The following is a 57,671-nucleotide window of genomic DNA, read 5'->3' on the forward strand; positions in this document are numbered from 1 at the left end:
TGATTTTGCGACACAATACAGTTATCAAAAGCAAAAAGCCAACTTGGAGACAGAGCGATCCTTTTATCTAAAAGAAAATGCAGCGATTATAAAAACGATAAATGACATTCGATCCAATCCACAGGAGGTGCAACGTATTGCACGGGAGAAATATAAGATGAAAAAGGATAATGAGGATATCTATGTAATCTCTAAAGTTGCGCCCAAAGAAACACCTTAGTTTTCAGCGAAAAAGGGCTATCCGTTAGAGCGGTATATTGTACAACATAAAGAAAGACCATCATATGAATACGATGGTCTTTTTTAGTATATAGAAAAGGGGTATTTTAATTTGCGGCCTGCGCTACTAAACCTATGTATAGCGGTTTTTTCTCATCATTTGCCTTGCCGATCAATATCAATGAATAGTAATAATTTTCGACCAATTTGATATCCTTACGGGTTGCAATGGTTTTCCCAGCTTTATCTTTGGCAATAACTGTAAAGGTTCCACTTTTTTGTGCGATAAAACCTTGATGAGCCGTCGCTGAATTTTGTGTTTCTTTTGCACGGTTGGTCCATTCTGTCGGAGAAGCCTGGGTACCGATTTGTAGGGTTACTTGGTCAGTTCCCTCAGCAAAATTAAAGAAACGTACACCGGATTCCGTGTTTTTAATTTCTTTGTTGATTTTGTCGGTTGTAATCACCTGCACTGGCTTCGCTTTGTTACCATAAACAAATGAGGTATAAATTGTACTGTCTTTGATCGTCACTGTCGTATCAACCAAGGCACTGTTATACTCCGACGATATCTTTATATTTCTAGCCCCCGTAAATAGGCCTACTTGGCTATAGCTTTTAAAATCCAAGGGATAATATGGACTTTGTAATGGCCCCCCGTCGGCGTAATATACAACCGCATTGGCGTCAGTATACCCATTGACCATTGTAAATAACGCACCTGGAATTCGTTGGTTGTCGTTATCTTTTAAGCAACTGGATAGGAAGAATGTCGCTACTGCGATAGCAATAAAATTAAATAATCTATAGTTTTTCATAACCTTGTAATATTAAAATCTTTTTGTGTAAAACACATTGCGCTTGTGTTGTCTATTATACGGAGATGACATATAATTTGCTACAGTTGATTGTAAAAATAATAAAATTGTATTTTAATTTTAACATAAACCCGATTTCAGGTGATATTGGCTTATCTCCATGCCCAAGCAATTTAAAAATGTATCTATTTTAAATACATATGAATGTATAAACTTATTATTGTTCAATATTGTGTATTTTAATTCAATCTATTTGTATCTAAAAATCATATTTATAAATTGAATTATAGCGCATCTGTATTATTTTTCAAAATGGAGTCCGAGTCTACTGCATTATTCGATGGTTTTTCGACCATGTTTCGGACCATGTTTACGCCTTCTTCGCCCCTGGGGGCAGATAAGTGCATGATGCAACTGTGGTCCATACACCCTGAGTCCGTATTGGACTCGGACTCACCACGGACTCAGAGTGGACACACTACGGTCACAGTAAGACATAGTCACGACCTTGTCTCGAAGTTGGTACGGCGCGTTGAGAATGTCCTATACTCAAATAGCGCAGTGCTTGAGGAAACTGAGGCTCGAGCTGACTGCTCTCGTTTAAAAAAGGCATAGGCTTTGTTAATAAAAAAATATTGATAATTTTGAGTTATGAACAGTAGAATCAAAAAGATTGCAACGGGTATGTTTGAACGCTTTAGGCATCGTAAAATTACGGAAGCGGAGCTGTCACAGGCAGAGTCTAAGGCAAAAAATCTTGGAAGCTATGTTGACGATTTTAAGTTACTGATCGCGATGTGCAAGGATGCAATTACAGGTAAGTTTAAAATGAACAGCTGGAATCTATCCATTATTATCGGAACGATTATTTATGTGGTTTCTCCTGTAGATGCTATTCCGGATTTTATTGCTGTAGGCGGTTGGTTAGATGACGTTGCTATTGTTGCCTACGCGATTCGGAAGCTTTCGGAAGAAATCGAACGGTACAAATCAGAGCGATTGGGCTGGCCGGTCAACAAATAAAAAAAGCTACTTTGTAAAAAGTAGCTTTTTTTATGAGGCGATTGAATTATTCTTAATGTTTGAAATGTCTCACGCCGGTAGTTACCATGGCAATGCCCTTTTCATTAGCCATATCAATGGATAATTGATCTTTGATCGAACCACCCGGTTGCAATACGGCTGCAATACCTGCCTCAGATGCGATTTCTACACAGTCAGGGAAAGGAAAGAACGCATCTGATGCCATTGAGCAACCTTTCAAGTCAAAACCAAATGAAACTGCTTTTTCAATGGCTTGCTTTAAGGCATCGACTCTCGATGTCTGGCCAACACCCGAAGCTAACAATGTGCCATTTTTCGAAAAGACTATGGTGTTGGATTTTGTATGTTTTACAATTTTATTCGCAAAATATAAATCTTCCAATTGTTCAGCTGTAGGTTTTACTGTTGTTACCGTTACCATTTGCTCAGGCCCTTCAATTATATTGTCCTTATCTTGAAGGATGACACCATTCAATAAGGTTTTGAACTGCTGGCTAGGTAGTTTTACCTCTTTGCGGACCAAGATAATTCTATTTTTCTTGGCCGTAAGAATAGCAATTGCCTCCTCCGAATAAGAAGGTGCGATTAAGACCTCGAAGAATAGATTATTGATCTCTGTTGCCGTTGCAGCATCAACTTCGCCATTGGTGATTAAAACACCGCCAAATGCTGAAACTGGATCGCAGGCCAAGGCATCTAACCAAGCTTGTTTAATTGTTGGTCTTGACGCAACCCCACACGCATTGGTGTGTTTTAGGATCGCAAAGGTTGGTTGTTCAAATTCGTCGATTAAAGCCACAGCTGCATCTACATCAACAAGGTTGTTGTACGAAAGCTCTTTTCCATTTAATTTATCGAACATGTTATCCAGGTTGCCGAAGAAAACCCCTTTTTGGTGCGGGTTTTCACCATAGCGCAATACCTGCGCATTTTGCTCGGATTGTTTAAAAACTTCAATTGGATTCTCTTGATTGAAATAATTGAAGATTGCTGTATCATAATGGGATGATGTGTTGAAGGCACGTTTCGCAAATTCTTTGCGTTGCTCCAAAGAAGTATGACCTTCTTGGTTGGCCAGGATCTCTTCAAGCGCTTTATAATCATTTTTGGAAGAAATGATCACAACATCATTAAAGTTTTTCGCTGCTGCACGAATCAATGAGATTCCACCGATATCGATTTTTTCGATGATATCTTGCTCAGGAGCTCCAGAAGCAACAGTTTCTTCAAATGGATACAAATCTACGATAACCAAATCGATCTCTGGTATTTCATACTGAGCAAGTTGCTGTTGGTCCGATTCAAGCGGACGGCGTGCTAAAATTCCACCAAACACCTTTGGGTGTAAGGTCTTAACACGGCCTCCTAAAATCGAAGGGTAGCTGGTCAGGTCTTCAACTGGAACGACATCTATACCTAAATCTTTGATAAATGTTTCTGTCCCACCAGTGGAATAGAATGTAACACCGTATTTGTTTAATAATTCAACTAAAGGAGCTAGGCCGTCTTTATAATAGACTGAAACCAAAGCATTTTTAATCTTTACAGGATGGTTCATTATGATGGATTTGTTTCGTGGCGCAAAGATAAGAATTTAAAGTCTTGATGTCAATAAATCAAGTACTTTTAAATAAAGACGGGCTTATTTATACTTAAGCCCGTCTTTATCTACGTTATACTAAATTAAGTTTTGTTTTCAGCTCTTCAGAAATCTGATTGGTAATCTCCCAAATTGGTTCAGGTTCGTCCGTATTATTGAATATGACCTGATCACAAGAATCCTGGAATGGTAATAAATACTCGTTGTAGGAGGGGAGGACGTGATTCACCCATTTGTACATCACATCATCTTCAAAGTAACCGCGTTCAACCAGATCGCGATGCAGCCTTCTTCTGAGTGCGATATCCTGATCAGCACTCAAGAATATCTTATGATTGATCAGCGCATTTATTTCTGTGTAATAGAAAATAAAAAGTCCTTCAATAATTAATATTGGAGCCGGTTTGATCTCTAACATTTTTGGTGTTAACGAAGGATTATTAAATGTATATTCCTCTTTATAAATTGTCTCTCCATTAAAGAGTGCTTTGATGTCTTTATAGAAAGCTTCTCTGTCTATGGATGTGGGGATATCAAAATTGTAGAGTCTATTTTCTTCCTGCGTTTTTGTATTGGCGGGAATGTAATAGTCGTCTTGGGAAATCAATGTAACCTCATCGGTTTTGAAGTGTTTCAAAAAGCTATTCAAAAAAAAAGTTTTTCCAGAACCACTACTTCCGGCAATCCCTATGACATACGGTTTGTTATTCATTCTTGTTTTGCGCTGCAAGAGCTATTTTTATTTTAATTAATTTTCTAAAGGTAATCCGTAGGCGATCTCTACCTGAAAGCGTTTATCTAATGCGCCAATACTTGCTGCTGCGGACTTTGATAACACAACAATGGCATTTTGGTTTTCAGCATTGTCATTAAATTTACCGACTACTTTCGCGTAAGTAACGCTTTTAGTCATTGGGTTGGTGATTTTTAGGATTGTGCCTACAGGCGCACTTTTATGGAGGGCAAGATTACTTGTTCCCTGGGAGGACAAACCATCCATCCAGACACCGATTCCCCGCTCAGCTTTTTCCCGTATTCCGTAGCGGTTTGTTGAAATCTGATTTTCTTCTTTATCGTCATCGTTTGTAGAATCGGAGGCAACGATTTCAACGCCTTTAGGTTCAACCAATTTTGGCCTTTCAGGCGGTAGGGGTTGATTTGGGATCATTAATTTCATACCACCGCTAATGGTATTGTTTTTTAGGTTGTTGGCTTTTTTGATATCTTCGACAGTGATACCAAATCTTTTGGATATGGCGTATAACGTTTCTTTTTCGCCAACGATATATGCTGTAAAACCTTGTTGTGGATCACGCGGATTCTGTTGTACTGTGTTGTTGGGTGTTTTATTCGCAATAGAACTTGGTTTTCGACCAGTTGGGACTTTAACAATCTGTCCGATACTTAATGTACCGTTTCCATTTATCTGCGTCAGCTGCCCCACAGTAGTTTTGTATTTTTTGCTGAGTTGGTAATAATTATCTCCTTTTTCTATTTTGAAAAGGACAAATTCTTCACCATTGACGACTTCTGTCCCAACGGAGTCGGGGATCGCGGTGGTAGGTGTGAAAGTGAAATTTTTAGCTTCAACCTGTTGAAGCGATAGCAGCGAAATTGATAAAATGGCTACCTTTTTATATGTATTTAATTCGAATAATAGTTTCATATATTTTGCAATTATACTAAATACGAAACAAACTCCCGTTTATTGTCTGTCAAAAGGAATATTTGTTTGTTAACAAGAAAATAGATGTTGAAAAACTTTAGCGGCAATTGGGTTACTGCAACAACAGTGTCAATTAACCTATCTTTTGTTGATCGAACTATCCGGATTTGATAGTGATTATCGTTGTTTTTTTCATAGAAAGCCCAAATAAAATAGTCCTCCAAAACATTTAGCCAAATTTCGTCATCTATTGTGAAATCTGTCAAAAAATGGGGTGTCTGACCATTGTAAATTACTGGGTAGACTATTTGGCTGTCAAAAGGTTTAAAAGATGCCTCCTTTTTATCTTCTATGGACATTGTCTTTAAATCTAAAAACAATTGCATTCCTTGCGCGATCATTTTGGGCCTAAGCAGGACAGCATCACTGACCATCTCGAGAAAAATGTAGTTGAACCAGGTTTCCTGTCGTTGTGGCTGATAACAGTCTATAATTTGTACGCCAGCATCGATGGGTGAAGTATCCGAGATTTTTTTTAGGATGAGTTTCTGACATTGAATTCCAGCCAATACCCACTCTTTACTGATGGCTTTGAAGTCCCGCAGAATATTATCTCCTTCAAAAGAAATCACATTGAAATAGGGGAGTGTGTCTGCTGGATTCCTCGTCTCTACTGCAATCAGTCTGTTCTCGGCATCGATCTCGATCCGCCAGATGGGATAAGTAAATAGAACATTGAACGCTTTTAAGACTGTCTGATCTGTCATGTGATTTTCAACCAAGAGGACAAATTTACTAAAAGCTTTTAAATTATAATTGGTGGGATTGTAATAAATGAAAAACGTCCAGACGAGCTGGACGTTTTATTGAGAAAAATCGCTTAAAATTTTGAACCGATTGTCAACACGACATTTGTTCGTTGATTTTTTATATCTGCGGCAGGGCTAGCCGTGTTCCAAAAATCTTCAGCTATCGTATAAGGGCTTTCTTTGTAATTGACAGCATTATAAGCTCCTGTCAAATCGATATACATCCCACGACCTAGTTTTGCACCTATACCCACAGAAGCGGTATAATTTGTATAATCTGCATTTTTATAGGGATTACCGCTATAGTTGAAACCAGCTCTACCACTAAAGACGTTGTCAAACAAAACTTCACCACCGATACGCGCATTAAATGCACCTTGGTACGTGTTTTTAATGTTTTGGTTCATGTCTTTTTCCAGGTTTTTATTAGCAGCCCCAGCATCTTTGAAACGCATCGCTTCATAATCCACCCATTCCACATCCGCGGTAATCAAGCCTCTGGAAAATACCTGACTGGCGCCTACGGAGAGTTTATATGGTGTATTCATATTATACTCTAAATAGCTATAACCTGCTTTATCGCTGGTGCGGTATTCTTTAAAAGACTTATCTTCATTTGGCTTAAAATAACGGAACTCCGAATTGCTGTAAGACTCATCTCTGACGCTCATAAATGTAGGTGATTTCGCTGTAAAACCCATACTGAAGGTAGGTGTAAACTTGTAGATTACCCCTAATTTGAAATCTACACCTGTACCGTCGGTCACTTGTGCATAGTCATCGTACAGCTCATAATCTTTGTCCAACATTTCACGTTTACTAGCATATTCCGCGCCTGGTTTTAAGAAGTCGGACTTTGGATTCGCTTTTGTCATTTGTGCGACATTCATTGTCTGACCATACTCTGTAAACCAGCTTGAATTGTCATAACTAAAAGCTGTAAATCCCAACGCTGCCCCCAAGTACAATTTATTGCTGTAGTTTGCTCCGAAAGACAAGACAGATTCGGATTTACTGCCCTTCTCAAGGATGGAATTTACTTGATTAAAACCATCTTTTCCATTATAGTTACCAAAACTCGTAATAGGTAAATAGGATCCTTGTTTCTCAGGATCTACATCAAATAATAAAGAGTTGCCGTAGACTTCCTGGCCCCAGCCACTCAATCCCCCTGGTGCAGATAAACGGTCCGAATAAGCATCTGTTATTGAACTGGTGTTATTAACACCTTTATATTCAAGTAGGTTGTTGTAGACGTAATTGCGGTTGTAAGCAATACCAACATTAAAGTTCAACCAACCTGTTTCGAGGTTTCCTCCATTCCGGTAAGTTGGCAAATGAAAAACAATTCCAGCGTTATCCAGGTTGAAATTGTTTTTGCTGCTGGTATTATTCTGTCCAAAATAATCGGTTTTATTTTTATTATTGAGGTATCTACCTGTTACGGAAATATCTGATTGATTAAAATATCCTAAACCAGCCGGGTTGCCTGTAATTGAACTAATATCACCACCCAAAGCGGTCGAAGCATTTCCCATAGCCTTGAAACGAGCAGTACCGCCATTGTCCCCTTGGGAAAATAGAAACACATCTTTCGTGTATTGCGCCTGAGCGGTCCCTGCTGCACCGATTAAAAATGCAGTTCCAAAAAGTAATTTTTTGATTGTCATAAGCTAAAATATCGTCTATAATAAGCAGTAGCACACAGGGTATGTATGCTACTGTAAGCTATTTTTATTACTAGCGTGTCCGTCCACCGCTGGATCTGGTGCTACCACCGCCACCGCCAGAAAATCCGCCACTGGATCTCGTGCTACCGCCACCTGAAAATCCGCCACTTGAGCGCGTAGACCCACCATCATAACTTCTTGTTGGCGGAGTGTAAGATGGCCTTGATGTTGAACCTGGATTACTTGAACGGGTTTCCATGGAACGGCTCATTGGACGGGAAACATCGCCATAACCTGTACGGGTTCTGGAAGTTCCATTTGAGCTCCGCATATTTGGATAAGTTCCATTGGATCTATCAGAACTCCGTGTTCTGCCACCATCCGTATATCCGCCTCTCGTTGAGATACCATCCGTAGACCTGGTTCTACCATTTGATCTGTCATAGGAGGAAGAACTACGTGATATAGAACCGTCAGATGATCTTGTTCGACCACCGGCACTTGATCGTGTACTAGCTACTGAAGTAATACGTCCTCTGGAATCGCGGGCTACACCCCTGCGGTCATAATTTCCCGAACTTCTGGTGCGGGAAGAAGAGGTCCGTACATTGTAGTTGTCTCTATAACTTGATCGGGATGAAGCATAATAGGGTCTTGAACTGCCCCAGTAGCCACCGCCCCAGTAACCGTTACCATACCAGCCAGATCCCCAGTAGCCGCCATACCAGCCACCCCAAGGGCGATAGCCACCGTACCAAGGAGATCCCCAGCCCCAACCGGAACCCCAGCCCCAGCCAAAGCCAAGAGACCATGAAGAACCCCAGCCTGAATTCCAGCCCCAGCCTAAACCAAGAGAAGGTCCATAGCCATACCAACCGCCGAAGCCATAGCCATACCATGGATCGAAGAACGGATCAAAATAGGTCATTCCTGGGGTTGCATAATAAAACCTGTTTATACGGTTTGCATATTCTAGATCTTCGTAAGAATCATTGTTATAATCCTGGTCTGAATATTCGTCATCATAATAACCACCCTGCGCTTGTCCTCCCTGTTGAACCTGATCTGCATCTGTGTAATAGTAATCCGGACTTTGATAGACTTTCTGTCTCGCCTGTCCATTACTGCCATAGACATCGTCGCTATAGATTTGCCTACTCGTACCGCAGGAACCTAACATAAGTGCTCCTGTCATGGCAAGTGCTCCGATAAATAATCTATTTTTTTTCATAATATCCTAAATCGTTATTTTCGATTATACAGCCTTATTTACTATCTTAGACGCAAATTTCTCGAGGGGGTTTAATCGAAGTAATCAAAAATACAAATATTTTTTATTGAACGCTTTTTGTATTGGAAATACAGACGAGATTTAACGTAATAATGTTACAATAATTTATCAATTTCATATGAGTAAAGGAATAACAAGTCGTGCAGAAGATTATTCGCAATGGTACAATGAACTTGTGATCAAAGCTGATCTGGCTGAAAATTCAGCTGTACGCGGCTGTATGGTAATCAAGCCATACGGATATGCTATCTGGGAAAGAATGCAAGCGATTTTAGACAAGAGATTTAAAGAAACAGGCCATAGCAATGCTTATTTTCCTTTATTCATCCCCAAGTCGTTTTTTTCTAAAGAAGCAGCCCATGTGGAGGGTTTTGCAACGGAATGTGCGGTAGTCACACATTATAGATTAAAAAACGATGGTACCGGTAAGATTGTGGTGGATGAAGATGCAAAATTGGAGGAAGAGTTAATTGTACGTCCGACTTCTGAAACGATTATATGGAATACTTACCGTGGTTGGATCGAATCTTACCGTGACCTCCCAATTTTGGTTAACCAATGGGCAAATGTGGTCCGTTGGGAAATGCGCACGCGTCTTTTCCTGCGTACAGCAGAGTTTTTATGGCAGGAAGGCCACACAGCACACGCAACTCGGGAAGAGGCCATTGAAGAGACAGAACGTATGCTTGATGTCTATGCTGAATTTGCTGAAAATATTTTAGCCGTACCGGTTGTACGTGGACGGAAAACGGAAAACGAACGCTTCGCCGGGGCCTTGGATACCTATTGTATCGAAGCACTTATGCAAGATGGAAAGGCGTTGCAAGCTGGTACATCACATTTTCTTGGGCAGAACTTTGCGAAAGCTTTTGATGTGAAATTTACTTCTAAAGAAGGAAAGCTGGAGCATGTTTGGGCAACATCATGGGGTGTTTCTACCCGTTTGATGGGCGCATTGATTATGGCACACTCCGACGATCAAGGGTTGGTATTGCCGCCAAAGTTGGCACCCATTCAGGTTGTTATTGTTCCGATCTTTAAAACTGAAGAAGAAAAAGCGCAGATTGACACATTCGTGGACCAGTTAATGGGCGAGTTGAAGATCAAGGATATTTCGGTGAAATACGATGACCGTGATACACAACGCCCCGGCTTCAAATTCGCGGAATGGGAATTGAAGGGTGTGCCTGTCCGTGTTGCTGTTGGTGCGCGAGATATGCAAAATGGAACTGTAGAATTGGCACGTCGTGATACCCAAACAAAAGAAACGGTAGCACAGGAAGGATTGGCCGGCAATATCGAACAGCTGTTGCAGGCAATACAGGAAAATATTTACCAAAAAGCATTGGATTTCAGAGCCTCCCATTTTACCGAGGTAAATTCTTATGATGAATTTAAAGAAGTGCTGGAAGGTAAAGGTGGATTTATCTCCTGCCATTGGGATGGGACCACAGAAACAGAAAAACGTGTGAAAGAGGAAACAAAGGCTACAATCCGTTGTATTCCTTTGGATGCCAAAGAGGAGGAAGGTGTATGTATCTTCACGGGTAAACCTTCTCGCCGCCGCGTTTTATTTGCAAAAGCTTATTAATCTTGTGATCTTATGCGGATACTCATTTTAGGATGTGGCTGGCTGGCAGAATCATTTGCCATGGTTATGAAACATCAGGGACATGAGGTCTGGGCAAGTACGACACAAGATGAAAAATACCATCGGCTTAAAACTGATGGTATTTTTTCGTTTATTGCTGACTTTGATCAAGGTCATACCTTGTCTAATGTACTTCTTCCAGACCGGTTCGACTTTGTGTTAAATAGTATTCCTGCCAGCCAAAAAAATAGTCTTTCTGGATTAGAGGTGCGTTTTTTGAATATTAAGAGATTTCTTGAAAACATCCAATGGACCAAACAGGTGTTTTTAAGTTCCGTTGGAATTTATCCGGATAAAGATGTTGTCTATCATGAATTGGATTCAGCCGGAATAGAATTGTCCGAAAAACTTTTTTTGGCGGAGCAGCTGATGTTGCAACTGCCCAACACTTGTATATATCGACTTGGTGGCTTATTTGGTAAAAACCGCATTTTTGCCAAGTACTTTGCCAATCGCATCTGTACAACGGGTGAACAGCCTGCTAATTTTGTTCATCTGGATGATGTTGTGCAGCTGATTAGTTTGGCTTCTGTTAAGGACCTAAGACATGCCGTTTATAATGTTGTGGCCCCAATGCACCCAAAGAAAAAGGATGTGATCCTGGCCTCTGCGCGAAAGTATGGTTTCGATCTGCCATTGCGGTTTGAACCAGGGGATCATTTTCAAAAAGTAGTAAGTGGAAGCCTGCTTCAAAAAGAGCTTGATTATCAGTATATTTGGCCCAATCCCTTGGAGTTTTGAATTTTGAAACCCAAAAAGGTTATCTTTTTAGAATAAAGTATAATTCTCTTTGTACAGAGTATAAATAATTAAATAAATTCGTTATTTTAACGTCAGTTCTACTAGGGAAATTGGTATAGAATATCTGAAGCTACGATCCATTAATGATTTTCGTTGATATTTTATATTTTCTTAATGTATCTGTATAGATAAACAACTGGTAGATTTAATATTTTAGCGCATATAAAAGAACCATGACAAACGTAGAGCGACATCAATATATTTTAAAACAATTAAAAGAGGTAGGTATAGTCCAAGTGATTGACCTATGCGAGGAACTGGGTGTATCTTCTGTTACTATCCGCAAGGATCTCACGCTCTTAGAAGAGAGTGGGCTGCTTTTTCGGACGCATGGCGGAGCGACACAATACAATCCGTATACGACGGATCGGACAGTATTTGAAAAGGAGAAACTTCGCTCGGACGATAAAAGTAGAATCGGGAAGAAAGCGGCTGAGATGATTGAAGAAAATGATTCAATTATTATCGCTTCCGGTACAACCATGCAATCGCTGGCCAGGCAGATTGTACCTAAGGGAAATATCACTGTGGTCACTTCGGCGCTGAACGTTGCCATGGAGTTGATTAAATATCCATCAGTTGAAATTATGCAGATGGGAGGGACCTTACGAAAAACTTCTACTTCAGTGACCGGAAAATATGCTGAAAATTTACTGCATGATTTTTATTGTAGTAAATTGTTTTTAGGGGTGGATGGAATAGATCTGGAGTATGGTGTGTCAACATCCAGTGCACAGGAAGCCCAATTGAATCGTATCATGATCGATACGGCTCAAAAGGTAGTTGTCCTAGCGGATTCGTCCAAATTTGGAAGACGCAGCTTTGGACGGATTTGTGGCTTTGAAAAAATTGATATATTAATTACAGATGATAAAGTGAATGCCGGATTTGTTGAATCGTTGGAGAAGTCCGGTGTGCATGTGGTTGTTGTCTAAGGTTCTATCGGTACAGGATAAATTGTTGCGATAAGCTGATGTCAGTATTGTCGGAAGTAAGCAGCAAAACTTCGCTACAGAAAGATCTAATTAATAATGCTTGTAATAAGCAGTTTATATAAACAGAAAGGTTTCTTAATCGATTAAGAAACCTTTCTGTTTATAAGTATTACCTTTAGTTGAGTGCGGGCTCTTGCTGGCTCAAACAATGAAAACTGCCTAGTCCCCAGATAATATCGACGGAATTAATTCCGATAACTTTTCGTGTCGGAAAGCATCCCTGAATAATATCCAATGCTTTTTGGTCATTGGCATCGTTGAAAATCGGAACAACGACGACATCATTTGCAATATAAAAATTTGCGTATGATGCCGGCAGTCTGGTGTCCTCATAGATTACCGGTGCGGGCATCGGTAGTTCGACGATATTAAGTGCTTCTCCGTTTAATAATCTGAAGGAACGAAGTGTTTCCAGATTCTCCTGAAGGATAGCATAATTTTCATCGTCCGGATTTTCTTCGACAACAGTTAACACCGTGTTTTCATTGACAAAGCGCGTGATGTCATCAATATGACCATCGGTGTCGTCACCAATAATTCCGTCGCCTAACCATAATACCTGATCTTGTCCATAGAATTCTTTGAGGTAAGTCTCAATCTGTTCTTTTGTATAATCAGGATTTCTGTTTTCATTGAGCAGACATGCTGTTGTTGTCATCACTGTTCCGGCTCCGTTGAATTCGACAGAACCGCCTTCCATAACGATATTGGGTGTGAATAAAGGCAGGTTGAACGCTTTTGCTATGCGCGTAGGGACAACATCATCCAGATCGAAAGGCGGATATTTCCCGCCCCATGCATTATACCCCCAGTCAACAACAGCTTTTGCGTCGGAATTTTGATTGATCAGAAAAGCGGGACCGTGATCTCTGCACCAGGCGTCATTTGTTGGATTGAAATAAAATTCAATATTGCTAAAATCAGCAGTTACTTTTTTCAATGCTGCAATAGCGAATGTTTTCATGTCTTCGTCTGCAACATTGATTCGGACCTTCTGTCCAGCTGCAACAGCTTTAATAAATTCACAATAAGGCTGGTATATGGTATCAATTTTTCCAGGCCAAGATTCCTCTTTATGCGGCCAGCTCAACCACAGGGCTTCTTGTTTTGCCCATTCTGCGGGAAACGAAAAACCTTGTTTTTTGGGTGAGTTATCAAAATATGCCTGTGTGAAAGTGCTTTCTTGTTCCATGCGTTAAAATGTAAAAAGCCATTTTAATCTGTTTTTCTTTTGATGAATTACAAATTAAAATGGCCAATATGATTTGATATTAGTCTTCGTCGATAAAACGTTTGGTGATTGGAGAATATGTCTCAATTCTACGATCTCTCAAGAATGGCCAATGTTTTCTGAAATAGTCGGATTCAGCTAGATCCAGTTCAACTACTTCAATTTCTTCTTTATCGTGAGAAGCGAGGTACAACAGTTTACCTTGTCCATTTGTAACAAAGCTGCCGCCCCAAAATTTCATGGCGCCATCCTGTTCAAATCCAACACGGTTAACAGCTACCACAGGCACACCGTTTGCTACCGCATGCGAGCGCTGAATGGTTTGCCATGCATTGTATTGATCTCTGTTGGTTTCTTCATCCTGATCTGTGGCCCAGCCGATCGCTGTAGGGTAGAATAGAATTTCAGCACCCATTAGGGCTGTGATTCTTGATGCTTCCGGATACCATTGATCCCAACAGATCAATATGCCGATTTTACCGAATTTTGTTTTAAACACTTTATAACCCAGGTCACCAGGTGTAAAATAAAATTTCTCGTAAAAAGCCGGATCATCGGGGATGTGCATTTTGCGGTATTTACCCAAATAGGAGCCATCAGCATCTAATACAGCGGTGGTATTATGATAAAGACCTTCAGCTCTTTTTTCAAATAATGAAGCGATAATAACGACTCCGGCTTCTTTCGCAACAGCAGACAGGGCATCGGTAGATGGTCCCGGGATAGATTCAGCCAGCGCGAAATTGTCATAATCTTCTACATCGCAGAAATATAAAGAGGTAAAGAGTTCTTGCAGACACACAATTTGCGCACCTTTTGCAGCGGCTTCTTTTACTTTAGCGATTGCTTTTTCGAGATTCTCTTGTTTGTTTGCGGTACAGCTCATCTGTACAACTCCAACTTTTACTTTGCTCATTCCTTAATGCTTGTTTAATTCGAGCACAAAGATACTATTCTTAATTTAGATTTGATTGTCACCCGAAAAACAAAAAAGAGCTCTTAGAGCTCTTTTCTTAATCTTGCGACTGGTATGTTTAATGCTTCACGGTATTTGGCTACTGTTCGACGGGCGATATTGTAGCCTTTTTCTTTCAGTATTTCCGTTAGCTTCTCGTCGGCAAGCGGTTTGCGCTTATTTTCTTTGGCGATGCATTCCTCCAGTATTTTCTTGACTTCCTTATTTGAGACTTCTTCCCCGGAGTCTGTTTGGATAGCTTCGGAGAAAAATGACTTTAATAAAAATGTTCCGAATTCGGTTTGCACATATTTTGAATTCGCCACGCGGGAGACGGTCGAGATATCCATATCGATCTTATCTGCGATGTCCTTCAAGATCATGGGTTTTAATTTACGGTCATCTCCGGTAAGGAAATAATCGTATTGATATTCCATGATGGCATTCATGGTTTTAAGTAGGGTCTGCTGGCGTTGCTTGATGGCATCAATGAACCATTTTGCCGAATCGAGCTTTTGCTTGACGAACTGTACTGCTTCTTTCATCTTCTTGTCCTTCTGATCGGATTTCTCGTAGTGCTCGAACATATGCTGATAATCCCGGCTGATGCGGAGTTCAGGCGCATTGCGTCCATTGAGCGTCAGATGAAGGGTGCCGTCGTTATTGCTAATATGAAAATCGGGGATGATATGAAGTTGTTTACCCGCAACTGCTCCCGAATCACCTGGTTTGGGATTCAGTTTTAGGATTTCATTAACGACGTTTTTCAAGTCTTCAGATGAAACTCCCAGTGATTTTTCAAGTTTGTCGTAATGTTTCTTTGTGAATTCATCTAAATAATTGGCCACGACCTTAATTGCGAGCTTGATTATAGGATTGTTGGAATCTTTCTTTTGCAATTGTATCAAAAGGCATTCCTGCAAATCTCTGGCGCCAATACCTGCAGGCTCAAAATCTTGGATTACTTTGAGCATTTCCAACACTTCATGTTCTTCGGTCATTACATTTTGACCGAAGGCTAGATCATCTACCAGATTGATGATCGGACGACGCAAGTAGCCGTCATCATCCAGGCTGCCAATAATCTGCTGACCAATTAAAAAGTGCTTATCATCTAAAGCGAGGAGGTCTAATTGTTGTTGTAACTGTTCATAGAATGAATGTTGGATGGCCACGGGCATTTCTTTCCGTTCATCATCATCATCACCATAGTCATATCCATTACCATAATCTTTGTAGTCGTCCTCTTGTATATAGTCTTCCAAACTGAAGTCATCTGAGTCGAATCCTTCTTCGTTGTCGAAGTTGTCATCCGGATCTTTATCCGGATATTCTTCTATTGGATCCGTCATATTAGTCAAGCTACCATCTTCTAACGCAGGGTTTTCTTCTAATTCTTCTTTTATTCGGGCATCTAATGAAACTGTTGGTACCTGCAACAATTTAATAAATTGAATTTGTTGTGGAGACAGTTTTTGTAATAGCTTTTGTTGTAATGTCTGTTTTAACATGCTAATAGTTGACTAGTTTACATCTAAATTTAAACAAATATCATTATTATTTTAAAATAAAATAGATAATAAATCAAAAGTAGGTATAATATTTGCGGAACCCCGCAACTAACCCGCTGGTTCAAACAGCGTCCTTATACATTTTTCTTTTGTTGCTTTAATTTCATGGATCTGAAATAATGGGGCTATTAAAAGGCTTTTTTTGCCGATGGACATTATTGCAATAAGCGCTCGTCCTTTATTGTTAAAAAATGTAAATAGTTGATTACGGACATTTATTTAGTTGTATATTTAGCCCCTGAAACAGATATAGACGCATATTGAGCGGGAAATAAAACCTTTGTTGATTCAATATGTTGAATATAAGATAAATTTCCATTTATGTTTAGACGTATTAAGAATCGGATTCTTCGTTATCTCGTTATTGCAATATATTTCGTTATAGTTTTGGTCTGCGCTATACAACTTAATTTTTTGTGGCTTTTTGGCTACTCACCCACAAAAAAAGACATCATTATGCCCAGTGTCAACATTTCGACAGAATTGTATACTGCTGATAGTGTATTGATCGGTCGATATTTTGACGAGGATAGAAATCCAATCCCTTTTGACAGTATTCCTAAAACTGTTGTTAATGCGCTGATAGCAACTGAAGATGTGCGTTTTTATCAGCACAACGGGGTTGACTTTTTGGGCCTGGGATCGGGTATTATTTCAACATTAAAAGGTGATAAACGTGGTGCGAGTACAATTACGCAACAGCTGGCCAAGAATCTTTATCGCACGCGCTATAATAAGGCCGGAGGTTTATTGACCCGTTTACCAGTAGCAGGTTTGGTGATTACCAAATTCAAAGAGTGGATGACCGCTTACAAGCTGGAGCAGCGGTATACAAAAAATCAGATTTTAGAAATGTATCTTAATACAGTTTCTTTCAGCAATAATGCATATGGTATAGAAACGGCTGCAAAACGTTATTTTTCAAAGGGAGCAAATCAATTGAATCAAAACGAAGCCGCGGTATTGATCGGCATGTTAAAGGGAACAACCTTATATAATCCGATTAGAAATCCTGAAAATGCATTTGACCGTAAAAATACGGTGTTGGGCCAGATGCATAAGAGTGGTTTTCTAAAAAAGGAAGAGTTTGATGCATTGGTCAAAGAAAAGATCGTTTTAAATACCAATAATCAAGATGTAAATGCCGGGGGTGATTCCTATTTACGTACCGCTGTGGCTAAATGGTTGGAGAAATGGTCAGAGGAGAATAATTACGATATTTATACCGATGGTTTAAAGATCTATACAACGATTAATTCAAAACTTCAGAAACATGCCGAGGAGGCTGTGGCAAAACAGATGGCTGAATTACAGCAGCGTTTGAACAATACCTGGGAGGGGCAGGAACCCTGGCGGGATCTCTCTGGAAAAGTGATACCAAACTTTTTGGAGAACCTAGCGAAGAAAACACCTTATTACGAGTTTCTGAGTAAAAAATATGCCAATACACCAGACAGTATCAATTTCTTCTTAAATAAGAAGAAAAAAATGGAAGTGTACAATTGGAAGGATGGGGGGAAGGTCGAAAAGGAAATGTCTACGATGGATTCCCTGAAATATTATGCCATGATGTTGAATGCGGGTATGATGTCCATGGATCCCTATTCAGGTGAAATTAAAGCTTGGGTAGGTGGGATAGATCATCAGTATTTCAAATATGATCATGTGATGCAGGCGAAACGGCAGGCGGGGTCTACATTTAAGCCTTTTGTTTATCTGGCAGCTTTGGAGTCCGGAATGTCGCCTTGTGATAAGATCACGGATAAACCTGTTACCATAAAGATTGACAAAGGAGATTCCGTCGAAGTGTGGGAGCCTAAAAATGCAGATTGGAATTTTTCCTATCGGGAGATGTCCCTGCGTCATGCGATGGCCAGATCCATCAACTCGGTTACTGTTCAGTTGACCGATATGGTAACACCTGCAAAAGTAGTGGACGCTGCACAGCGTTGTGGTATCACGAGTAAACTTAATCCGGTGGCATCCGTTGGCTTGGGGCCTAACGATGTTTCGGTCTTTGAGATGGTCAACGGTTACTCGACGATGATGAACCATGGTGAGCGCGTAACGCCGATATTGGTTTCTAAAATTGAAGATCACGATGGAAATGTGATTGCGACTTTCCAGGCGGAGCGCAAGCAAGTTGTCGATAAACAGGATGCCTGGTTGATGACCTATATGTTGCGTGGTGGGATGGAAGAACCTAGAGGTACCTCGCAGGGTTTATGGGAATGGGATCTTTTTGATAAAGAAAATGAAATCGGCGGAAAGACCGGGACTTCTTCCGAATACGTTGATGGTTGGTATATGGGAGTGACGAAGGATTTGGTTACTGGAATCTGGGTTGGGTGTGATGAAAGAAGCATACACTTTAAGAATTCGCATACGGGGGAAGGTTCCCGGACGGCTTTGCCTATATTTGGTGTGTTTTTGGAATCTGTTTACAAGGACAAGCAGTTAGGGTATAGTCAGGGTAAATTTCCTGAACCTACGGTTGAAATCACGAAGTCGTATAAATGTGAATCTCCACGTTATAGCGATCCGGAGCCGGAAAAAAGTGATTCGACACAAGTTGATGAGCAGACGGACGAGGGTTTTATTGGGCCTGAAGAAGAGTCTACAGAGGGTGGAGTTACTGAGCGTAATAACAATGAAGGTGGTGCCGGTGAAAATACGGGTGTGCTGGAGAATACCACGTCAACTTAAATTTAGTAAAAACGTTTATCCTTTTTCGGATCTAGCATAGTATAACAAATAACGAGCTGCCTAATGAAAATTGGGCGGCTTTTTTATTTCTATGGATTACTAGGCCGCGAAATTGGTGCTTCTTTTTGGATAAGCTTGCTGCTGTTGCGGGTATAGGTTATTCCAGTTAGGGTTATTCTTGCGGATAACACGTTCTATTTGCATGCGCGTGAAGTTTTGTAATTCACTCATTCTCTTTTTTGCGTATGCTAATTGGGAAAACTCTTCAGAATAGATAATTCTGTTTAAATGTGGTCCCTGTTGAAGAATAAAATTATTGGCTTGTTGAAGCTCCATTACTGTGCTAAATATATTGGATGTGAAGTCAATCTCAAAGTACCTTCTGTTGTTGTCTGTTAAGATATATACGATAAATTTGCCCATAATACTAAATTATTTGGATGTTTAATTTTTATTTACTAATTTTATTGGCACAATATTACTAATAAAATTAGTTTTTGTAAAATATTTTTGAAAAAATAATATGGCAAATATTTCATCCAACTTGAAATTCCTTCGAAAAGGAAAGAAACTTACACAGCAGCAATTTGCTGATATCATGGAGATTAAACGAGCTTCGGTCGGTGCATATGAAGAAGATCGGGCGGAGCCTAAATACGAATTGCTGAAAAAAATTGCCGAGTTTTATGGGTTAACCATGGATGAATTGGCGAATGATGTGATTGATGAGAAGTGGAAGCCAGTGCCTAAAAGTAATGCGTCAAATCTTAGGGTATTAAGTGTGACTGTCGATGGTAACGATCGTGAAAATATTGAGCTTGTGCCCGTTAAAGCGAGTGCTGGTTATTTAAACGGTTATGGTGATCCGGAATATGTTGCTGAGCTTCCGAAATTTTCGTTGCCCATGTTTGGACAGGGAACTTTTCGGGCTTTTGAGATTAAAGGAGATTCGATGTTGCCCCTGCCCTCGGGTTCGATTATTGTGGCAGAGTATGTTGAAAACTGGCATGATATAAAACCTGGGCTTACCTATGTAGTTGTATCTCGGGAGGAGGGTGTCGTCTATAAGCGTATCGCGTTTAAATTTAAGGAGGATAAAGGCTTAAAGCTCGTATCTGATAATAAAACATATGAACCTTACTGGGTTGAGACTCCCGATATTCTTGAAGTTTGGAAGGCAAAGGCTTTTATTAGTACACAGCTGCCTGAACCAACACCTGAGCCGACAATGGAAACCTTAACCAGTATGATGGCGCAAATGCAGAAAACAATTAATGCAGTTGTTGATAATTCGAAATAATAGAAAAAATACTTTCGCAGTTGTTTGGGGATTTGTTTTTTATTTTATAAAATACTATATTTGCATATCTGAAAGGAAGGGGGCTCGTATTGCCCCCTTTTTTTAATACAATTAATTTAGCATTCTAGGCAGTAGAACAATGCAAGATGTAGAAAAAAGAGTCATTGAACTCATAGCGGAAAAAATAGCAGATCGCGAGGATTTGTTTATTGTTAGTGTAAAGATGCGTCCGAATAAGATTTTGGAAATTCTCTTGGATGGAGATAATGGTGTTAATATTGATGATTGTGCGCAGGTGAGCCGCCATGTCGGTTTTCATTTAGAGGAGGAAAATGTCATTGATAATGCCTATCGTTTGGAGGTTTCGTCGCCAGGTATTGATTCAAATTTTGTCAATAATCGTCAATATCAAAAAAATATCGGCCGCACCGTGCAGGTTAAGTTGGGTGACAACACTAAAATCGAAGGAACCTTATTATCGGTTGATGAGACAAAGATTAAAATTCTTCAAAAAGTAAAAGAAAAAGGTAAAAAAGCGCAGGAGGTGGAAAAAGAACTTCCTTTTGATCAAATAAAAGCAACAAAAGTGGTAATTTCATTTTAAAAAATAATGAGTAACAGCAACATCAATCTGATAGACTCTTTTCAGGAGTTTAAGGAGTTTAAGAATATCGATAGACCTACGGTCATTACAGTATTGGAAGAGGTTTTTCGTAGTATGATCCGTCGTCGTTTTGGTACGGATGAAAATGTGGATGTTATCGTGAATCCAGATAACGGGGATTTGGAGATTTGGAGAACGCGGGTCGTTGTAGAAGATGAATTTTCTGAGGATGATGATCTTGAAATCGAGTTGGCAGAAGCAAGAAAACACGATGAGGATCTTGAAGTGGGGGATGATTTTATCGAACAGATCACATTGGAAAGCTTTGGACGCCGTGCTATTTTGGCGGCTCGTCAAACGCTTGTTTCTAAAGTGTTGGAGCTTGAGAAAGATGAGGTTTTCAAGAAATATAAAGATAGAGAAGGAGAGTTGGTCATTGGTGAGGTTTATCAGATCTGGAAGAAAGAGATTTTGGTATTGGATGAGGATGGCAATGAACTGATTTTACCGAAGTCGGAACAAATCCCTGCTGATTATTTCAAAAAAGGTGACGGTATCCGTGCGGTAGTACATAAAGTGGATATGATGAACAATAATCCGAAAATCATTATCTCACGTACTGCGCCTGCGTTTTTGCAACGTTTGTTTGAACTTGAGGTACCGGAGATTTTTGATGGTCTGATTACAATCAAGAAAATTGTCCGTGAACCTGGAGAGCGTGCTAAAGTGGCGGTTGAATCTTATGACGACCGTATTGATCCAGTTGGTGCATGTGTGGGTATGAAAGGATCTCGTATTCACGGTATCGTTCGTGAATTGCGTAACGAGAATATTGATGTGATCAATTTCACGACAAACCATTCCTTGTATATCGCCCGTGCTTTGAGTCCTGCTCGGATAAGCTCAATCAAAATCGATGAGGAAAATAAAACTGCTGCCGTATACTTAAAATCGGATCAGGTGTCCCTGGCTATTGGACGTGGTGGACACAATATTAAATTAGCGGGTAAATTGACTGGTTATGAGATCGATGTTTACCGTGAGAATGATGAATTTGATGAGGACGTGGATATCGAAGAATTCAGCGATGAAATTGAAAGCTGGGTGATCGATGAGTTGAAACGCGTTGGTTTAGACTCTGCAAAATCTGTGTTATCACTAAGCGAAGAAGAGCTGGTGAGACGTACCGATTTAGAGGAAGATACCATCCGTGAGATCGTACGTATATTGCAGGCTGAATTTGAATAAAATTCAGCTTGTTAAATTTTTTCCATCTAACATTCGGAATAAATTGGTTATGGATGGAAAAAAACATATTTTTGTAATTATATTAAAATAGTTTATATTATAGATGACTGAAGGAAAAGGAACAAACTTGCTTAAAGCAGCAAAAGAACTCAACATCGGGATACATACTGCCGTGGAATGTTTAGTGAAAAAGGGATATGACGTAGAAGCAAAGCCTAACACTAAATTGAGCGGAGAGATGTATGGTGTGCTGTTAAAAGAGTTTCAGGGAGACAAATCACTGAAAGATGAAGCTAAACAAATTGTTATTGGCAAAATTCGTCGTGAGGAGTCACCGTCCACTTCTCCTAAAGAATCGTCTAGAAATGAGGATTTCGAAGAACATGAAGAGCCAAAAGAGATCTTGGTTAAAAATACTGTAGAAATCCCATCTGCCAAAGAATCCGCTGCTGCCAAACCTGAAGAGCCTGTTCACCAAGGTGGTATGAAAGTGGTTGGCAAAATAGATCTTGATGCCCTGAATAGAGGGGGTAACAAGGCTAAAAAAGAGGAGTCTTCAAAGGAAGAACCTAAATTAGCGCAAGACCTACCGGAAGAGACTAAACCCGTAGAGAAAGTAATCGAGCCGAAAGAAACCGAAGTCAAAACACCGGTCATTGAAGCGAAAAAAGAAGAACCAAAGGTTATAGAGCAAAAAGCTGAAGTCGTGGCACCTCAGGTAGAAGCTCCAAAACCTGAAGTAGATAAAACTGAAGTAAAAGCAACTCCGGTTGTAGAGACAAAAACCGAACCTGTGAAGGTAGAAGAAAAGAAAAAAGACGAAACAGCAGCAAGAGCTGCTGTACCAGTAACTCCAACAGTGGAGCCTGTGAAAAAAGATGGCGATGATATTATTTCTGCACGTGCAGAAAGATTGACAGGTCCTAAAGTAATTGGTAAGATTGAATTACCTTCAGCTAGACCTTCGCACAAACCTGTAGCATCATCTTCAAATGCTGGCAACAATAATGAGAAACGTAAGCGTAAACGCACGAATCCAAATGGTCCAGTAAATCCGAATGCGGGACAAGGTCAGGGACATAACAACCAAAACCGAGGTCCTCGTGATGGAAATAATAACCAAAACCGCGACCAACAAGGAAACAGAGGTGCTGGTCAAGGTAACAACAATAATCCGAACAACCGTCCGGGACAAAACAACCAGCATTCTGGCAGACCTGGGCAAGGTGGAAATAACCAGCATCAAGGTAGACCGGGACAAGGAGGAGCGAGACCACAACATGGTCGTTTTGACAATAGAGGAAAAGGAAGACCTGTTGAAAATAAAGAGGAGCCTTCTGAAAAGGAAATCCAAGACCAAATCAAGGCAACACTTGCTCGTTTAAGTGGGGCAGGTAAATCTGGTAAATTTGCTCAACGTGCGAAATTAAGACGCCAAAAACGTGATGATGTCGCTCAACATGCGGAAGAAGCTGCAATGGAGCAAGAATTAATGGCAAAGGTATTGCGTGTTACAGAATTTGTTACGGCAAACGAGCTGGCAAATTTGATGGACGTTCAGGTCACACAGATTATCGCAACTTGTATGAGTTTAGGTATGTTTGTGTCTATCAACCAACGTCTGGATGCGGAAACTTTGGCTATTGTAGCAGATGAATTTGGTTATCAAGTTGAATTTATTAAACCTGAAGATGAGGAAACTGCGGAACTGGAAGAGCCAGATACTGAAGCAAATTTGGTGTCCAGAGCTCCAATCGTGACCGTCATGGGACACGTTGACCACGGTAAGACATCTTTGTTGGATTATATCCGTAAGGCAAACGTTACTTCTGGTGAAGCCGGTGGTATCACACAACATATTGGTGCATATGCCGTGAAATTAGATGACGATCGCAAAATTACATTTTTGGATACACCGGGTCACGAAGCCTTTACGGCGATGCGTGCGCGTGGGGCCAAAGTAACAGATATCGTTATTATCGTTATTGCAGCGGATGATGCAGTCATGCCGCAAACAAAAGAAGCGATCAATCACGCGCAAGCAGCTGGAGTACCAATTGTATTTGCATTTACGAAAGTAGATAAACCAGGAGCGAATCCAGATCGTATCCGCGAGCAGCTTTCTGCAATGAATATCTTGGTTGAGGACTGGGGTGGTAAATTCCAGGCACAGGAAATTTCTGCAAAAACCGGTGAGAATGTTGATCTTCTTTTAGAAAAAGTTCTTTTGGAAGCTGAAATGTTGGATCTGAAAGCTGATCCGAAAAAGCGTGCTGTCGGTTCAGTGATTGAAGCAGCTTTGGACAAGGGTCGTGGTATCGTGACTACAGTATTGATCCAAGGGGGTACTCTTCGTGTTGGAGATCCAATCTTGGCAGGTTCACATTCCGGTAAGGTGAAAGCTTTAACCAATGAAAGAGGTGAACGTGTTAAAGAAGCTGGACCTTCTGTGCCTGTACAGATATTAGGTATGGCTGGTGCACCGACAGCGGGAGATAAGCTTTATGTTCTTGAAAGTGAGTCCGAAGCGAGAACGGTTGCAAACAAACGTCTTCAGTTACAACGTGAGCAGGGCATGCGTGCAACAAAACACATTACCTTGGATGAGATCGGCCGCCGTTTGGCTATCGGTAACTTTAAGGAACTTAATATTATCGTGAAAGGTGATGTGGATGGTTCTATCGAAGCATTATCAGATTCACTATTGAAATTGTCAACAGATGAGATCCAGGTGAATATTATCCATAAATCCGTAGGGGCGATCTCTGAATCCGATGTATTGTTGGCCTCTGCCTCTGACGCGATCATCATTGGTTTCCAAGTACGTCCGACACAAAACGCACGTAAATTGGCTGAGAATGAGCAAATCGACGTTCGTTTATACTCGATCATCTACGATGCTATCGAAGAGATTAAATCTGCGATGGAAGGTATGTTGGCTCCGAAATTTGAAGAGAAAATTGTTGCTGAAGTTGAAATCAGAGAAACATTTAAAATCTCTAAAGTGGGTACTATTGCGGGATGTATGGTTAGAGAAGGTAAGATCAATAGAAATAATGATATCCGCATCATCAGAGATGGTGTCGTTATCCATACAGGTCGACTGGCTTCCCTTAAACGTTTTAAAGACGACGTGAAAGAGGTTGCACAAGGTTACGAGTGTGGTTTGAATATCGACCGATTCAACGACATTCAGGTAGGTGATATCGTTGAAGCTTACGAACAAGTAGAAGTCAAACGTAAATTGTAATATCCCGATTTACGATAAGATAAAAAAGCGTTGATGAAAGTCAACGCTTTTTTTGTTTTGAAGAGTCTGTTTACCAGCGTGGAGATAAAACCTTCAGCTGATTTTCATAGCTGCTGCTGCGTATAAGAGCAGAAAGTTTTGTTTCTAACGCTCATATAGTTCTATCGGAAGCTGATCAGGATCGGCAAAGAACGTAAATCTTTTTTGTGTTAGCTCGTCGATCCTTATCCGTTCATGTGCGATACCCGCCTGTTCTAATTTATGTATTTCCGCATCGAGGTTATCGACCTCAAAGGCTAAATGCCTCAAACCGGCGGCTTCAGGAAAACTCGGTCTGCTAGGGGGGGAGGGAAAGGAAAACAATTCAATGACGTAAGTTTCGTTGAGTTTTAAATCCAGTTTGTAGGAATCCCGCTCTGCCCGATAATGTTCCTGCCAGATTTCAAGTCCGAGGACCTCGGTGTAGAATTTTTTCGATCGTTGATAGTCACTGCATATAATCGCGATATGGTGTATTTTGTTTAAGCTTAATTTCATTTTGCTCTTTCGTATTGTTTTGGCCAAGGGATGTCTACTGATAATTCTTTTGCGAAGTGTAATGGAAGATGGGGATCATCCAAAAAGCCCCGGGCAATCATAATTAAATCTGCCTGATCTTTCTCAATAATATCGGCGGCCTGAGTAGCTGTTTTAATAAGTCCGACAGTAGCGGTCTTCGTTCCCGTTTTTTCTTTGATCGCTACAGCAAAAGGCAGTTGATAGGCGGGGCCAACATCAATTTTTTGATGTGAAACAGCTCCACCACTTGATACATCGACGATAGCGATACCCTGTTCTACCAAGAGCTTTGACAGTGCAATGGATTGATCCAGGTCCCAGCCACCCGGGGCCCAGTCTGTCGCAGAAATACGTACCCATAAGCTTTGTGTTGTTATTTCCTGTTTTACCCTTTTGATGATCTCCAGCAAGAAACGAATTCTGTTTTCAAATGTACCACCAAATTTGTCTGTTCTCAGGTTGCACAAAGGGGAGAGAAATTGGTGGATGAGGTAGCCGTGTGCTGCGTGGAGTTCGATGATTTCATAACCAGCTCGAATCGCTCTTTGGGTAGCTTGTCCAAACTGTTCGATGATTTCTTCGATCTCATTTATTTTAAGCTCTTTGGGAACGTGATCTGCCGAATGGAATGCCAAAGCAGATGGAGCAAGGGTCTGCCATCCTAGGGCTTCTGAAGGGGCAAATTGGCCACGGCCAAGCCAGGGCTTGTTGCTACTGGCTTTGCGGCCCGCATGCGCGAGCTGAATGCCGGGGATAGCATCATTTGCTTTGATAAAAGCTGTTATTTCTTTGAGTTTGTCAATATGCTGGTCATCCCATATCCCAAGATCTCCATAGCTGATTCGGCCTTCGGGCGCTACGGCTGTTGCTTCCTGTATGACTGCCGCTGCGCCACCAATTGCAAATTGACCAAGGTGGACAAGATGCCAGTTGTTTGCAAATCCCTCTTCAGCAGAATATTGGCACATGGGGGAGACGACTAAGCGATTTTTCAGATGCAGGGAACCGATGTTTAGGGGTGAAAATAGTTGACTCATAATTTTTTGTTTATTGTAAACATGAATTGGTGAACTTCCTTCCGGGGATGGTAATGATCAGAAATAATTTTATTGTGGGGTTTGGTATGTTTAAAGCCCCACAATAATAACCTTATGGATTTGTCGACCATAAAGAAGCTGATTTTAACATCGCTCTTCTAGGCAATTTTAAATTGGCAATAACCAATTCAGCGAAATCCTCCGGTTGTAATACTTTTTCTGGGTCACCGTTAGTTAGACCAAGGTCTATGGACATATCGGATGCAATGGTACTTGGTGTCAGGGTACAAACCCGAATGTTATTTTTACGTACTTCACGCATCAATGAATCGGCAAATCCAATGACACCAAATTTTGACGCGCTATAGGCGGATGTCGTAGCGGCCCCATTTAATCCGGCAGTAGAAGATACCATGATAATATCGCCCTGATTTTTTTCAATTAGCTGAGGCAGCACTGCTTTTGTAACAAAATAGGTCCCCAATAGATTAACATTGATTATCGCAGTCCAGTCTTGCACGTCCATCTCCATTACAGAGGCGAAGGAAGATATGCCCGCATTGTTGACAAGAATATCAAAGTCGCCAAAGGTTTCATTGAGGTTTTTAATTCCCTGCTGTACCGCCTCGTTATCTGACACATCAAATACGGCATAAGTAACAGCTGTACCTAAAGCGGTCAATTCGGCAGCAGTCTGTTTTAATGCTGTTTCGTTCCTTCCTGTAATTGCAACATGCACGCCTTCTTTAGCCAATGCAACAGCGATGGCTTTCCCAAGCCCTTTTGCTCCACCGGTCACTAAGGCCCTTTTTCCTGTTATATTTTCCATCGTATAAAAATAAGAATGATCTCCTGGATTACTGTCAAATGAACCTCAAAAGAAGGCTTATTTGAGCTTTTTGATGATGTTTTCTATAATCGGATAGGTGTTGGCCCTTACTTCGTCAAATTGCTCTATAGAACGCCATTCTGCCTTTGTAATGTCTTCAGCGGTTTGTGGTATGAGTTTGGGAACTTTATTAACGCCCATTTCATACCAGTTGGTTGCCTTTAATACAAATTCTCCATTACGTAAATAATAGGTGTGGTAAGATGTTACGATCTTTTTTCCCAGATAGTTGATTTTAATGCCACATTCTTCTTCTACTTCACGTACGGCAGCCTCTTTCATTTTTTCATTGTCTTCTACTTTGCCTTTTGGGAGATCCCATTTACCCAAGCGGTAGATAAAAAGGTAATCTCCGTCACCGTTTTTAACCAATCCGCCAGCTGCCTTGATGATTTTCAGCTTACTTTTTAAATTTTGAAATACGGTTTCGAAATCCTTATTGACGTAGAGATAGGTCTTTGGAACTTTATCAATTTCAGATTGTTTGAAAAGTTTTTGAAGTTCAATGTCTTGAATACTAATTGTTTGCGTATTTTTTGTTTTCGAAGGAACGAAATCGGCTAAAATTAGCACGGTTTCGTTCATATAAATTTTATAAATTTGCGCCATGAATAATTTAAATGAGGTTGAACAAAAAGTTGCTGAATCCTTATTGCAAATTAAAGCAATAAAATTGCAACCTAAAAGTCCTTTTATATGGGCATCGGGTTGGAAGTCTCCAATTTACTGTGATAACCGTATCACTTTATCTCATCCAGCGATACGTACGTATATTCGTCAGAAGCTTTCTAAGCTTATTCAAGAAGAGTTTGGATCCGTGGATATGATTTCTGGAGTTGCTACGGCGGGTATTCCACAGGGCGTGTTGGTTGCGCAGGATTTGGGCTTACCATTTTCTTATGTTAGAAGCTCAGCTAAAGATCATGGTCGTCAGAATATGATTGAAGGTGAGGTCGTTAGTGGTCAACGTGTAGTTGTGGTTGAAGATTTAATTTCGACGGGCAAAAGCAGCCTGATCGCAGTCAAAGCATTGCGCGAAGCAGGTTGTAATGTTGTCGGATTGGTTTCCATATTTACCTACGGATTACAACAGGCGACTGATAATTTTGCTGATGCGAAATGTCCTTACTTCAGCTTGTGTAACTACGATGCATTGATTCAAGTTGCTGCTGAAAATAGTTACGTATTGGAAGAGGATGTTGAAATTTTGAAAAAATGGCGATTGAATCCTGCGGGATGGGGTGAGAATTTTCAATAAAGAAATAATAACCGTTATGACTACTATTCAGAACACGACAGAAATCAGCAGAAATGTCAGCGAGGTATTTGCTTTTCTAACTGATCTCAATAATCATGAGCAGTTAATGCCCGAGAATATCTATAATTGGTCTTCCACAGCAGACGAAGCACGGTTTACCATTCAAAATATGGCAAAATTGGCGCTGAAAGTTGATGAGCGTGTAGAAAATCAAGTGATTAAATTGATTCCATCTGAAAAAGCTCCTTTTGAGGTAACATTGCGATGGGAACTGCAGGCATTATCGGATACGGTAACAAAGGCTACATTTATTATCGATGCGGATCTGAATATGATGATGAAAATGATCGCTGCAGGACCGCTTCAGAAACTGATTGACTTTCAGGTGAACAAGCTGAAAACTGTACTGGGATAGCAAGTTGTATTGCGGAGCATAACATAAAAAAGCCCGATCGTTAGATCGGGCTTTTTTATGTTATGCGATTCGTTCATTTACTTTTTTCCAGTTGACGACATTCCACCAGTTTTTGATGTAGTCTGCCCTCTTGTTTTGATAATGCAGGTAATAAGCGTGTTCCCAGACGTCAAGCCCCAGAACAGGGATGCCTTTTACTTCTGCAACATCCATTAATGGATTATCCTGATTTGGCGTAGAAGTTATTTTCAGGTTACCCGAATCGTCAAGAATCAACCAGGCCCAGCCTGAACCGAAACGGCTCGTTGCAGCAGCAGCAAATTGCTCCTTAAATTTGTCCAATGAGCCAAAGGCCTTATTGATCATCGTTAACACTTTTTCTGAGGGTTGACTTGCTTTGTCGGACAGACTTTCCCAAAAGAAATTGTGGTTCCATGCGCCACCGGCGTTATTTCTGGCTTTTGGCGAATATTTGGATATATTAGCTAAAAGCTGCTCTTCTGAAGTTTCCTTGATAGCTTCGGCAACAATGGCTTCGTTGACAGCATTGATATAGGCCACATGGTGCTTTGTATAATGGATTTCCATCGTCAGGGCATCAATATTGGGCTCCAATGCTGCATAACTGAAAGGTAACTTTACTTGAGAAAATTTTAAGGTAGCGGCATTTAATTCAGTTGCTTTCGCGGAAGCAATATCTTGTAATATTGATCCAGATACAGCAATACCCAATGTGGCTTTTGCTGCATTTTGAAGGAAGTTTCTGCGTGTTTGCATATAATCTTATTATAATAAGTTTCGATATAAATATAACGTGAAATTCCACAAATATTGTACGAGAATTGTCTGTCAATTGTAATACAACAAAATTGTTATAAATTGTCCGTGTGAACGCTATTTCTATTCCGGTTTTTACATTTGTGTAAGCCAAAATTCGACAGTATATTTGAACTATGTATGCATTACGAATAGCAAAGATAATTCCTCAACCCAATAATAATATCACTTTTCAGTTGGAACCTCTTGACGGTAAGTATCCTAGATATAAAGCTGGACAGTTTATTACACTTTCATTTATGTTCGGTGATCGGGAGGTTCGTCGTTCCTATTCTTTTAATAGCTCTCCGGATTATGATGAACCATTAAGTATCACTGTAAAACGTGTAGAAAATGGGGAAATCTCGCGATTGCTTCATCATACGATTGCCGAAGGGGATATCGTTCAGGCTATGGAACCGCAGGGATTATTTACCTATGAGCCTGAGAAATATAAGGTCAGAACTTTATTTCTATTTGCTGCGGGGATTGGTATAACGCCTTTGTATTCCATTCTTAAAACGGCGCTTCTTACGGAGCAGGAGTCCAAGGTTGTGTTGGTTTATAGTAACCGATCTGCGGATCAGACACCATTCCGTGAGGAGTTGGAGGGATGGGCCATGCAATTCCCGGACCGTTTAACGATTATCTGGATTTATTCCAACAGTAAGTATCTAATGAAAGCCCGGCTGAATCGGGATTATATTCTTTCCATTGTCAGGGATCATCTTGTCGGGACCAAAGAGGATGCTTTATTTTACACATGTGGCCCCGTGATTTACATGGATTTATGCCGTTTTACACTTTTGGGGATGGGCTTTGATGCCGACCAGATAAAAAGAGAAACATTTTTATTGCCCGAAAATGAAGAGGATGATGACGATGAATCCGAGAAAGCGATCGATACAACATCGTATCAAATCAGGTTACATTTTCAGGGCAAAAGCTATGATCTGGAGGTCCCGTATAATAAATCTATTCTGGATGTGGGGCTGGAACATAAAATCAAATTACCCTATTCCTGTAAATCCGGAATGTGTAGTACATGCATTGCGCAATGTTCTAAAGGAAAAGTGAGAATGGACTACAATGAAGTATTAACCGATCGTGAAATGGAGAATGGACGGATATTATTGTGTACCGGTCATCCGGTGGTCGAGGGAACCGAAATCGAAGTGCTTTAAAAAAAGCCTGGGTTTATCTTGTTTATTTGATGAATTGTAGGTATTTCAGAATAATATTTCAATAATATAATTGATTTTATTTGTTTGTTCTGTTTTGGGCGCCAATAAAAATTGCATATCAGAGCAAATTTAACTAAGTTTGGGTATAACCGTTTTTATATCCAACTATTATGGGAAAATTACTCTGGAGCCCGACAGAAGAACAAAAATCTCGATCTGAGATCAATAAATTCAAACAGTATATCGAACAGCGATATCAATTATCCTTTGCGTCTTATCATGATCTATGGGCATGGTCAACTGCACATGTTGCTGATTTTTGGCAGGATATTGCAGCTTACTTTAATATAAAATTTCATTCAGATTTTACCAGTGTATTAGCTCTTCCGGCGAACAGGGATGACTTTTTTGGAGCAAAGTGGTTTAGTGGAGCAACGGTAAACTATTCGGAGCATGTATTTCGTTGCGAAACAGATGCCCGACCGGCTCTTATTTTTCAGTCGGAACAGCAGCCTTTGCGCGAGATCTCCTGGAAAGAGCTAAAGGTCATGGTGCTCAGATTACAAATTTACCTACAAAATCAGGGGGTTAGGAAAGGGGACCGGGTTGCTGGGGTGCTGATCAATGGAGTGGAAGCTATCGCGTTGTTTTTAGCTACGAATTCAATTGGGGCGGTTTGGTCCTGCTGTTCTCCAGATTTTGGCGAAGCAAGTATTCAGGACCGTTTTGAGCAGATCGAGCCTAAGGTGCTTTTTGCAAATGCAGATTACTATTACAATGGGCGTCTTTTTGACAAGGAAGATAGCATACGTAAGCTTGCTGGACAATTGCCGTCTTTGACAGCCTCTATTTTTATCGATGATAAAACCTGGCAAATGATCATGCATTCGGACGTTTCACAACATGAGCTTAAGTTTACTGCAGTAGCTTTTGAAGATCCCATATGGATCTTATACTCTTCGGGGACGACGGGAAAACCTAAAGCAATAACACATGGGGCTGGGGGAATGCTGTTGGAACATATGAAAGCACTGGGGCTGCATCAGAATGTGCAGCAGGGGGAAAGGTTTATGTGGTATTCCACAACAGGCTGGATGATGTGGAATTACGCTCTTTCGGCATTATTAATGGGAAATACACTGTGCATTTATGACGGAGCAACGAACTATCCGGATAAATTGAGCCTATGGCGGTTTGCAAAAGAGACTGCTGTGGATCATTTTGGTGCAGGTGCTGCGTACTTAATCTCCTGTCAGGATCAAGATCTGAAAACATTGAATTATACCCCAAAAACAATTGGATCTACGGGTTCTCCGCTGCCGCCGGCTGTCTTTGAATGGATACAACAGCAATTTCCGCAAGCTCAGATTATTTCATTAAGTGGTGGTACAGATGTTTGTAGCGCATTTCTTTCGGGCTGTACATTGCTTGATGTGTATGCCGGCGAAATACAATGCCGTACATTGGGGGCTAAGATAGCTGCTTTTAATGCGGAGGGAATAGACGTGTACGATGAGGTGGGCGAGCTGGTTATCTTGGAGCCGATGCCCTGTATGCCAATCTACTTTTGGAATGATTATTCCAATGAGAAATATTATGATAGTTACTTTGATAAGTATCCTGGTGTTTGGAGCCATGGCGACTGGATTAAGATCACACCGAATGATGGTATCATTATGTATGGACGTTCTGATGCGACACTGAACCGTGGTGGAGTGCGTATCGGAACAGCTGAAATTTATAATGTGTTGAATGCAACGGATGAGGTTCAGGATAGCTTGGTCATCTGTGTTGATCATGAAAACGGTTCTTCTGATATGTTGCTTTTTGTACAGGTCAAAAATGGTGTGCTGGATGATGAACTCAAGGATAAAATAAAGAGGTCTCTTCGAAGGGAATATAGTCCCCGGCATGTGCCGGATGAAATTTTTGAGGTTTCCGCTATTCCTTATACCTGGAGCGGGAAAAAGCTGGAACTACCTATTAAAAAGATCTTCTCCGGTATAGCTGTTGATAAGGCCGTCTCAAAAGATGTCATGCGAAATCCAGAGGCAGTGGATGGATTTGAAATTATCAGCAAAACCTGGCGTACGTTGTAAACAACATCAGTTTGTTGAGTCCTTTAAAAAAGCCCGCCTGCATCATACGGTACAGGCGGGCTTTTTATTACTTGAGCTAGTGTTGTCTGCTCATTTTTCCTAATATATGCTACTTATACCTGAATTACCCCCACATTGTATCGCTCAACAATAGGTTTTTCGTTAGCGGCTTCTATTCCCATGCTGATAACTTTTCTGGTTTCCGCAGGGGCAATAATTCCATCGACCCAGAGTCGGGCAGCGGCATAATAAGGGCTTAATTGTTCATTATATCGATCTTCAATAGATTTCAATAGTATATTCTTTTCTTCTTCATTGATTTCATTTCCTTTGGCCTTCAATGCGGATTCCTGGATTTGGAATAGCGTTTTGCCGGCAGCGGCGCCGCTCATGACGGCCATTTGGGCGCTTGGCCAAGCATAGATCAGCCGCGGATCATAAGCCTTGCCACACATCGCGTAATTTCCCGCTCCATAGCTGTTGCCTACAATGAATGTAAATTTGGGTACGACAGAATTTGCCATTGCATTGACCATTTTGGCACCATCTTTAATGATTCCACCTTGTTCCGATCGGCTGCCGACCATAAATCCAGTGACATCCTGAAAGAAGACGAGTGGAATGTTTTGTTGGTTGCAGTTCATGATAAAGCGAGCAGCTTTATCCGCGGAGTCGCTGTAGATAACACCGCCCATTTGCATTTCCATGGCATTTCCGGGCTTCTTCGCTTTAATGATTTCCCGTTGGTTGGCGACGATACCCACAGCCCAGCCATCTACACGTGCAAGTGCGCATACAATGGTTTTGCCGTAATCGGGTTTGTATTCCTCCAGTGTTTCCGCATCAACAATCGCTTCGAGGACATCTTGCATGCGGTAAGGTTTGGTCCGATCCTCCGGAAGGATTTCTATAATTTTTTCGGGGTCTGTTTTTGGAGGTAGGCTTTCCTTCCGGTTGAAATTAGCCTTTGCATGTCCGCCGATTTTATCAATTACGTTTTTAATGGCCGTAAGGCAGCTTTGGTCGTCGGGAAATTTATTGTCTGTGACACCTGATATTTCGGAATGTGTGGCGGCGCCACCTAGTGTTTCGGCATCTACATTTTCTCCAATAGCTGATTTAACCAAGTATGGGCCTGCCAGGAATACAGATCCAGTACCTTCAACGATGAAAGCATAGTCCGACATAATGGGTAGGTAGGCCCCGCCTGCAACACAGCTGCCCATGATCGCGGCAATCTGTGGAATGCCCATGGACGACATGCGCGCATTATTACGGAATATTCGCCCAAAGTGTTCTTTGTCGGGGAAGATTTCATCCTGCATTGGCAGAAAAACACCTGCGGAATCCACCAGATATATGATCGGAAGGTTGTTTTCCATGGCGATCTCCTGTGCACGCAGATTTTTCTTGGCCGAGATCGGAAACCAAGCCCCAGCTTTTACGGTGGCATCGTTCGAAACAATAACGCAAAGTTTGGATTTGACATAACCCAATACAGCTGCACAGCCTGCATTGGTACAGCCGCCATGTTCTTCGTACATACCTTCCCCAGCAAACATACCGATTTCGAGGTATTCCCGATCTGGATCCAGTAAGTAGGTTATTCTTTCCCATGCCGACAGTTTACCTTTCTCCTTCAGTTTTTTGATTTTATCGATGCCACCACCGAGTTTTAAATTTTCTCTTTTTTGGCGAAGTAATGCGAGCAGCTCCTTCATAGTTTATAATTCTGGTTTAAAAGCGATGTAATTAAGAATTTCTTATTTTTAGATAAATTTAAAATAAAATTTTAAAATATTTGCAATTTTATTCCTAAATATTTTGATATATTTGAATTGTATTACCGATTGTAAATTTAATATTCATGCTTATGTTTATTGAAAATAAACAACAAATGGATATGATCAGACAGAGTGCACGTGATTTTGCACAGTATCATATCAAACCTTATGTGATGGAATGGGATGAAGCCCAACTATTTCCAATAGAAGTTTTTAAAAAATTGGGTGAACACGGTTTCATGGGTATTATCGTTCCCGAGGAATACGGAGGTTCGGGCCTAGGTTATCAGGAGTATATTACCGTACTGGATGAAATCTCCAAAGTTTGTGGATCGATCGGACTTTCGGTGGCGGCACATAACTCGTTATGTACCAATCATATTTTGAGCTTTGCCAATGAAGAGCAGAAGAAACGTTATCTTCCGAAACTGGCTACTGCGGAATGGATCGGTGCTTGGGGCCTTACAGAGACTGGTTCAGGTTCGGATGCTGGTGGTATGACCACTTTTGCCGAAAGGGATGGTGACTATTACGTGTTGAATGGCTCGAAGAATTTCATTACACATGCTATTAGTTCGAGTGTCGCTGTTGTAATCGCCAGGACAGGGCAAAAGGGTGACAAAAAGGGAATGTCCGCTTTTATCGTTGAAAAGGGTACGCCAGGGTTTACCGCAGGAAAAAAAGAAAACAAACTGGGTATGCGTGCTTCGGAGACGGCATGTTTATTTTTTGATAACTGTAGAATTCATAGCGATCAGCTCATTGGTGAGGAAGGTCAGGGATTTGTACAGGCGCTGAAGCTTCTGGATGGCGGAAGAATCTCCATTGCGGCCCTTTCCTTGGGAATTGCGCGCGGTGCTTATGAATGTGCCCTAAAATACGCACATGAAAGGGAGCAGTTTGGCAAGAAGATTTATGATTTTCAGGCGGTTTCATTTGCCTTGGCAGAGATGGCTACCCAAGTGGAGGCGAGTGAGCTATTGACCCGTCAGGCGGGTTATCTCAAAGATCATGGTGAGCGCGTATCCAAAATTGGCGCGATGGCTAAACTGTACGCTTCTGAAGCGGCTGTAAATGTTTCTAATGAATCTGTACAGATTTTTGGTGGATATGGTTTTACAAAAGACTATCCTGCGGAAAAGTTCTTTCGAGATGCCAAACTATGTACGATAGGTGAGGGGACTTCCAGTATACAGAAAATGGTGATTGCCCGCGAAATTGAAAAAGATATTTTATAGTACAGTATGAAAGATCAGGTTGTATTGGTCGATTGTCCACGAGATGCCATTCAAGGGCTGCATAATTTTATTGCAACAGATAAGAAGGTTGAACATATCAATACGCTGATAAATAGCGGTTTATTTGATGTGATTGACTTTGGTTCTTTTGTTTCTCCAAAGGCGGTTCCGCAATTGGCTGATACAAAAGAAGTCCTGCATGGTATTTTGAAGAACGATCGGGTAAAGTTATTGGCAATTGTCGCTAATCTGAGAGGTGTTCAAGAGGCTGTTCAGGCGGAGAAAATAGATTTTATAGGTTATCCATTTTCGATATCAGAAACCTTTCAGTTGCGCAATACGAATAGGGGGCTGGATGATTCTTATCAGCAATTGAAGGAAATGAAAGTCCTGGCTGATACCTATGGTAAGACGTTAGTAGTGTATATTAGCATGGCTTTTGGCAATCCTTATGGTGATTTCTGGTCGGTAGATCTGGTCAAAGAATGGATCGATCGGCTTATGCAACTGGGGATAGTGGAGTTTTCTCTGGCTGATACGACTTCAGAGGCGAATGTCGGACAGATTGCTGAGCTCTTCGGTCTTGTCCGGACGCGTTATCCGCAGCTCGCTATCGGGGCGCATTTTCATGCCAGGCGAGAGGATAGCCTAGCAAAGGTTCAGGCCGCCTACGATGCCGGCTGCCGTAAGTTTGAGGGGGCATTATTGGGGTATGGTGGATGTCCATTTGCCAAAGATGATTTGGTTGGAAATATTCCATCGGAAATTTTGCTGGATTTTTTCGGTAGGGGGAGTTTGGCAGAAAAGATGGCTTTGGAGAATAGCTTTAGACAGATGATCTTGTAGATAGAATAAATGGAAAAATTGAATTTCATAAAGGTACAGCGCGAACAGCATGTATTTATATTGACGCTGGCGCGATCGGAAAAAAGGAATGCTTTTAGTCCTACCATGGTGAGTGAGATTGCCTATGCTTTGGCATTGGCTAATGCAGATCCGGAGGTTCGTCTGATACAGGTTGAAGCGGAAGGTCCCGTATTTTGTGCCGGAATGGATCTCAAAGCTTTTGAAGATCCCTCGATCGATGAACTTAATCCCCGGATTCCCAAGGTCGAGAAATCGCTTGCTGAACTGTTTGCTGATTTAAATAAGCCGTCCATATGTGTTGTCCGGGGCGATGTGATTGCAGGTGGCTTTCTAATTGCCTTATCCTGTACCTATTTATTTGCTACGCCACAGGTGCGATTTTCGTTGCCGGAAGTGAAGATCGGCCTTTTCCCTTTTCAGGTATTGGCCTTGCTCCTGGAGTATATGCCCGAACGGAAAGCAATGGATCTTTGTATTCAAGGTAGGTCTTTCTCTGCGGAAGAGGCGCTGGAAAAGGAATTGCTTTATGCAATTTTGGAGCCGGGGGAAGTTGAATTGGACGCATTGAAAAGCGCTATTGTAGCGAATGCGCCTTTGGCTATCTCCAGGGGCTTTGGCGCGCTTCGTAGATTAAAAGAAGGTACATTGACGGATAAATATGCATTTCTTTTGGATGAGCTTGCTAAACTTCGTCAGACAGCTGACTTCAAAGAAGGGATGGCGGCAATGCGCGATAAACGAAAAGGGGAGTGGAAGAATAACTGATCAAAAAGAACGGAAGCTTGGTCTACTGGTCAATGGAGAAAATTCCCAGGGAATGGAACTTAACACGATCAGTAATGCGAGACCAAACCAAATGAGTAAAATTTTGAAACGTCGATCATCTGTATCGGCGTTTTTGCTTTTTAGGCTACCGATAAGCAGAAAGACTGCGACGAGAATCATCATGCTGCTATGCTCCATACCGAAAAAACGGATCTGTCGTAAGTGTACAGCCGTTTTGAAATGCGTCAGAAAATACTGTGTAATCGGGCTTAATATATAGAGTATGATGCCCAATAATGCTTGCATATAAAAAGCAATAATGACCGCCTTTTTTAGGAAACTATCAGTAGGGGTGAAGGGGAGTCCTTTCTTTTTTTGATAGGCAAAACGGAATAAACTAACCATAAGAGTGATCAAAGCAACCCATCGCCAGGTAGAATGCAATGCTAAAATAAAGGCGTAAATAGAAGTCATATTGTACAAAGATGAACATAAAATACATTAAAAAACATATTTAGTTAGGCTATTATTGGGACAGCAGCTAAGCAGATTCAGATTAAAAATGATTGCTGGGTGTTATTGTCGCATGGGAAGGTGGTAAAAACAGGCTTGAATCTGATATGATTTTTTTATTTATATAATATTATTTATAGATTTGATTATTAATTTATTATGATTTATATATGTTTGATATTAACTTAAGGTTAATCGACTTTTTGGTGCTCCAGATGCCGTTTTTGACAGATTATATCTGGTAGCCAGCTCAAAAAAGGAGAGTAAGTTCCGGTTTTAATTGACTTCATTACGTTAGCTATGTGATATGTGTCTTTTTTGGTACTTTTTAAACGATTTAAGAGGTTTTTATTGCACTATTGTACCTTCACTCAATTGAAATAAAAAAGTATCTGTAATGCGCTAATTTTTGGTTTTTCGTATGGAGACGGTTTCAAATAGGTACTAATAATAATGCATGATGAGCTTAAATATTCATTATGAATTTCATAATTGTTTTATTTAACTGTCTTCTTATCAGTATATCTGTGTTCATTATGTAAACTTATTGTTTGCCGTTCTTTCTGGTTTTTAGCTTTACAATCAGCTGTCAGGCTAGCGACGAAGTAGCCTTTTAAAGTGATAACAGTTTTATTTTTTTAACATATTTTTTGGAATCATCAAGAATTAGTATCTATATTAGTGTATTAATTAAATAATACAGTAGTATGATTACTATCCAAAATCTAAATTTCAGTTATAGTAAGTCCAGGCCACTCTTTCTTCAAATGGACCTCAGCTTGAAGCAGGGGCATATCTATGGATTGCTTGGAAAGAACGGTGCGGGCAAGTCTACCTTGCTAAAAAATATTGCCGGCTTGGTCTATCCAGTTTCTGGGGTGGTTGAAGTCTTGGGACACAACCCCGCACGACGGGAGCCTTCTTTGTTACGGGAGATCAGTTTTATTCCGGAGGAATTTTATTTGCCTGCGGTAAAGTCGGAACAATTTCTAAAAGCCAATGCGGGATTTTATCCCAATTTTGACCGGGAATACTTCTCCCGCTTGATTGCGGAGTTTGAAATTCCGGTAGAACAAAAATTGGCGGAGATGAGCTATGGGCAGAAAAAGAAATACATTATTTCCTTTGGTTTGGCTTCCAATACGAAGATCATTATTATGGATGAGCCTACGAATGGTTTAGATATCCCTTCTAAAGTGCAGTTTCGTAAAATTATGGCTTCGGCCATCACGGATGACCGTTGCGTAATCATATCAACCCATCAGGTACGTGATCTGGATAATCTGATTGATGCGGTCATTTTGCTTGATGAACATAAGGTGGCGTTGAATGCTTCTGTTAACCTGATTACGGATAAGCTATGTTTTAAAAAGATGAAGGAACTGTCTTTGGATGTGCTGCATGCGGAGGAGGCGCTTGGGGGCTTCAATGTGATTCTTCCAAATACACTAGCGGAAGATTCCAAACTGGATCTGGAGCTGTTGTTCAATGCTGTTTTGCAACAAAAAGAAAAAATTACAAATCTCATTAAAGTCGATGAATATGTCAAACCAGTTTAATGCTACACGTTTTTTTGCGCTGATCCGTAGGCAATGGATCGGTTTTGGACGAATATATCTGATGTCAATAGGTGTGATCGCGGGCGTAATTTTTTGTTTTTATGCGTTTAATGTGGGTACCAATTATGATCGTCTTCAAAATGATGCTGCACATGCCTATTCAATATTGAATTTTAGATCGCCTTTATTCTGTGTATTGGGTTTGTTTTTTGTGACGGTGATCTCAAGCAGTTATTTTGCTGATCTTGGACGTAAGACTAGGGCAATTTTTGAACTGATGATACCGGCGTCGCAGCTGGAAAAATTTCTGGTCGGTATTTTTTATACGCTGCTCGTGGGGATCAGCTCGTATTTGCTGATTTATTACCTGATCGATCTAGTCTTTATTTCCTATTTGCGGGGTTTTGGTCCATCCATTAGAACAGAGATAAATGAGCTTGGTGAGCAGGTCACAGTAGAATTTTGGCAATACTTTTTTAGCGTGGATTATCCAAGCGGCGCATATTATACCTGTTTTTTACCTTTCGTATTGAATGCCATATTTTTAATGGGGGGTATTATTTTTAAAGGTTATCAATATATTAAGACCGCGATCTCACTTGTTCTTTACTGTGTGGTCTGGATGTCTTTTTTTGTGTATCTCATGAAAACACAAACGGAAAATACAGTGGGGCGCATGGATGATAATTATTGGTCAGATTCAAATCACATCTTTGCATTAATTACAGTGACGGGGATCGTGCTCACATTGATATTCTGGGGGATTGCCTTTTTAAGGTTAAAAGAGAAGGAGATTTAATATGGAATTTAATGCCAACAAAGCGATTTATCTACAGATTGCGGAATACATATGTGATCATATTTTAATGGAAACCTGGAAAACGAACGACAAGTTGCCGTCGGTACGGGAGCTGGCGGTGCAATTGGAGGTTAATCCGAATACAGTGATGCGGACCTATGATATGCTGCAACAGAAAGAGATTATCACAAATAAACGCGGAATCGGATTTTTCTTGACCGCGGATTCTGTCCGGAACGTTAAATCTCATCGGAAGACGGTTTTTTTGGAAGAGGATCTTCCATTGTTCTTTCGGAATATCTATTTATTGGAAATTGGTCTAACTGAATTGGAACAACGTTACAAGCAGTTTGTTGAACAGAATTTTAATCAAAATGAATCATGAAATTAAGTACTAAATTATTGATAGGGCTCGCGATATTACTTTTTATTGTTCCGACATTGGTAGCCTCTTATTTTGTTCGGATCAATAGGGTCGATGCAAACATTTATCATGCAAATGTAGAAAAGGAGGTGTCAAACCCTGATGCGGCAGATGTTTATTTTCGGTCGTTTCCTGTTGGGAAATTTGATAAGCTGCAAATCCTTGGTTCAGATGCCAGGGGGATAAATTTACATGTGGTAAAAAGTGATAAGTTTATGGTGAAGGTCAATAAGAGCCAGGCGGATTTTGTAAAGGCGAAGATAGAAGCAGATGGTGTTTTGGCGCTGGATTTTTTGGAAGGCGGCGATAAGTATTATAAGTCGGTTTATATTTTTACCCCTGATCTGAAAAGCGTAACATTGAAGAAAGCGGATATAAACGAGTTTTCCGCAAAACTTGATGAGTTCACTATTGTTGGTGATAGTGTTGAGAATTTCACTTTAAGTGGAGAAACGGCCATCAATACGCTCAATTTGGTTTTGACAAATTCGCATATAGATGATTTCGGATACCGTGACGATAAAAATACCGCGCCTGCCAGTCATTTACGCGTTGATATCACAAATACCAATCTGGGGCTGCCGCGGGTGGATTATAAAACCGCTGATATTCTAGCGAAGAATTCGGAGGTCTATTTTAATAGAAAAGGAGATAAATCAAGAGCCGATGTTTTGGATATCAAAACGGAAGGTGTGTCTTCTGTCCGCCTTGATAGTTTGCAATGGAATACCTTGAAAGGACGTTTGTCAAATGATACAAAAATTGATTTGCCAGTCCATGCATTGCGTAATCTAATCAAATAATCTTTCGTGTTGATATTGTTAGCAAGGTCTTGCGAACAGGTACCTGCTATGTAAAAGCTCAAAATTCCATTTGTTGGAATTTTGAGCTTTTTGGCCTATTATGATCTAAGGGGAAATCAACGCTGCGATCTGTTCACCACATGTGACACCGGGTTCCAGCGCAATCAGCTTAAAATTACGAAAATGAATCTCAGACCCTTCGGATTCGAGACAGAGATAGCCTTTTTTTATAGTTGAATTGCGTATCCCGTTGACAAATTTTCCGTTGACGGCCAATTTGATCGTGCCATCAATACATACGATGGTGTATTTGTTCCATTCGCCTTTTCCCTTAGCCCTATTTTCTATGGATTTGCTCCGTGTACCACGGGGGCTGTCGGGTATTGTGGTAACACCACCTACCCCAAATAATTCGCCGTGCACGTAGGCAATTGGCGCTTGTTTGCCATCAATATGGTTCTGATTTACCCAGTCCAATTCGAGCATTTGTACTTCTACGCCTCCAGGCAGCCTTCCGGCTGGATCCGGTTTGGCATCTGACCAAACGAAGATTCCGGAATTACCGCCAGCGTATTGATGGTTCCATTCGACATGGATGATGAAGTTTTCGTACTGTTGCAGAGCGCACGACACCTATTGGTTTTCCTTTGCAAATAAGATTACCCTTCTCCATGCGCCATGTATCAGGGTCTGTATTGACATTGATCCAATGAATTTTTTCTGTGTTCTTCTTGTTTAGTATCCAGTCCTCCCATTGGACTTCCTGGCCAAAATTGAATAGTGTATTGTCTTGCGCAAGGAGGTTACTATTGTTAAGCAGTAAAATGCTGCAAATGCAATAAATAAGTCTTTTCATAAGGTTTTAGAACTTAGCTAAATTTTGTCTTTCCGGGTGTAGCAATAGAAGGTCCATCTATGTTGAGCTCCCAGTGATAAGACGATAACTCAGGACCAAGATTTTCTTTCGAATTTATCACTTGATCAAAGGTTAGGTTTTGACCTGTATAGCCCGCCATGCGCGCCCAAATAGCGAGTAGTGTACTGTTGGTCATCCACTCGCCATCATTAATCGGTTTGTTGCTTCTGATTGCAGCAAACAGCTCATCATGTTGCGTTTGGTACATATTGTTTTTTGCACCGGTGTAATTCCAGTCCATTTTTCCGGTTATTGTATGTTTTCCGCCAATGACGACTTCGGCTGCACCTTCTGTTCCTAGCATGCTCACCGAATTTCTAGGGGTGGCTCCTGCTTGTTGTCGACAGAAGTGTGTCCCTATTGCTCCATTTGCATACTTAAATTCTATGGCAAAATGGTCGTAGATATTTCCATATTTTGGATCTACACGGACTTGTCTGCCGCCGGTGCCCATCGCTGAAATGGGCATGACGTCACCCATGGCCCAAGACATCATATCTAAACTGTGTACGGCTTGTTCTACAATAAAATCACCTGAAAGCCAATTGTAATAAAACCAGTTTCTCATTTGTTGGGTCATTTTATTCCATTCTGGACGAGGTTCGATATAGGTCGCCTCGCCGCCATAGCGAAATGTACTGACTGATCTTACCTGGCCTATTGCTCCTTCCAACACTTTAGTAAATGTAGCCCGGTTCGGAAGATCGTAACGGAAGCAGAAGCCAGAAACAAGCGATAAGTTAGATTCTTTCGCTTTTTTTACCGATTGCAACACGCTATGCAGTCCCGGTACGTCAACAGCCATAGGTTTTTCACAAAAGATATGTTTTTTTGCATTAACGGCAGCTTTTAAATGTAGTGGTCTAAATGCTGGTGGGGAGGTGAGCAATACCACATCTACATCACTATTAATGACTTTTTCAAAGGCATCGAAACCTAGGAACTTGTTGTTTTTATCAACTTTTACCTGTTTTGGGCGAACTTCCATCAAAGCGGCATAGGATTCGTCCATACGGTCCTGGAAAACATCTGCCATAGCAGTAATCTGACAGTTTGCATCAGCCTGTAAGGCTTGGATTGCAGCACCTGTGCCTCGGCCGCCACAGCCTATTAGTCCGACTTTAATGACTTGGTCTTTTGATTGCCTTGTAAAAGATAACAATGAGGAGGTAGGAAGGGAACTTCCGAGGGCAATAATGCCGGATTTCTTTAGGAATAATCTCCTTGAGTTTTGTGCTGGATGGTTATCGGAATCGAATGACATATTGAAATTTATGTTTATAAATGAATATAATGGTGTTAAGTTGCTGACAGACGTAATATCTTTTTTGTATGGATCCAAAAATGGATCATGATTATCCGGGAAATACAGAAGTTGATTTTCGATGCTCAATCTTGCAGTCTAGAAAATAAGTTTCAAATTCAAAATAATTCTTTTTATTTCTCTTTTTCAACATTTCGAGCAGTAGCTCTACAGATTTATCTGCCATAAGACGTGTAGGTTGGGTAATCGTTGTCAACGATGGGTTTAAGCTATTTGCAAAAGGTGTGTTGCTGAAGCCGATTAAATTCATGTTTTCTGGAATTTTTACCGCAAGTTTATTTAATATATGTAATACTTTGAGCGACAAGGTGTCCGTTGTCGATAGAAGGGCATCTGGAGGGGATGAACTGCTCAATAAGCCACTTATTTTTCTTTCGAGTTCCTCGTCAATATCATCTTTGGGGCTTGAATATGATATTTCTACAATATTTTGCTCGTTATAGGGAATAGAGCAATTGAAAAGTGCGTCTCTGTAGCCCTTAATTCTGCTGGCGTTCCCTCCGATATCTTTACATAGCAGTAAAATAATGTTTTTACGGCCATTTTTTATCATTTCTTCTGTGGCTTGATAGATTACTTTATTGTTTTGGATACCAATTTTAAAAGTATCAAGTTGGTGATTTATCCGGTCAAAAATAATAATCGGACATATTTGGTCCATGATATACATCAGAAGGGATAAGCTGGAATCATTTTTTACAGGAGAAATAATTATACCATCGATATTACTTTGCACGCAGAGTTCTAAGGCCTCTTTTTCTTTTTTTTCATCGTTGAACGTCTGGAGTAATATGAGCTGGTAATTTGTTTTGGATAATGTAAGGGAGATTTCTTCGTAGAAATCAAAGAAAAATGAACTTGAAATAAAAGGAACGATAATAGCCAATGTGTTTGAACGCCCCGTTTTCAGGCTTTTTGCCGAGAAGTTTGGTATGTAGTTGATCTTCTGCGTATAGGCTAAAATCATTTTTTTTGTTTCCGCACTGATTTCATGACTATCATTAAGCGCTTTGGAAATAGTTCCCGGTGAAAGGTTTAATTGCTTTCCAATCTCTTTTAAGGTAACTCTTTTCATGTTCTCTTTCCTCTCCTTTATTTTATCATTATTCATGTGCTATCCGCTATTGAAATAGGGATGAAAATATATTATGAATGCTGCTTCGCTGGTTTAATTGTATTCAGATGATGAATTATAAAATTATAAAGATAAGATAAAAAAAAGTTTTTCAAATGAAGTTTGCAAAAACGACTATGATTCGATAGAAAAGCGTATTTACCGCTGTGGGGAAGAGAGGTTTGGGAAAAAGCAGCGAACATGAAAAGCGGATACAGAATCTTTCAGATTTCAGGAAAGATTCTGTCCCGTGTATTATTTTGACCCACCGAAAAGCTTACTGATTAGCCAGATGACTAGCGCAACGACAACAACAACAATGAGTATACCTGTCCAAACACCGGCTTTAAAAATACTCTCTATCACGGAGCAACTCGTCATTAATAAAAGAGTACTTGACATCAGGGAGAAAAGCGCTATTTTTTTCATAATGTATCTATTAATTATTTGTTTCTATGTAATAACGACAATTTAAAATGTAAATAGTTTTCAATATATTAATTATCGTGCGAGTAGCTTGTTCTTTCGGTTTACGTACACTTTACATTATCATTAGGAAGAGGCGGCTGCGCTGCAAAAATAAAGTGATGGGCGTGCTTAAGGTCAAGTCAATACGTATTGTAAGAGCAGAACTGTTGATTTGGAACAGTTCCGAATTGTTTAGATCGTGTTGCGAGTAAAAATAACAGAGTCAGAGAATGTGATAAAGTCAGATCGGAGCAGTTAATCGTTAAGTATACTAATTGAGCTGATCGCTGGATATAATTCGTTTTTTTGTCCATCAAATAAGGCGATTCGATAAAAAGGAGCAAAGGCATGGACTATTTTATGTTTTGCTAATATATTTATTTCGGTATTCCTTCGGTGATATGCCCATTACCTTGGCGAATAAGCGGGAGAAATAATAAGGGTCTTCAATACCTAACTGATAGGCAATTTCTTTTATGCGCATGGAAGTGAACTGTAGGTATTGACAGGCTTTCTGAATCTTGAGATGATTGAAATACTCTATCGGTGAAAAGCCTGTTTTCTTTTTGAACAAAAATGCATAGTGCGACATGGAAATATGCACATGAGCGGAGATATTCTGAAGAGTAAGTATGGATGACATATTTTGTTGCATGTATAAGATGGACTGATGGATAACATCAGTCTCATTATCTATTGAAGAAGCTTCATTAAAAATAGGGTCGAACAGAAAGGAAGACAGGAAATGCAACAACAGCATATTGACATAGCTTAGGTTGTCACGGCTGTAGCCACGTTCTAAGTGTTTATATAATTCATTAAAAAGATGAATGCGGTGCTCATTATAAGGAAGTCGGCCAAAATAGGTTCCAGCTCTTTGGAAATAGGTTTGTATAAATGCATCGGCAGTTTGGCCCTTAAAGTGGATCCAGTAAATTGACCATGGATTATTTTCGTCTGCAGCATAACAGTTGGCTTCTCCAGCGGGAATAATAAAGAAATCACCAGGACTAATTAGAAATTTTTTATTTCCTACCTTGGCCCAGCCAAATCCTTCTATATTATAGATCAGAATATGTTGGTCTATCCCTTGCGCACGCATTCTATAGTGAAATTTGGCTTTCGGGTAATAGCCAATATCCGTCAGATAGGCGCCGGCTATGAGTGGGTTGCGACTACAGTATTTTGATAGAATAGTTCGAGGCAGTACTATGGCCCGTTGGCCGTCGAATCCATCTTTTTTCTTTTCGATCATAGGAATTGGTTATCGTAAAATAATCCATCTTTATAAAATATCCGTCCATGTTTTACGCAAACGTTTGTTTATAGCTTTACAGTGAACCTAAGTTCAACTTTAACCAAACTTTGTAAACGTATGAATTTTTTTTTACCAAAACGAACAGTTGGGATAAAGCCACTAAAAGTGATATCAGGCTTGGTCTTATTGTTCCCGTTGTCATCGGGTATGCTGCATGCAGAAACTAAGCGGTCTATCTATATTTCAGATAAAAGGCGCGCCGACACCCTCACTGTTCGAGGAAAGATCACAGACCATCTTGGCACGCCTTTGTCAGGAGCCTCCGTATTACTAAAAGGGACGAAGATCGGTTCAGTTTCCAATGCACAAGGTCAGTATACCATTAAACTGCCAAGAACAGAAGGCATTCTGGCCTTCAAATTTATAGGCTATACCGAAAAAGAGGAAGCTGTTGGAGGTCGGTCCACAATAGATGTTACATTAGCGGCGGATGATTCAAAGCTCAAGGAGGTCATTGTTGTAGGCTATACGACCAAGGATAAGGCTTCCGTTACAGGTTCTATTTCCCAGATCGACAGCAAAGCATTTGAGTCCCGGCCTTTGGTGAATGCCTCCAGTGCTTTACAGGGAGCGGTTTCGGGTTTAACAGTAGTGCGGAGCAGTGGACAGCCAGGGCGCCAAGGCTACGATCTGCAGATCAGAGGTTTTTCTTCTGTGAACGGAAATAAGCCATTGGTGCTTATCGATGGAGTAAATGGGGATATTTATAGTCTAAACCCAAATGATATCGCAAGTGTTACCGTATTAAAAGATGCTGCCGCATCGATTTACGGTGCGCGTGCAGCTGATGGAGTAGTGCTAATTACGACAAAGAAAGGCGCAAAAGGTATTCCGCAGGTCAGTTATTCCGGAAATTTTGGAGTTAAAACGCCGGACTTTCTCAAGAAAGTAACATCAACCCTACAGTTTGCCGAAATGACAGATGAATCCCTGAAGAATGTGGGACTGGAAGGCCTGCCCGCCGGAGTAATGGATAAGATTAAACAAGGTGCGTCTCCAGATCCCAAAGCAGGTTGGGTAACCTATCTACAGGACTATCCTGGATTTTATACAGATAATGACTGGAACAAAATTGTCTATGGAAATGCGATACAGCAGAACCATAATCTGAGCGTGAATGGAGGCGGGGAAAACAGTTCGTATTTGTTTTCTGCTGGTTATACGAATGATAATGGGGTATTTAATTATGGGAAAAACTACACCAACCGTTATAACCTCCGTATGAACTACGACTTTAAGCTCTTGGACAAAATCAATGTACAGACCAGAAACAGTTACAGTAATGATATTATCCATGAACCTTCTTCGATTGCGGATGTCATGCATAATATACCACGGATATTCAATTTTGTGCCTTTAAGAAATCCTCTTGGACAGTATTATACTTATCAGGGGTATGTAAATCCTGCACAGGAATTAGAAGAAGGCGGTAAGCGGCAGACAAATTCTTCTGGGTTTGCTTTTAATGTGAAGGCTGATGTAGAGTTGTTAAAAGGATTGAAGCTGACGGGCCAGGTGGGAGTGACCAATAATAATTACTATGATAATGGAAATTATAGAACTTTTACCGAATACAATTATGAAGGTGGTCTGCAGGGGTATAGGAACCCGCTAAATTCAGCTTATTACATCAGTAACAGGAATATTTATAGATCTTATACCGGTTTTCTGGAATATGCCAGGACTTTCGGCGAGCATAATTTCAATTTGATGGCTGGTACTTCTTTTGAGAAATATACCGATCTAGGTCAGTCAGTGAGCGCATCCAACTTTCCGGGAAATGAGATTTTTGCCCTTGGACTGGCCGATCAAACCAAAGCTGATTATACAAACTTAAGCGGTTATGATACCGATTGGGCATTAGACTCTTATTTCAGTAGGTTGAGTTATACGTTCAAAAATAAATTGTTCCTGGATGCTACTCTTCGTATAGACGGAAGTTCTAAGTTTGCGCCGGACCAGCGATGGAGCGCAGTATTTCCCGCCGTTTCTGCAGCTTATAATCTAGGTCAGGAAAAATTCATAAAGTCATTAAATTTTATAGATAACCTAAAATTTAGGGCGTCTTGGGGTAAAGCCGGTAATCAGGAGATCGGTGCATTCGGTAATTACGGATATATTCCACTTGTTTCTATCAGTGGAGGTTACCCTCTTGGAGCTCCAAATGCCAGATTACCAGGGGCAGTTTCTGGAATTGCGTCAACGACCAGGACATGGGAAACGATTGAGACCACCAACTTTGGACTTGATTTTGGTTTTATGGATAACCGTTTGACCGGAAGTTTTGATGTTTACGATAAACAGAACAGGAATATGTTGGTGAATGTACAGGTGCCGGTTACCCTTGGGGGAACACCCCCAAGCCAAAATCTTGGTCATTTGGTTACGCGAGGTTTTGACCTTTCACTTGGCTGGAAGGACCAAGTCGGTAAATTTAGATATAGCGTGACCGGTATCCTCAACGATAGTAAAAACAAACTTGTGGAACTAAAAGGGAATGACGTGTTAAAACAAGGGTTGAATTTTGCGCACCAGGGATATTCTTTGAATAGTTATTTTGGGTATGAAGCTGCAGGCATCATTCAGAATGCGGAACAATTGGCAGAATATAAGAAACTAGGAGGCATTCCCTCTAATATTGGAGTGGGCGATATGATGTATAAAGACGTGGATGGAGATGGAAAGATCACAGCGTACGGTGATCCGGTCAAGGGGTCGAAAGGGGATATGGTAAACCTAGGTAGTATTTTGCCAAGATATACTTTCTCTCTAAATTTTAACCTGGCCTATTCCAATTTCGATCTATCGTTGATGCTGCAAGGTGTTGGGAAACAGGTGAATATAAGGGATGGTTCTTTTGCCGTTCCTATGAGTGCTATTTACTTTCAGCCTTTGGAATATTTCTATAAAAAATCATGGACCCCAGAGCATACAGATGCCAAGTATCCCCGCTTGATTCCGGGTTCAGTAGGTTTTGACAATTTGCTGAACTATAACTGGCAATACTCTTCCATGCGGGTAAATGCCCTCTCTTATCTAAGAGTCAAGGTGATTACACTGGGCTATAATGTGCCGGAAGTTTTCTGTAAACGCCTACGGCTGAATGGTATCCGTTTGTATGTTAGTGGCCAAGATCTATTTACCTTCTCTAAAGGTACTTGGGGGCGTTCGTTTGATCCGGAAGAGGGGTATCAAAACTCAAACGAGGTTACTTATCCTTTTACCAGAGTAAGTTCTGTGGGACTGAATATTAAATTTTAAGAATCTATTCAAAAAGATATTGTCATGAAACATTTTTCTATACTATTGTTATGTGGCCTGCTCATGACCGGTTGTAAAAAGACACTGGATCTGAAGCCAAAGGACACGCTGTCCGATGTTACTTTCTATAAAACTGCCGCAGATTTTAAACTAGGGGCTAATGGTCTGTACAATTCCCTTGTTGGTTTTAATTTCAGTGATACAGAATCTGATATTGCTTTCAATGTGGCGAATGCCATCAGTGATGGTGATTATTTGCCGCCAGATGTATCTTCGACTTGGACGAATGCCTATTATTATATCCGCAACGCCAATAATATTATTGCCAAAGGTGAAGGATTGACTGATCCTGGTATTAAAAACTATGTTGCAGAAGCCAAGTTTTTTCGGGCATATAATTACTGGCTGTTATTTCGTCTGTATGGCGGTGTGCCATTGATTACCAAAGTGCTCGATGTTAATGATCCCGACCTGTATACTGCAAGGTCCGAAAGAAAGGAAACAGTGGATTTCATATTGAAGGATCTTAGCGATGCGGTAGCAGACCTTCCTGTCAAGAGTGCACTTTCGGTATCGGATGTGGGACGTATTACCAAGGGTAGCGCAGAATCTTTAAAAGCAAGAATTGCCTTGTTCGAAGGGACATGGCAGAAATTCAGAAATGGTAATGGTCTTGATTATTTAAATATGGCTATTACTGCGGCGGAGCAGGTCATCAATAGTGGTGAATATGCATTGTTTACTGGTAAAGGAGCCCAAAGTTACCGTTACCTTTTTATTGAGGAAGGGGACGATTCAAAGGAAAGTATATTGGATCGCCGATATGAAGTCAATATTTCTGGGCAGCAATATCCTTATTCGGTGGTGGGTACAGTATGCTACCTGGCCACTAAGAAGTTGGCGGATATGTATTTGTGTAAAGATGGGCTGCCGATAACAAAATCCGGTCAATTTAAAGGCTATCAGACGGTAAGTTCCGAATTTGATAACCGGGATCCAAGAATGACCATGACTTTACTGATTCCCGGTACTGCCATTATTGAAGTTTTCAATCCGATTGTTCCTGTTGTAAACTGGCCTAATTCACCACAGCGCAATGCCAATACCGGTTATATCACCTACAAATACCTTTCAGAAAATGTATATGGGAATACTAACAATGGTGATAATTTCGGTTATGACTGTCATATTATCCGATATGCCGAAGTATTGCTGAGCTATGCAGAGGCGCTATATGAAAAGAATGGTAAGCTGTCTGATGCTGAACTTGACAAAACAGTAAACCTGTTGCGTGCTAGAGCGGGGATGCCAGCTTTGAAAAATGAATTTTTATCTGCCAATGGGTTGGATATGAGAACGGAGCTAAGGCGGGAGCGGAATGTGGAGTTCGCGCTAGAGGGCTTTCGCTATGATGATATCAGGCGTTGGAAAACAGCTGAAAGTGAAATGATTCAGGATATTAAAGGGATAAAGATCAAAGGTTCGGCATGGCAGAATATTGCGCCATATAATGGAGCAGGCTTCCAAGCCAGAACTGATGCGAATGGTTTTCTGATCGTTCAACCTGCTTCGGCAAGGAAATTTGATCCTGATAAACATTATCTACGGCCTTTGCCAACCAGGGAGGTAGCTTTATATAATGGGAAGCTTTTACAAAATCCGGGCTGGTAAAAAAGGTTTTGAGGCTATAAACAAGAAAAGCTAATCGTTTGATTAGCTTTTCCTTTGTAATCCCGATGGGATAAAAATGATTCATTATTGGGAGATCTTAGACGTTTAATTTATTTTTTGCATGGAAACAATATCTAGTATTCTTTCCTAATCTTCTGAAATCTTTTTAATAGTTGAAGAGGAAAAAGATGAATTCTCATCATTACAAAGTGCTACCTAATAAAATCCACCACGTGAAATATGAACAGACTTACATGTGTGCATGAAATCAGCTTGTTCTGCTTAACAGCTAGCGCAATATTTGTTAATTTTAATTCATACTGAAATCAGGCAAATACCTTGAAACTACAATTTCTAGGTAAATCAAAATTTATTGATAAAAAAATACTTGTTAATTTTTCGGTTGTCAAAGGAAAGCGTTACCAATAAATTTGTTTCATAATTATAAATAATAGCAATCATGGAAATGAGCTTTGAACAAATGTATAAAGCAATTATTGCAAAAGATATAAATTATGAAGGCATCTTTTTTACTGCAGTTAAAACAACGGGTATATTTTGTCGTCCATCGTGTACCGCACGAAAACCGAAGCCGGAGAATATTGAATTTTTTAAATCTACAAAGGAATGTATCTTAAAAGGATATAGAGCTTGTAAAGTTTGTCGTCCCCTTGAATTGTTAAATGAAACGCCTCAATACATCAAACAAATTATTGACGAACTGTCTGTTGACCCAAGTTTGAAGTTTAAAGACTATGATTTACGTCAGCGTGGTGTAGAGCCTAATCAATTAAGGCGATGGTTTTTAAAAAATCATGGAATCACTTTTCAAGCTTATCAGCGCATGTATAGAATTAATTCGGCATTTAAGAAAATTCAAAATGGAGAATCTGTAACAGATGTTGCTTTCAATTCGGGCTTTGATTCGTTAAGTGGATTTGGAGATTCTTTTAAGCAAATTTTTGGGGTTTCTCCTAAAAATAGTAAACAGCAAAATATTATTGATCTAAAACGAATCGAAACCCCTTTGGGTACCATGTATGCCTGTGCGACGGAGGTAGGTATTTGCTTATTGGAGTTTACGGATCGTAAAATGCTCGAAGGGGAGTTTAAATCACTTGCAAAGGCACTAAATGCAACCATTATTCAGGGTAGTAGTTTGCATTTCGATTTACTAGAAAAAGAGCTTAATGAATACTTTGAGGGAAAACGAAAAGAATTTACAGTCCCTCTGCATACTCCTGGCTCGGAATTTCAAAATAAGGTTTGGAGAGCTCTTAAAGATATTCCGTATGGCGAAACAAAATCCTATAAGCAACAAGCCGATTATATAGGTCGTCCGGAATCTATTCGAGCTGTTGCAAATGCCAATGGGATGAACAAAATTTCCATACTAATTCCCTGCCATCGTGTCGTCGGCGCAAACGGAAGTCTCGTAGGCTACGGTGGGGGAATCTGGCGAAAAAAATGGCTTCTAGAACTAGAAAGTCAGCATTCTTAGTATACCTTTTTTCAACGATTATCAATCTTTTATCTCTATGAAAACTACTGTAAATAAGTGGTTGGCACTCCTTATTGTGCTTACCGCCCCCTTGTTGTATGTTATTGATATTTTTATAATCAATATTGCAATTCCAACTATTAAAACAAATTTACATGCTTCAGATGGCGAAATACAATTAGTAATTGCTTCTTATTTATTGGGAAGTGCTTGTTTTCTAATAACTGGAGCAAGAGCTGGTGATTTCCTGGGTAAAAAGAAAGTATTCTTTTGGGGAATGTTCGCCTTTACAATCACATCGTGTATTTGTGGCTTAAGCCAAAATGCAAATCAATTAAATATTGCTCGGTTTTTTCAAGGTGTGAGTTCGGCGTTCATGGTAACGCAATCTATTTCATTAATACAAGTTTTGTTCACAGAAAGCAAAGAAAGAGCAATTGCGATTGGCTGGTATGGCATAACATTAAGTATTGCTGCCATTATTGGACAAGTTTTAGGCGGATACTTGGCTGAAACACATTTTCTAATTGATGGTTGGCGATTAATATTTTTTATTAATCTCCCAGTCGGTATATTATCTCTATTTGCCATCCATCGTTATTTAACCGAAACGCCAAAATTAGAAAAAGTAAGATTCGATTATAATGGGGCTATCTATTTAACTATTGGTTTGGCTTGCATGATATACGCCCTGACTGAAGGTAGGGAAGATGGATTTCCGCTGTGGTTTTATATACTCGCTTCTTTGTCCATTATATTTTTGCTTAGGTTTATTGCTGTTCAAAAAAACAAGCTACTGAACAAACAGGATCCTTTAATCGATATTTCATTATTTAAGTTAAAAGATTTTAAAATAGGATTATTTGCAGTACTATTTCATTTTATGCTACATACTGCCTATTTACTGATTGTTGCTGTTTATTTACAAAACGGTTTGGGAATTTCAGCACTAGCTTGTGGTATGTATTTTATTCCGCACGCTATTTTATTTATGATTTCATCTGCATTTGCAGGAAAACTACTACCTAAATATGGTAAGCGAGTTCTGCAATTAGGTTTGATCATTATCTTAATATCGTTCGTGTTACAAATTATATATTTTTCACATAAAGACATTCCCTTTGTTTCTATGCTATTTTTGGGACTATATGGATTGGGAAACGGTTTAGTGCTTCCATTTCTATTAAATATAGTACTGGATAACGTCGAAGAAAAGGATGCTGGAGCAGCTTCTGGAATATTTTCTACGTTTCAACAGATAGCATCTTCACTGGGGATTAGTATAATAGGCGGAATATTCTATACCGTACTTGATAGTAATTATTTTAAAAATAATTATCTGTTGGCTTTGCAAGTAGGTCTTTCAGTGGGAATTATTTGTTTGATGGTTGTCGGATTTATGTTATCGAAATTAGCTAAGTCCTATAAACCTGAGACTGCTACTGTACATAGTATGGAGTGAATAGCCTCAATTCCGTTAAATAAAAAAAATCTACAGCCGCACATTTCCCGCGCAGATCCTTGAGCCTCCATAGGATCGAATTCTGCCGACCCTTCTTTCGAATCCTTATCTCTTTAACAAGAAAAAGCTAATCGTTTGATTAGCTTTTTTCTTTGTGATCCCGCTGGGATTGGCTCAGCCGCACGTTTCCCGCGCAGATCCTTGAGCCTCCATAGGATCGAACCCTGCCGACCCTTCTTTCGAATCCTTATCTCTTTAACAAGAAAAAGCTAATCGTTTGATTAGCTTTTTTCTTTGTGATCCCGCTGGGATTCGAACCCAGGACCCATACATTAAAAGTGTATTGCTCTACCAGCTGAGCTACGGAATCCTTTCTGTTTTTGAAAGTGATGCAAAGGTAGAAATTCTTTCTATACGCTCCAAATAATCGGCTTTTAAATTTGCTTACTTGAGCTTAACTGTCTAATAAATAAAAAGATTATTTTTTTTAGACTTTCTTCTTCGCATGGATTATCCGGTCAGCACCATGGATATCCTTAATCAGTTGTACTTGTTGGAAGCCCTTTTTCTCGATGAGATCCTTCGTTTCGGAACCTAAATATTGATTAATTTCGAAATAGAGATCGCCATTAGGCACCAAATGTTTTAATGCAAAAGATGAAATTACGTCATAAAAGATCAACGGTGCACTTTCTTCAATGAACAAAGCGAGTTCAGGTTCGTAATCTAATACATTTTGCTGCATGTGCTGTTTTTCTTTTGGGGTGATATAAGGGGGATTAGAAACAATAATATCGTATTGTTGGTCTGAAAATATGTAATCCCACTCTAAAATATCGGCATTTATGAAATGCACCGGTTGCCCGAGCCGTTGGGCATTTTTTTGAGCGGTATGAATGGCTTCTTTGGAAATATCCACTGTGGTCACCTTTGCCTCATTTAAGTATTTTGACAGGATAATAGGGATGCAGCCTGAACCTGTTCCGATATCAATAACCTTTAACCGAGATGAGTTAGTATGCGTTTTTATAATTAAATCAACCAATTCCTCCGTTTCTTGTCTTGGTATCAAGACCGATTCGTTGACTTCAAATAACTCACCATAAAAATCTGCTCTATTTAAGATATATTGTATAGGCCTGCTTTTTTTGAGATCCTGTAAAATATTCAAAAAGCGGACAGAATCTGTTTCTGATATTAAATCACCTTTATGCTGTTGATAGGCTATTCTTTTTATACCCAATAATTCTTCCACGACAAGTAGAAATATGGATTTTATTTCTCCATTGTCATATATGGACTTTAATTCATGCTGAAACGATAATTCGAAATCTTGAAGTATTCTCATGCGTCAAAGGTACGATTTTCATAGATTTGCATTATGAATATGCACAAGCAATATATGCAACGTTGTTTGGACCTCGCTCAGCTAGGGGCGGGATCTGTGAGCCCGAACCCTATGGTTGGTGCCGTTATTGTCCATGAGGGCCAGATCATAGGAGAAGGGTACACTTCGCCTTACGGCGGTCCGCATGCTGAAGTAAATGCCGTTAGTCAGGTGATGGACAAATATGGAGATAATGCAAAGGATTTATTGGCTGCAAGCACATTCTATGTCAGTCTTGAACCCTGCGCCCATTATGGTAAAACACCTCCTTGTGCCAATCTGATTGCTGAACTAAAACCGCTAAAGATCTTTATAGCCTGCTTGGATCCCTATGCCAAAGTCAATGGCAGAGGCGTTGAAATACTCAGAGCAGCAGGTATTGAGGTAGAAATCGGGCTTTTAGAGAAAGAGGCTATCTGGGTTAATCGCCGTTTTTTTACACGGATTAGCCAACATCGCCCATATGTTATTTTGAAATGGGCGCAATCTAAAGATGGTTTGATAGGGAAAGAAGATAAACAGGTATGGATCAGCAACGCGGCTAGTCAGCAATTGAACCATCGTTGGCGGGCAGAAGAGGATGCAATTTTGGTGGGAACCAATACTGCTCAATCGGATAATCCTAGTTTAACCGTGAGGCATTGGAAAGGTAAAAATCCAATCCGTGTGTTAATAGATCGAGACCTGGTTATTTCCCCTACGGCCAACATCTTTAGCGAAGAAGCTGAAACCATTGTATTTAATGCAAAAAAAACGGATTGGCAAGGGCATATAAAACATATTGAACTTGAAAACTATGGGCTCTATTTGCC

At 40.3% G+C, this 57,671-nt stretch carries 49 protein-coding genes and 1 tRNA gene (2 of these 50 only partly in view); 26 read left to right on the plus strand and 24 right to left on the minus strand.

Going from position 1 to position 57,671, the window contains the following annotated elements:
• A protein-coding gene (locus ABDW32_RS04605; protein WP_343559906.1) for a septum formation initiator family protein crosses the window boundary here: on the plus strand, window positions 1-220 show its 3' portion. It extends 86 nt beyond the left edge of the window; 220 of the gene's 306 nt are visible here — the last part of the coding sequence; its start codon lies off the left edge, out of view; the stop codon is at window positions 218-220.
• A 106-nt stretch (window positions 221-326) separates the two neighbouring features.
• On the opposite strand, the gene ABDW32_RS04610 is transcribed toward ABDW32_RS04605, so the two are convergent.
• Window positions 327-1,037 carry a DUF4397 domain-containing protein gene (locus ABDW32_RS04610; protein ID WP_077435498.1) on the minus strand — a complete coding sequence of 237 codons (711 nt, stop codon included), beginning with the start codon at window positions 1,035-1,037 and terminating at the stop codon, window positions 327-329.
• 651 nt (window positions 1,038-1,688) lie between these two features.
• Between ABDW32_RS04610 and ABDW32_RS04615 the strand changes: the two genes are divergently transcribed.
• Complete coding sequence (locus tag ABDW32_RS04615) at window positions 1,689-2,060, plus strand: YkvA family protein (protein ID WP_343559910.1); 372 nt, start codon at window positions 1,689-1,691, stop codon at window positions 2,058-2,060.
• A 52-nt stretch (window positions 2,061-2,112) separates the two neighbouring features.
• On the opposite strand, the gene purH is transcribed toward ABDW32_RS04615, so the two are convergent.
• From purH to ABDW32_RS04645, 6 genes are all read right to left on the minus strand, one after another.
• Window positions 2,113-3,639, minus strand: a complete 1,527-nt coding sequence (gene purH / locus ABDW32_RS04620) for a bifunctional phosphoribosylaminoimidazolecarboxamide formyltransferase/IMP cyclohydrolase (RefSeq protein ID WP_343559912.1) — start codon at window positions 3,637-3,639, stop codon at window positions 2,113-2,115.
• Between the two features lie 115 nt (window positions 3,640-3,754).
• On the minus strand, window positions 3,755-4,393 hold the full coding sequence (locus ABDW32_RS04625; RefSeq protein ID WP_343559914.1) for a P-loop NTPase fold protein: 639 nt from the start codon (window positions 4,391-4,393) through the stop codon (window positions 3,755-3,757).
• A gap of 36 nt (window positions 4,394-4,429) precedes the next feature.
• Window positions 4,430-5,347: a LysM peptidoglycan-binding domain-containing protein gene (locus ABDW32_RS04630; RefSeq protein ID WP_343559916.1), complete on the minus strand. Its 918-nt coding sequence runs from the start codon at window positions 5,345-5,347 to the stop codon at window positions 4,430-4,432.
• Between the two features lie 11 nt (window positions 5,348-5,358).
• Window positions 5,359-6,114: a hypothetical protein gene (locus tag ABDW32_RS04635; RefSeq protein WP_343559918.1), complete on the minus strand. Its 756-nt coding sequence runs from the start codon at window positions 6,112-6,114 to the stop codon at window positions 5,359-5,361.
• Window positions 6,115-6,227: 113 nt separating this feature from the next.
• Window positions 6,228-7,826, minus strand: coding sequence for a hypothetical protein (locus ABDW32_RS04640; RefSeq protein ID WP_343559920.1), 1,599 nt, complete (start codon window positions 7,824-7,826; stop codon window positions 6,228-6,230).
• 70 nt (window positions 7,827-7,896) lie between these two features.
• Entirely contained in the window at window positions 7,897-9,057 is a 1,161-nt protein-coding gene (locus ABDW32_RS04645; RefSeq protein ID WP_343559922.1) for a hypothetical protein, read from the minus strand.
• 178 nt (window positions 9,058-9,235) lie between these two features.
• Here ABDW32_RS04645 and proS point away from each other — a divergent pair, with 178 nt between their 5' ends.
• The 3 genes from proS to agaR all read left to right on the plus strand — a co-directional run bounded on the left by proS (window position 9,236) and on the right by agaR (window position 12,504).
• Window positions 9,236-10,708 (plus strand): proline--tRNA ligase, encoded by a 1,473-nt coding sequence (gene proS / locus ABDW32_RS04650; RefSeq protein ID WP_343559924.1) that lies wholly within the window; start codon window positions 9,236-9,238, stop codon window positions 10,706-10,708.
• 12 nt (window positions 10,709-10,720) lie between these two features.
• The gene (locus ABDW32_RS04655; RefSeq protein ID WP_343559925.1) at window positions 10,721-11,509 is read left to right on the plus strand and encodes a GDP-L-fucose synthase; all 789 of its coding nucleotides are present in this window, start codon (window positions 10,721-10,723) and stop codon (window positions 11,507-11,509) included.
• A 233-nt stretch (window positions 11,510-11,742) separates the two neighbouring features.
• Complete coding sequence (gene agaR / locus ABDW32_RS04660) at window positions 11,743-12,504, plus strand: transcriptional repressor AgaR (protein ID WP_077435476.1); 762 nt, start codon at window positions 11,743-11,745, stop codon at window positions 12,502-12,504.
• 175 nt (window positions 12,505-12,679) lie between these two features.
• Here the strand turns inward: agaR and ABDW32_RS04665 are convergent, their stop codons facing one another.
• The 3 genes from ABDW32_RS04665 to rpoN all read right to left on the minus strand — a co-directional run bounded on the left by ABDW32_RS04665 (window position 12,680) and on the right by rpoN (window position 16,261).
• The gene (locus ABDW32_RS04665) at window positions 12,680-13,756 is read right to left on the minus strand and encodes an agmatine deiminase family protein (RefSeq protein ID WP_343559928.1); all 1,077 of its coding nucleotides are present in this window, start codon (window positions 13,754-13,756) and stop codon (window positions 12,680-12,682) included.
• Window positions 13,757-13,835: 79 nt separating this feature from the next.
• Complete coding sequence (locus ABDW32_RS04670; protein ID WP_343559930.1) at window positions 13,836-14,711, minus strand: carbon-nitrogen hydrolase; 876 nt, start codon at window positions 14,709-14,711, stop codon at window positions 13,836-13,838.
• Between the two features lie 83 nt (window positions 14,712-14,794).
• Window positions 14,795-16,261 (minus strand): RNA polymerase factor sigma-54, encoded by a 1,467-nt coding sequence (gene rpoN / locus ABDW32_RS04675; protein WP_343559932.1) that lies wholly within the window; start codon window positions 16,259-16,261, stop codon window positions 14,795-14,797.
• A 516-nt stretch (window positions 16,262-16,777) separates the two neighbouring features.
• Between rpoN and ABDW32_RS04680 the strand changes: the two genes are divergently transcribed.
• Complete coding sequence (locus ABDW32_RS04680; RefSeq protein ID WP_343559934.1) at window positions 16,778-19,027, plus strand: transglycosylase domain-containing protein; 2,250 nt, start codon at window positions 16,778-16,780, stop codon at window positions 19,025-19,027.
• A gap of 99 nt (window positions 19,028-19,126) precedes the next feature.
• Here the strand turns inward: ABDW32_RS04680 and ABDW32_RS04685 are convergent, their stop codons facing one another.
• Complete coding sequence (locus ABDW32_RS04685) at window positions 19,127-19,450, minus strand: hypothetical protein (RefSeq protein WP_343559935.1); 324 nt, start codon at window positions 19,448-19,450, stop codon at window positions 19,127-19,129.
• Between the two features lie 100 nt (window positions 19,451-19,550).
• On the opposite strand from ABDW32_RS04685, the gene ABDW32_RS04690 reads away from it, so the two are divergent.
• The 4 genes from ABDW32_RS04690 (at window position 19,551) to infB (ending at window position 25,429) form a co-directional block, all read left to right on the plus strand.
• The gene (locus tag ABDW32_RS04690; RefSeq protein ID WP_077435464.1) at window positions 19,551-20,327 is read left to right on the plus strand and encodes a LexA family transcriptional regulator; all 777 of its coding nucleotides are present in this window, start codon (window positions 19,551-19,553) and stop codon (window positions 20,325-20,327) included.
• A 139-nt stretch (window positions 20,328-20,466) separates the two neighbouring features.
• Window positions 20,467-20,931, plus strand: coding sequence for a ribosome assembly cofactor RimP (gene rimP / locus ABDW32_RS04695; RefSeq protein ID WP_343559939.1), 465 nt, complete (start codon window positions 20,467-20,469; stop codon window positions 20,929-20,931).
• A 6-nt stretch (window positions 20,932-20,937) separates the two neighbouring features.
• Window positions 20,938-22,179: a transcription termination factor NusA gene (nusA, locus tag ABDW32_RS04700; RefSeq protein WP_046675481.1), complete on the plus strand. Its 1,242-nt coding sequence runs from the start codon at window positions 20,938-20,940 to the stop codon at window positions 22,177-22,179.
• Window positions 22,180-22,282: 103 nt separating this feature from the next.
• Window positions 22,283-25,429 (plus strand): translation initiation factor IF-2, encoded by a 3,147-nt coding sequence (infB, locus tag ABDW32_RS04705; RefSeq protein ID WP_343559941.1) that lies wholly within the window; start codon window positions 22,283-22,285, stop codon window positions 25,427-25,429.
• A gap of 144 nt (window positions 25,430-25,573) precedes the next feature.
• Here infB and ABDW32_RS04710 read toward each other — a convergent pair whose 3' ends face one another.
• The 4 genes from ABDW32_RS04710 to ABDW32_RS04725 all read right to left on the minus strand — a co-directional run bounded on the left by ABDW32_RS04710 (window position 25,574) and on the right by ABDW32_RS04725 (window position 28,498).
• Window positions 25,574-25,966, minus strand: coding sequence for a VOC family protein (locus tag ABDW32_RS04710; RefSeq protein WP_343559943.1), 393 nt, complete (start codon window positions 25,964-25,966; stop codon window positions 25,574-25,576).
• The gene (locus ABDW32_RS04715; protein WP_343559945.1) at window positions 25,963-27,024 is read right to left on the minus strand and encodes an NADH:flavin oxidoreductase/NADH oxidase; all 1,062 of its coding nucleotides are present in this window, start codon (window positions 27,022-27,024) and stop codon (window positions 25,963-25,965) included. Before ABDW32_RS04715 ends, ABDW32_RS04710 begins: the two co-directional genes overlap by 4 nt.
• A gap of 112 nt (window positions 27,025-27,136) precedes the next feature.
• A complete protein-coding gene (locus ABDW32_RS04720) occupies window positions 27,137-27,853 on the minus strand; it encodes a 3-ketoacyl-ACP reductase (protein WP_343559947.1) in 717 nt (238 codons plus the stop codon).
• A gap of 57 nt (window positions 27,854-27,910) precedes the next feature.
• Window positions 27,911-28,498, minus strand: a complete 588-nt coding sequence (locus ABDW32_RS04725) for an NUDIX domain-containing protein (RefSeq protein WP_254846204.1) — start codon at window positions 28,496-28,498, stop codon at window positions 27,911-27,913.
• Between the two features lie 22 nt (window positions 28,499-28,520).
• Here ABDW32_RS04725 and pyrE point away from each other — a divergent pair, with 22 nt between their 5' ends.
• Window positions 28,521-29,171 carry an orotate phosphoribosyltransferase gene (pyrE, locus tag ABDW32_RS04730; protein WP_343559950.1) on the plus strand — a complete coding sequence of 217 codons (651 nt, stop codon included), beginning with the start codon at window positions 28,521-28,523 and terminating at the stop codon, window positions 29,169-29,171.
• A gap of 16 nt (window positions 29,172-29,187) precedes the next feature.
• A complete protein-coding gene (locus tag ABDW32_RS04735; protein WP_077435450.1) occupies window positions 29,188-29,586 on the plus strand; it encodes an SRPBCC family protein in 399 nt (132 codons plus the stop codon).
• 60 nt (window positions 29,587-29,646) lie between these two features.
• Here the strand turns inward: ABDW32_RS04735 and ABDW32_RS04740 are convergent, their stop codons facing one another.
• Entirely contained in the window at window positions 29,647-30,363 is a 717-nt protein-coding gene (locus tag ABDW32_RS04740) for a superoxide dismutase (RefSeq protein ID WP_077435448.1), read from the minus strand.
• A 176-nt stretch (window positions 30,364-30,539) separates the two neighbouring features.
• Between ABDW32_RS04740 and ABDW32_RS04745 the strand changes: the two genes are divergently transcribed.
• A complete protein-coding gene (locus tag ABDW32_RS04745; protein WP_343559953.1) occupies window positions 30,540-31,586 on the plus strand; it encodes a ferredoxin--NADP reductase in 1,047 nt (348 codons plus the stop codon).
• Window positions 31,587-31,756: 170 nt separating this feature from the next.
• Window positions 31,757-33,685 carry an acetoacetate--CoA ligase gene (locus ABDW32_RS04750; RefSeq protein WP_343559954.1) on the plus strand — a complete coding sequence of 643 codons (1,929 nt, stop codon included), beginning with the start codon at window positions 31,757-31,759 and terminating at the stop codon, window positions 33,683-33,685.
• Window positions 33,686-33,798: 113 nt separating this feature from the next.
• On the opposite strand, the gene ABDW32_RS04755 is transcribed toward ABDW32_RS04750, so the two are convergent.
• Window positions 33,799-35,406 (minus strand): acyl-CoA carboxylase subunit beta, encoded by a 1,608-nt coding sequence (locus ABDW32_RS04755; protein ID WP_343559956.1) that lies wholly within the window; start codon window positions 35,404-35,406, stop codon window positions 33,799-33,801.
• A 152-nt stretch (window positions 35,407-35,558) separates the two neighbouring features.
• Between ABDW32_RS04755 and ABDW32_RS04760 the strand changes: the two genes are divergently transcribed.
• Genes ABDW32_RS04760 through ABDW32_RS04770 form a run of 3 tightly spaced genes read left to right on the plus strand, consistent with a single transcriptional unit; the run spans window position 35,559 to window position 38,339 of the window.
• Window positions 35,559-36,707, plus strand: a complete 1,149-nt coding sequence (locus ABDW32_RS04760) for an acyl-CoA dehydrogenase family protein (protein WP_343559958.1) — start codon at window positions 35,559-35,561, stop codon at window positions 36,705-36,707.
• Window positions 36,708-36,713: 6 nt separating this feature from the next.
• Window positions 36,714-37,553 (plus strand): hydroxymethylglutaryl-CoA lyase, encoded by an 840-nt coding sequence (locus ABDW32_RS04765; RefSeq protein WP_343559959.1) that lies wholly within the window; start codon window positions 36,714-36,716, stop codon window positions 37,551-37,553.
• Window positions 37,554-37,562: 9 nt separating this feature from the next.
• Window positions 37,563-38,339, plus strand: coding sequence for an enoyl-CoA hydratase/isomerase family protein (locus tag ABDW32_RS04770; protein ID WP_343559961.1), 777 nt, complete (start codon window positions 37,563-37,565; stop codon window positions 38,337-38,339).
• On the opposite strand, the gene ABDW32_RS04775 is transcribed toward ABDW32_RS04770, so the two are convergent.
• Window positions 38,340-38,813, minus strand: a complete 474-nt coding sequence (locus ABDW32_RS04775) for a hypothetical protein (RefSeq protein ID WP_343559963.1) — start codon at window positions 38,811-38,813, stop codon at window positions 38,340-38,342.
• Window positions 38,814-39,559: 746 nt separating this feature from the next.
• Here ABDW32_RS04775 and ABDW32_RS04780 point away from each other — a divergent pair.
• Genes ABDW32_RS04780 through ABDW32_RS04795 form a run of 4 tightly spaced genes read left to right on the plus strand, consistent with a single transcriptional unit; the run spans window position 39,560 to window position 42,437 of the window.
• Window positions 39,560-40,411: an ABC transporter ATP-binding protein gene (locus tag ABDW32_RS04780; RefSeq protein WP_343559965.1), complete on the plus strand. Its 852-nt coding sequence runs from the start codon at window positions 39,560-39,562 to the stop codon at window positions 40,409-40,411.
• Window positions 40,395-41,210 (plus strand): hypothetical protein, encoded by an 816-nt coding sequence (locus ABDW32_RS04785; protein WP_343559967.1) that lies wholly within the window; start codon window positions 40,395-40,397, stop codon window positions 41,208-41,210. The genes ABDW32_RS04780 and ABDW32_RS04785 overlap by 17 nt, the downstream gene beginning before the upstream one ends.
• A 1-nt stretch (window position 41,211) precedes the next feature.
• Complete coding sequence (locus tag ABDW32_RS04790; protein ID WP_343559969.1) at window positions 41,212-41,595, plus strand: GntR family transcriptional regulator; 384 nt, start codon at window positions 41,212-41,214, stop codon at window positions 41,593-41,595.
• A complete protein-coding gene (locus tag ABDW32_RS04795; RefSeq protein WP_343559971.1) occupies window positions 41,592-42,437 on the plus strand; it encodes a hypothetical protein in 846 nt (281 codons plus the stop codon). Before ABDW32_RS04790 ends, ABDW32_RS04795 begins: the two co-directional genes overlap by 4 nt.
• Window positions 42,438-42,542: 105 nt before the next feature.
• On the opposite strand, the gene ABDW32_RS04800 is transcribed toward ABDW32_RS04795, so the two are convergent.
• From ABDW32_RS04800 to ABDW32_RS04815, 4 genes are all read right to left on the minus strand, one after another.
• Complete coding sequence (locus tag ABDW32_RS04800) at window positions 42,543-43,070, minus strand: DUF1080 domain-containing protein (protein WP_343559973.1); 528 nt, start codon at window positions 43,068-43,070, stop codon at window positions 42,543-42,545.
• Between the two features lie 236 nt (window positions 43,071-43,306).
• On the minus strand, window positions 43,307-44,617 hold the full coding sequence (locus tag ABDW32_RS04805; RefSeq protein WP_343559975.1) for a Gfo/Idh/MocA family oxidoreductase: 1,311 nt from the start codon (window positions 44,615-44,617) through the stop codon (window positions 43,307-43,309).
• Window positions 44,618-44,708: 91 nt separating this feature from the next.
• On the minus strand, window positions 44,709-45,752 hold the full coding sequence (locus ABDW32_RS04810; protein ID WP_343559977.1) for a LacI family DNA-binding transcriptional regulator: 1,044 nt from the start codon (window positions 45,750-45,752) through the stop codon (window positions 44,709-44,711).
• Window positions 45,753-46,617: 865 nt separating this feature from the next.
• Window positions 46,618-47,514 (minus strand): AraC family transcriptional regulator, encoded by an 897-nt coding sequence (locus ABDW32_RS04815; protein WP_343559979.1) that lies wholly within the window; start codon window positions 47,512-47,514, stop codon window positions 46,618-46,620.
• A gap of 120 nt (window positions 47,515-47,634) precedes the next feature.
• Here ABDW32_RS04815 and ABDW32_RS04820 point away from each other — a divergent pair, with 120 nt between their 5' ends.
• The 4 genes from ABDW32_RS04820 (at window position 47,635) to ABDW32_RS04835 (ending at window position 55,472) form a co-directional block, all read left to right on the plus strand.
• Window positions 47,635-50,838: a TonB-dependent receptor gene (locus ABDW32_RS04820; RefSeq protein ID WP_343559982.1), complete on the plus strand. Its 3,204-nt coding sequence runs from the start codon at window positions 47,635-47,637 to the stop codon at window positions 50,836-50,838.
• A 24-nt stretch (window positions 50,839-50,862) separates the two neighbouring features.
• Entirely contained in the window at window positions 50,863-52,509 is a 1,647-nt protein-coding gene (locus ABDW32_RS04825; protein ID WP_343559984.1) for a RagB/SusD family nutrient uptake outer membrane protein, read from the plus strand.
• 460 nt (window positions 52,510-52,969) lie between these two features.
• Window positions 52,970-54,010: a trifunctional transcriptional activator/DNA repair protein Ada/methylated-DNA--[protein]-cysteine S-methyltransferase gene (locus ABDW32_RS04830; protein WP_343559986.1), complete on the plus strand. Its 1,041-nt coding sequence runs from the start codon at window positions 52,970-52,972 to the stop codon at window positions 54,008-54,010.
• Window positions 54,011-54,047: 37 nt separating this feature from the next.
• Window positions 54,048-55,472, plus strand: a complete 1,425-nt coding sequence (locus tag ABDW32_RS04835) for an MFS transporter (RefSeq protein WP_343559988.1) — start codon at window positions 54,048-54,050, stop codon at window positions 55,470-55,472.
• A gap of 297 nt (window positions 55,473-55,769) precedes the next feature.
• Here ABDW32_RS04835 and ABDW32_RS04840 read toward each other — a convergent pair.
• Both ABDW32_RS04840 and prmC read right to left on the minus strand, forming a co-directional pair.
• Window positions 55,770-55,842, minus strand: a tRNA-Lys gene (locus ABDW32_RS04840).
• A 117-nt stretch (window positions 55,843-55,959) separates the two neighbouring features.
• Window positions 55,960-56,820 carry a peptide chain release factor N(5)-glutamine methyltransferase gene (gene prmC / locus ABDW32_RS04845; RefSeq protein ID WP_343559990.1) on the minus strand — a complete coding sequence of 287 codons (861 nt, stop codon included), beginning with the start codon at window positions 56,818-56,820 and terminating at the stop codon, window positions 55,960-55,962.
• Window positions 56,821-56,853: 33 nt separating this feature from the next.
• Here prmC and ribD point away from each other — a divergent pair, with 33 nt between their 5' ends.
• Window positions 56,854-57,671, plus strand: the 5' portion of a protein-coding gene (gene ribD / locus ABDW32_RS04850) for a bifunctional diaminohydroxyphosphoribosylaminopyrimidine deaminase/5-amino-6-(5-phosphoribosylamino)uracil reductase RibD (RefSeq protein ID WP_343559992.1). The gene runs 226 nt beyond the window's last position; the window shows 818 of its 1,044 coding nt (coding positions 1-818); its start codon is at window positions 56,854-56,856; its stop codon lies off the right edge, out of view.

This window comes from Sphingobacterium sp. (assembly GCF_039596235.1).
Lineage (GTDB): Bacteria > Bacteroidota > Bacteroidia > Sphingobacteriales > Sphingobacteriaceae > Sphingobacterium.

Excerpts from the sequence above, each read along its gene's own strand:
- proS (WP_343559924.1), top strand. The coding sequence starts at position 9,236 with ATGAGTAAAGGAATAACAAGTCGTGCAGAAGATTATTCGCAATGGTAC.
- nusA (WP_046675481.1), top strand. The coding sequence starts at position 20,938 with ATGAGTAACAGCAACATCAATCTGATAGACTCTTTTCAGGAGTTTAAG.
- ABDW32_RS04735 (WP_077435450.1), top strand. The coding sequence starts at position 29,188 with ATGACTACTATTCAGAACACGACAGAAATCAGCAGAAATGTCAGCGAG.
- infB (WP_343559941.1), top strand. The coding sequence starts at position 22,283 with ATGACTGAAGGAAAAGGAACAAACTTGCTTAAAGCAGCAAAAGAACTC.
- pyrE (WP_343559950.1), top strand. The coding sequence starts at position 28,521 with ATGAATAATTTAAATGAGGTTGAACAAAAAGTTGCTGAATCCTTATTG.
- ABDW32_RS04685 (WP_343559935.1), bottom strand. The coding sequence starts at position 19,450 with ATGGGCAAATTTATCGTATATATCTTAACAGACAACAACAGAAGGTAC.
- ABDW32_RS04645 (WP_343559922.1), bottom strand. The coding sequence starts at position 9,057 with ATGAAAAAAAATAGATTATTTATCGGAGCACTTGCCATGACAGGAGCA.
- ABDW32_RS04680 (WP_343559934.1), top strand. The coding sequence starts at position 16,778 with ATGCCCAGTGTCAACATTTCGACAGAATTGTATACTGCTGATAGTGTA.
- ABDW32_RS04790 (WP_343559969.1), top strand. The coding sequence starts at position 41,212 with ATGGAATTTAATGCCAACAAAGCGATTTATCTACAGATTGCGGAATAC.
- ABDW32_RS04770 (WP_343559961.1), top strand. The coding sequence starts at position 37,563 with ATGGAAAAATTGAATTTCATAAAGGTACAGCGCGAACAGCATGTATTT.
- ABDW32_RS04760 (WP_343559958.1), top strand. The coding sequence starts at position 35,559 with ATGTTTATTGAAAATAAACAACAAATGGATATGATCAGACAGAGTGCA.
- ABDW32_RS04725 (WP_254846204.1), bottom strand. The coding sequence starts at position 28,498 with ATGAACGAAACCGTGCTAATTTTAGCCGATTTCGTTCCTTCGAAAACA.
- ABDW32_RS04715 (WP_343559945.1), bottom strand. The coding sequence starts at position 27,024 with ATGAGTCAACTATTTTCACCCCTAAACATCGGTTCCCTGCATCTGAAA.
- rimP (WP_343559939.1), top strand. The coding sequence starts at position 20,467 with ATGCAAGATGTAGAAAAAAGAGTCATTGAACTCATAGCGGAAAAAATA.
- ABDW32_RS04825 (WP_343559984.1), top strand. The coding sequence starts at position 50,863 with ATGAAACATTTTTCTATACTATTGTTATGTGGCCTGCTCATGACCGGT.
- ABDW32_RS04780 (WP_343559965.1), top strand. The coding sequence starts at position 39,560 with ATGATTACTATCCAAAATCTAAATTTCAGTTATAGTAAGTCCAGGCCA.
- ABDW32_RS04720 (WP_343559947.1), bottom strand. The coding sequence starts at position 27,853 with ATGGAAAATATAACAGGAAAAAGGGCCTTAGTGACCGGTGGAGCAAAA.
- ABDW32_RS04690 (WP_077435464.1), top strand. The coding sequence starts at position 19,551 with ATGGCAAATATTTCATCCAACTTGAAATTCCTTCGAAAAGGAAAGAAA.
- ABDW32_RS04635 (WP_343559918.1), bottom strand. The coding sequence starts at position 6,114 with ATGACAGATCAGACAGTCTTAAAAGCGTTCAATGTTCTATTTACTTAT.
- ABDW32_RS04640 (WP_343559920.1), bottom strand. The coding sequence starts at position 7,826 with ATGACAATCAAAAAATTACTTTTTGGAACTGCATTTTTAATCGGTGCA.
- ABDW32_RS04740 (WP_077435448.1), bottom strand. The coding sequence starts at position 30,363 with ATGCAAACACGCAGAAACTTCCTTCAAAATGCAGCAAAAGCCACATTG.
- ABDW32_RS04665 (WP_343559928.1), bottom strand. The coding sequence starts at position 13,756 with ATGGAACAAGAAAGCACTTTCACACAGGCATATTTTGATAACTCACCC.
- ABDW32_RS04805 (WP_343559975.1), bottom strand. The coding sequence starts at position 44,617 with ATGTCATTCGATTCCGATAACCATCCAGCACAAAACTCAAGGAGATTA.
- ABDW32_RS04765 (WP_343559959.1), top strand. The coding sequence starts at position 36,714 with ATGAAAGATCAGGTTGTATTGGTCGATTGTCCACGAGATGCCATTCAA.
- ABDW32_RS04810 (WP_343559977.1), bottom strand. The coding sequence starts at position 45,752 with ATGAAAAGAGTTACCTTAAAAGAGATTGGAAAGCAATTAAACCTTTCA.
- prmC (WP_343559990.1), bottom strand. The coding sequence starts at position 56,820 with ATGAGAATACTTCAAGATTTCGAATTATCGTTTCAGCATGAATTAAAG.
- ABDW32_RS04630 (WP_343559916.1), bottom strand. The coding sequence starts at position 5,347 with ATGAAACTATTATTCGAATTAAATACATATAAAAAGGTAGCCATTTTA.
- ABDW32_RS04710 (WP_343559943.1), bottom strand. The coding sequence starts at position 25,966 with ATGAAATTAAGCTTAAACAAAATACACCATATCGCGATTATATGCAGT.
- ABDW32_RS04750 (WP_343559954.1), top strand. The coding sequence starts at position 31,757 with ATGGGAAAATTACTCTGGAGCCCGACAGAAGAACAAAAATCTCGATCT.
- ABDW32_RS04785 (WP_343559967.1), top strand. The coding sequence starts at position 40,395 with ATGTCAAACCAGTTTAATGCTACACGTTTTTTTGCGCTGATCCGTAGG.
- ABDW32_RS04775 (WP_343559963.1), bottom strand. The coding sequence starts at position 38,813 with ATGACTTCTATTTACGCCTTTATTTTAGCATTGCATTCTACCTGGCGA.
- ABDW32_RS04610 (WP_077435498.1), bottom strand. The coding sequence starts at position 1,037 with ATGAAAAACTATAGATTATTTAATTTTATTGCTATCGCAGTAGCGACA.
- ABDW32_RS04745 (WP_343559953.1), top strand. The coding sequence starts at position 30,540 with ATGTATGCATTACGAATAGCAAAGATAATTCCTCAACCCAATAATAAT.
- ABDW32_RS04835 (WP_343559988.1), top strand. The coding sequence starts at position 54,048 with ATGAAAACTACTGTAAATAAGTGGTTGGCACTCCTTATTGTGCTTACC.
- ABDW32_RS04795 (WP_343559971.1), top strand. The coding sequence starts at position 41,592 with ATGAAATTAAGTACTAAATTATTGATAGGGCTCGCGATATTACTTTTT.
- ABDW32_RS04830 (WP_343559986.1), top strand. The coding sequence starts at position 52,970 with ATGGAAATGAGCTTTGAACAAATGTATAAAGCAATTATTGCAAAAGAT.
- ABDW32_RS04755 (WP_343559956.1), bottom strand. The coding sequence starts at position 35,406 with ATGAAGGAGCTGCTCGCATTACTTCGCCAAAAAAGAGAAAATTTAAAA.
- rpoN (WP_343559932.1), bottom strand. The coding sequence starts at position 16,261 with ATGTTAAAACAGACATTACAACAAAAGCTATTACAAAAACTGTCTCCA.
- ABDW32_RS04670 (WP_343559930.1), bottom strand. The coding sequence starts at position 14,711 with ATGAGCAAAGTAAAAGTTGGAGTTGTACAGATGAGCTGTACCGCAAAC.
- agaR (WP_077435476.1), top strand. The coding sequence starts at position 11,743 with ATGACAAACGTAGAGCGACATCAATATATTTTAAAACAATTAAAAGAG.
- ABDW32_RS04625 (WP_343559914.1), bottom strand. The coding sequence starts at position 4,393 with ATGAATAACAAACCGTATGTCATAGGGATTGCCGGAAGTAGTGGTTCT.
- ABDW32_RS04820 (WP_343559982.1), top strand. The coding sequence starts at position 47,635 with ATGAATTTTTTTTTACCAAAACGAACAGTTGGGATAAAGCCACTAAAA.
- ABDW32_RS04815 (WP_343559979.1), bottom strand. The coding sequence starts at position 47,514 with ATGATCGAAAAGAAAAAAGATGGATTCGACGGCCAACGGGCCATAGTA.
- ABDW32_RS04615 (WP_343559910.1), top strand. The coding sequence starts at position 1,689 with ATGAACAGTAGAATCAAAAAGATTGCAACGGGTATGTTTGAACGCTTT.
- purH (WP_343559912.1), bottom strand. The coding sequence starts at position 3,639 with ATGAACCATCCTGTAAAGATTAAAAATGCTTTGGTTTCAGTCTATTAT.
- ABDW32_RS04655 (WP_343559925.1), top strand. The coding sequence starts at position 10,721 with ATGCGGATACTCATTTTAGGATGTGGCTGGCTGGCAGAATCATTTGCC.